Source organism: Acidocella sp. (assembly GCF_035535915.1).
GTDB lineage: Bacteria > Pseudomonadota > Alphaproteobacteria > Acetobacterales > Acetobacteraceae > Acidocella.
The window spans coordinates 1-55,601 of record NZ_DATLPB010000118.1 but is presented as its reverse complement, the minus strand read 5'-3'; the positions used below and the strand labels follow the sequence as shown (position 1 = coordinate 55,601).

Annotated in this window: 54 protein-coding genes, 1 tRNA gene and 2 pseudogenes (1 of these 57 running past the window's edge); 35 read left to right on the top strand and 22 right to left on the bottom strand. The window is 62.1% G+C overall.

Going from position 1 to position 55,601, the window contains the following annotated elements:
- From VNC39_RS15750 to VNC39_RS15740, 3 genes are all read right to left on the bottom strand, one after another.
- On the bottom strand, positions 1-277 hold the 5' portion of the coding sequence (locus VNC39_RS15750; RefSeq protein WP_325400602.1) for a MarR family transcriptional regulator. The gene continues 101 nt to the left of window position 1, outside the view; the window shows 277 of its 378 coding nt (coding positions 1-277); it begins with the start codon at positions 275-277; its stop codon lies beyond the left edge, outside the window.
- Positions 278-605: 328 nt separating this feature from the next.
- Positions 606-1,979 carry a leucyl aminopeptidase family protein gene (locus VNC39_RS15745; RefSeq protein ID WP_325400601.1) on the bottom strand — a complete coding sequence of 458 codons (1,374 nt, stop codon included), beginning with the start codon at positions 1,977-1,979 and terminating at the stop codon, positions 606-608.
- An 85-nt stretch (positions 1,980-2,064) separates the two neighbouring features.
- Positions 2,065-2,310 (bottom strand): cold-shock protein, encoded by a 246-nt coding sequence (locus tag VNC39_RS15740; protein ID WP_325400600.1) that lies wholly within the window; start codon positions 2,308-2,310, stop codon positions 2,065-2,067.
- On the opposite strand from VNC39_RS15740, the gene VNC39_RS15735 reads away from it, so the two are divergent.
- Positions 2,283-2,624 (top strand): hypothetical protein, encoded by a 342-nt coding sequence (locus tag VNC39_RS15735; RefSeq protein WP_325400671.1) that lies wholly within the window; start codon positions 2,283-2,285, stop codon positions 2,622-2,624. The two genes, VNC39_RS15740 and VNC39_RS15735, sit on opposite strands and share 28 nt — an antisense overlap.
- Here the strand turns inward: VNC39_RS15735 and VNC39_RS15730 are convergent.
- The 3 genes from VNC39_RS15730 to VNC39_RS15720 form a co-directional block, all read right to left on the bottom strand.
- Positions 2,621-3,067, bottom strand: coding sequence for a GcrA family cell cycle regulator (locus VNC39_RS15730; RefSeq protein WP_325400599.1), 447 nt, complete (start codon positions 3,065-3,067; stop codon positions 2,621-2,623). The two genes, VNC39_RS15735 and VNC39_RS15730, sit on opposite strands and share 4 nt — an antisense overlap.
- Positions 3,068-3,214: 147 nt before the next feature.
- Complete coding sequence (locus VNC39_RS15725) at positions 3,215-3,805, bottom strand: SH3 domain-containing protein (protein ID WP_325400598.1); 591 nt, start codon at positions 3,803-3,805, stop codon at positions 3,215-3,217.
- Positions 3,787-4,548 (bottom strand): HesA/MoeB/ThiF family protein, encoded by a 762-nt coding sequence (locus tag VNC39_RS15720; protein ID WP_325400597.1) that lies wholly within the window; start codon positions 4,546-4,548, stop codon positions 3,787-3,789. The genes VNC39_RS15725 and VNC39_RS15720 overlap by 19 nt, the downstream gene beginning before the upstream one ends.
- 210 nt (positions 4,549-4,758) lie before the next feature.
- Between VNC39_RS15720 and VNC39_RS15715 the strand changes: the two genes are divergently transcribed.
- From VNC39_RS15715 to VNC39_RS15670, 10 genes are all read left to right on the top strand, one after another.
- On the top strand, positions 4,759-6,174 hold the full coding sequence (locus VNC39_RS15715; RefSeq protein ID WP_325400596.1) for an NAD(P)H-dependent flavin oxidoreductase: 1,416 nt from the start codon (positions 4,759-4,761) through the stop codon (positions 6,172-6,174).
- Positions 6,175-6,332: 158 nt separating this feature from the next.
- A complete protein-coding gene (locus tag VNC39_RS15710; protein ID WP_325400595.1) occupies positions 6,333-7,172 on the top strand; it encodes a division plane positioning ATPase MipZ in 840 nt (279 codons plus the stop codon).
- Between the two features lie 584 nt (positions 7,173-7,756).
- Positions 7,757-8,902, top strand: a complete 1,146-nt coding sequence (locus tag VNC39_RS15705) for a glycosyltransferase family 4 protein (RefSeq protein ID WP_325400594.1) — start codon at positions 7,757-7,759, stop codon at positions 8,900-8,902.
- Positions 8,899-9,996: a GDP-mannose 4,6-dehydratase gene (gene gmd / locus VNC39_RS15700; RefSeq protein WP_325400593.1), complete on the top strand. Its 1,098-nt coding sequence runs from the start codon at positions 8,899-8,901 to the stop codon at positions 9,994-9,996. The genes VNC39_RS15705 and gmd overlap by 4 nt, the downstream gene beginning before the upstream one ends.
- 231 nt (positions 9,997-10,227) lie before the next feature.
- Complete coding sequence (cobA, locus tag VNC39_RS15695; protein WP_325400592.1) at positions 10,228-10,995, top strand: uroporphyrinogen-III C-methyltransferase; 768 nt, start codon at positions 10,228-10,230, stop codon at positions 10,993-10,995.
- Positions 10,996-11,165: 170 nt separating this feature from the next.
- Positions 11,166-11,549 (top strand): HAD family hydrolase, encoded by a 384-nt coding sequence (locus VNC39_RS15690; protein ID WP_325400591.1) that lies wholly within the window; start codon positions 11,166-11,168, stop codon positions 11,547-11,549.
- Between the two features lie 8 nt (positions 11,550-11,557).
- A complete protein-coding gene (locus VNC39_RS15685) occupies positions 11,558-11,863 on the top strand; it encodes a hypothetical protein (protein WP_325400590.1) in 306 nt (101 codons plus the stop codon).
- A 183-nt stretch (positions 11,864-12,046) separates the two neighbouring features.
- A complete protein-coding gene (locus tag VNC39_RS15680) occupies positions 12,047-13,603 on the top strand; it encodes an efflux transporter outer membrane subunit (RefSeq protein WP_325400589.1) in 1,557 nt (518 codons plus the stop codon).
- A gap of 495 nt (positions 13,604-14,098) precedes the next feature.
- Entirely contained in the window at positions 14,099-14,947 is an 849-nt protein-coding gene (locus VNC39_RS15675) for a class I SAM-dependent methyltransferase (RefSeq protein ID WP_325400588.1), read from the top strand.
- A gap of 113 nt (positions 14,948-15,060) precedes the next feature.
- Positions 15,061-16,002, top strand: coding sequence for a glycosyltransferase family 61 protein (locus tag VNC39_RS15670; protein ID WP_325400587.1), 942 nt, complete (start codon positions 15,061-15,063; stop codon positions 16,000-16,002).
- Here the strand turns inward: VNC39_RS15670 and VNC39_RS15665 are convergent, their stop codons facing one another.
- The 5 genes and pseudogenes from VNC39_RS15665 to VNC39_RS15645 form a co-directional block, all read right to left on the bottom strand.
- Positions 16,003-16,965, bottom strand: coding sequence for a hypothetical protein (locus VNC39_RS15665; protein ID WP_325400586.1), 963 nt, complete (start codon positions 16,963-16,965; stop codon positions 16,003-16,005).
- 29 nt (positions 16,966-16,994) lie between these two features.
- Entirely contained in the window at positions 16,995-17,801 is an 807-nt protein-coding gene (locus VNC39_RS15660) for a sulfotransferase family 2 domain-containing protein (RefSeq protein ID WP_325400585.1), read from the bottom strand.
- Between the two features lie 23 nt (positions 17,802-17,824).
- Positions 17,825-18,532 carry a CatB-related O-acetyltransferase gene (locus tag VNC39_RS15655; RefSeq protein WP_325400584.1) on the bottom strand — a complete coding sequence of 236 codons (708 nt, stop codon included), beginning with the start codon at positions 18,530-18,532 and terminating at the stop codon, positions 17,825-17,827.
- Between the two features lie 254 nt (positions 18,533-18,786).
- Positions 18,787-18,952, bottom strand: a pseudogene (locus tag VNC39_RS17490) (DapH/DapD/GlmU-related protein); the annotation flags it as partial.
- A gap of 788 nt (positions 18,953-19,740) precedes the next feature.
- A complete protein-coding gene (locus VNC39_RS15645; protein WP_325400582.1) occupies positions 19,741-20,955 on the bottom strand; it encodes an NADP-dependent isocitrate dehydrogenase in 1,215 nt (404 codons plus the stop codon).
- 135 nt (positions 20,956-21,090) lie between these two features.
- Here VNC39_RS15645 and VNC39_RS15640 point away from each other — a divergent pair, with 135 nt between their 5' ends.
- The 3 genes from VNC39_RS15640 (at position 21,091) to VNC39_RS15630 (ending at position 24,010) form a co-directional block, all read left to right on the top strand.
- Positions 21,091-21,840, top strand: coding sequence for an orotate phosphoribosyltransferase (locus VNC39_RS15640; RefSeq protein WP_325400581.1), 750 nt, complete (start codon positions 21,091-21,093; stop codon positions 21,838-21,840).
- Between the two features lie 182 nt (positions 21,841-22,022).
- Positions 22,023-23,423, top strand: a complete 1,401-nt coding sequence (locus VNC39_RS15635; RefSeq protein WP_325400580.1) for an FAD-binding oxidoreductase — start codon at positions 22,023-22,025, stop codon at positions 23,421-23,423.
- 158 nt (positions 23,424-23,581) lie between these two features.
- A complete protein-coding gene (locus VNC39_RS15630) occupies positions 23,582-24,010 on the top strand; it encodes an acyl-CoA thioesterase (protein WP_325400579.1) in 429 nt (142 codons plus the stop codon).
- A gap of 144 nt (positions 24,011-24,154) precedes the next feature.
- Here VNC39_RS15630 and VNC39_RS15625 read toward each other — a convergent pair whose 3' ends face one another.
- On the bottom strand, positions 24,155-25,753 hold the full coding sequence (locus tag VNC39_RS15625) for a PhoX family protein (protein ID WP_325400578.1): 1,599 nt from the start codon (positions 25,751-25,753) through the stop codon (positions 24,155-24,157).
- Entirely contained in the window at positions 25,740-26,321 is a 582-nt protein-coding gene (locus VNC39_RS15620) for an outer membrane protein assembly factor BamE (protein ID WP_325400577.1), read from the bottom strand. The genes VNC39_RS15625 and VNC39_RS15620 overlap by 14 nt, the downstream gene beginning before the upstream one ends.
- Positions 26,322-26,377: 56 nt before the next feature.
- On the opposite strand from VNC39_RS15620, the gene VNC39_RS15615 reads away from it, so the two are divergent.
- From VNC39_RS15615 to VNC39_RS17535, 6 genes and pseudogenes are all read left to right on the top strand, one after another.
- On the top strand, positions 26,378-26,899 hold the full coding sequence (locus VNC39_RS15615; protein WP_325400576.1) for a YceD family protein: 522 nt from the start codon (positions 26,378-26,380) through the stop codon (positions 26,897-26,899).
- Between the two features lie 163 nt (positions 26,900-27,062).
- Positions 27,063-27,266, top strand: a complete 204-nt coding sequence (gene rpmF / locus VNC39_RS15610) for a 50S ribosomal protein L32 (protein ID WP_325400575.1) — start codon at positions 27,063-27,065, stop codon at positions 27,264-27,266.
- Positions 27,267-27,317: 51 nt separating this feature from the next.
- A complete protein-coding gene (plsX, locus tag VNC39_RS15605; RefSeq protein ID WP_325400574.1) occupies positions 27,318-28,370 on the top strand; it encodes a phosphate acyltransferase PlsX in 1,053 nt (350 codons plus the stop codon).
- Entirely contained in the window at positions 28,363-29,337 is a 975-nt protein-coding gene (locus VNC39_RS15600; protein WP_325400573.1) for a beta-ketoacyl-ACP synthase III, read from the top strand. The genes plsX and VNC39_RS15600 overlap by 8 nt, the downstream gene beginning before the upstream one ends.
- A 51-nt stretch (positions 29,338-29,388) precedes the next feature.
- Positions 29,389-29,697, top strand: a complete 309-nt coding sequence (locus VNC39_RS15595) for an integration host factor subunit alpha (RefSeq protein WP_408840879.1) — start codon at positions 29,389-29,391, stop codon at positions 29,695-29,697.
- 9 nt (positions 29,698-29,706) lie between these two features.
- Positions 29,707-30,009: pseudogene (locus VNC39_RS17535) on the top strand (MerR family transcriptional regulator); the annotation flags it as partial.
- 323 nt (positions 30,010-30,332) lie between these two features.
- Here the strand turns inward: VNC39_RS17535 and VNC39_RS15585 are convergent.
- Positions 30,333-30,476 (bottom strand): hypothetical protein, encoded by a 144-nt coding sequence (locus VNC39_RS15585; RefSeq protein WP_325400570.1) that lies wholly within the window; start codon positions 30,474-30,476, stop codon positions 30,333-30,335.
- Positions 30,477-30,499: 23 nt separating this feature from the next.
- On the opposite strand from VNC39_RS15585, the gene VNC39_RS15580 reads away from it, so the two are divergent.
- From VNC39_RS15580 to VNC39_RS15535, 10 genes are all read left to right on the top strand, one after another.
- Positions 30,500-30,576: transfer RNA gene (locus tag VNC39_RS15580), tRNA-Pro, on the top strand.
- A gap of 112 nt (positions 30,577-30,688) precedes the next feature.
- Complete coding sequence (locus VNC39_RS15575) at positions 30,689-30,943, top strand: WGR domain-containing protein (RefSeq protein ID WP_325400569.1); 255 nt, start codon at positions 30,689-30,691, stop codon at positions 30,941-30,943.
- 670 nt (positions 30,944-31,613) lie between these two features.
- Positions 31,614-32,171: a spore coat protein U domain-containing protein gene (locus tag VNC39_RS15570; protein WP_325400568.1), complete on the top strand. Its 558-nt coding sequence runs from the start codon at positions 31,614-31,616 to the stop codon at positions 32,169-32,171.
- 206 nt (positions 32,172-32,377) lie between these two features.
- On the top strand, positions 32,378-33,403 hold the full coding sequence (locus tag VNC39_RS15565) for a fimbria/pilus periplasmic chaperone (RefSeq protein ID WP_325400567.1): 1,026 nt from the start codon (positions 32,378-32,380) through the stop codon (positions 33,401-33,403).
- 16 nt (positions 33,404-33,419) lie between these two features.
- Positions 33,420-35,573, top strand: a complete 2,154-nt coding sequence (locus VNC39_RS15560; protein ID WP_325400668.1) for a fimbria/pilus outer membrane usher protein — start codon at positions 33,420-33,422, stop codon at positions 35,571-35,573.
- On the top strand, positions 35,561-36,028 hold the full coding sequence (locus VNC39_RS15555) for a spore coat protein U domain-containing protein (protein WP_325400566.1): 468 nt from the start codon (positions 35,561-35,563) through the stop codon (positions 36,026-36,028). Before VNC39_RS15560 ends, VNC39_RS15555 begins: the two co-directional genes overlap by 13 nt.
- Positions 36,029-36,369: 341 nt before the next feature.
- Complete coding sequence (locus VNC39_RS15550; protein ID WP_325400565.1) at positions 36,370-37,746, top strand: Hint domain-containing protein; 1,377 nt, start codon at positions 36,370-36,372, stop codon at positions 37,744-37,746.
- Positions 37,747-37,911: 165 nt separating this feature from the next.
- On the top strand, positions 37,912-39,342 hold the full coding sequence (locus VNC39_RS15545; protein ID WP_325400564.1) for a hypothetical protein: 1,431 nt from the start codon (positions 37,912-37,914) through the stop codon (positions 39,340-39,342).
- A gap of 206 nt (positions 39,343-39,548) precedes the next feature.
- Positions 39,549-39,986, top strand: coding sequence for a hypothetical protein (locus VNC39_RS15540; protein WP_325400563.1), 438 nt, complete (start codon positions 39,549-39,551; stop codon positions 39,984-39,986).
- 262 nt (positions 39,987-40,248) lie between these two features.
- Positions 40,249-40,842 (top strand): hypothetical protein, encoded by a 594-nt coding sequence (locus VNC39_RS15535; RefSeq protein WP_325400562.1) that lies wholly within the window; start codon positions 40,249-40,251, stop codon positions 40,840-40,842.
- An 18-nt stretch (positions 40,843-40,860) separates the two neighbouring features.
- On the opposite strand, the gene VNC39_RS15530 is transcribed toward VNC39_RS15535, so the two are convergent.
- Positions 40,861-41,346, bottom strand: a complete 486-nt coding sequence (locus VNC39_RS15530; protein ID WP_325400561.1) for a phosphate-starvation-inducible PsiE family protein — start codon at positions 41,344-41,346, stop codon at positions 40,861-40,863.
- Positions 41,347-41,501: 155 nt separating this feature from the next.
- Between VNC39_RS15530 and VNC39_RS15525 the strand changes: the two genes are divergently transcribed.
- Positions 41,502-42,041, top strand: coding sequence for a YbhB/YbcL family Raf kinase inhibitor-like protein (locus VNC39_RS15525; protein WP_325400560.1), 540 nt, complete (start codon positions 41,502-41,504; stop codon positions 42,039-42,041).
- A gap of 163 nt (positions 42,042-42,204) precedes the next feature.
- Here the strand turns inward: VNC39_RS15525 and VNC39_RS15520 are convergent, their stop codons facing one another.
- The 3 genes from VNC39_RS15520 to panC all read right to left on the bottom strand — a co-directional run bounded on the left by VNC39_RS15520 (position 42,205) and on the right by panC (position 44,790).
- The gene (locus tag VNC39_RS15520) at positions 42,205-43,275 is read right to left on the bottom strand and encodes a threonine aldolase family protein (protein WP_325400559.1); all 1,071 of its coding nucleotides are present in this window, start codon (positions 43,273-43,275) and stop codon (positions 42,205-42,207) included.
- 46 nt (positions 43,276-43,321) lie between these two features.
- Positions 43,322-43,741: a TIGR01244 family sulfur transferase gene (locus VNC39_RS15515; RefSeq protein WP_325400558.1), complete on the bottom strand. Its 420-nt coding sequence runs from the start codon at positions 43,739-43,741 to the stop codon at positions 43,322-43,324.
- A gap of 224 nt (positions 43,742-43,965) precedes the next feature.
- Positions 43,966-44,790 (bottom strand): pantoate--beta-alanine ligase, encoded by an 825-nt coding sequence (gene panC / locus VNC39_RS15510; protein ID WP_325400557.1) that lies wholly within the window; start codon positions 44,788-44,790, stop codon positions 43,966-43,968.
- Positions 44,791-44,873: 83 nt separating this feature from the next.
- Between panC and cydD the strand changes: the two genes are divergently transcribed.
- From cydD to VNC39_RS15495, 3 genes are all read left to right on the top strand, one after another.
- Complete coding sequence (gene cydD / locus VNC39_RS15505; protein ID WP_325400556.1) at positions 44,874-46,562, top strand: thiol reductant ABC exporter subunit CydD; 1,689 nt, start codon at positions 44,874-44,876, stop codon at positions 46,560-46,562.
- Positions 46,559-48,187 (top strand): thiol reductant ABC exporter subunit CydC, encoded by a 1,629-nt coding sequence (gene cydC / locus VNC39_RS15500; protein ID WP_325400555.1) that lies wholly within the window; start codon positions 46,559-46,561, stop codon positions 48,185-48,187. Before cydD ends, cydC begins: the two co-directional genes overlap by 4 nt.
- A 277-nt stretch (positions 48,188-48,464) precedes the next feature.
- Entirely contained in the window at positions 48,465-48,932 is a 468-nt protein-coding gene (locus VNC39_RS15495; RefSeq protein ID WP_325400554.1) for an Hsp20 family protein, read from the top strand.
- 187 nt (positions 48,933-49,119) lie between these two features.
- Here VNC39_RS15495 and VNC39_RS15490 read toward each other — a convergent pair whose 3' ends face one another.
- From VNC39_RS15490 to VNC39_RS15475, 4 genes are all read right to left on the bottom strand, one after another.
- Entirely contained in the window at positions 49,120-50,583 is a 1,464-nt protein-coding gene (locus VNC39_RS15490) for a glycosyltransferase family 39 protein (RefSeq protein WP_325400553.1), read from the bottom strand.
- 133 nt (positions 50,584-50,716) lie between these two features.
- Positions 50,717-51,433: a molybdopterin-dependent oxidoreductase gene (locus tag VNC39_RS15485; RefSeq protein ID WP_325400552.1), complete on the bottom strand. Its 717-nt coding sequence runs from the start codon at positions 51,431-51,433 to the stop codon at positions 50,717-50,719.
- Positions 51,430-52,041: a cytochrome b/b6 domain-containing protein gene (locus tag VNC39_RS15480; protein WP_325400551.1), complete on the bottom strand. Its 612-nt coding sequence runs from the start codon at positions 52,039-52,041 to the stop codon at positions 51,430-51,432. Before VNC39_RS15480 ends, VNC39_RS15485 begins: the two co-directional genes overlap by 4 nt.
- 169 nt (positions 52,042-52,210) lie before the next feature.
- Positions 52,211-54,568 carry a transketolase gene (locus tag VNC39_RS15475; protein ID WP_325400550.1) on the bottom strand — a complete coding sequence of 786 codons (2,358 nt, stop codon included), beginning with the start codon at positions 54,566-54,568 and terminating at the stop codon, positions 52,211-52,213.
- Positions 54,569-54,834: 266 nt separating this feature from the next.
- Between VNC39_RS15475 and VNC39_RS15470 the strand changes: the two genes are divergently transcribed.
- Positions 54,835-55,601, top strand: a 767-nt coding sequence (locus tag VNC39_RS15470; RefSeq protein ID WP_325400549.1) for an alpha/beta fold hydrolase, incomplete at its 3' end; no start/stop codon positions are given.

The window sequence follows — 55,601 nt, the reverse complement described above, 5'->3', positions numbered from 1 at the left end:
TGCGCTGAACCAGCACGCTGCGGCGGTCCGCGGGGTCAACTTTGCGGCGCACGAAGTCCAGCTCCGTCAGGCGGTCCAGGGCGCGGGTAATGGCCGGCTTGGACACGTTCAAATCCTGCGCCAAGCCGCGCACCGTATGGCCGCCTTCGTTGAGGTAGCAGGTGAGGAACACACCGAGTTGTCGGGCGGAGAGATCAACGCCGTCGCGGCGCACGAGAGAGACGACCGTGTCGCGAAGAATGCCGACAAGCTGATCGGAAGAGAGCTGCGCTGCCATAGTCTTAAATCCTTCAGTCCTAGAAAACGACAATGCCGTTTTTTGCAAAGTCGCTCCGCTCTCGATATGGATAATATTCATATTGGATATGTATCCGGTTCGATCAGCCGGGCATCAAGGCGGCAAACAAATCCGAACATACGATCTGCTGGGGTAATGATGCGGGGTTGGTCCAGTCGCGAGGGGAGAAGCGCCTTTGCTTAAAAAACAACAAGGCCTTGGTAGTTATTCGCCCGTGCCATTGCGCACAAGCCGTTGAAAGATGAAAACATTGCAACTCATGGTAACATTACGGATGCAAACACTCCCGGACCTATATGCAGGGACCTCAGGCGCACCGATTTTCAATCGCCGCGAGGAGGGCCCGCAAGGCCTGCGCTTCCCCCCCCTCCGGTCGTCCGGGGCGGGTAGAATCGTTCCAGGCATAGACGTCCAGATGCGCCCAGGCGATGTTTTTGCCTACGAAACGTTTGAGAAATAAGGCGGCAACGATTGCGCCCGCCATCGGCTTGCTGGCCACGCTGTTGAGGTCGGCGACCGGGCTGTCGATCCAGTTCTCATATCCGTCGAACAAGGGCAGGCGCCAGAGCGGGTCGTGAACGGCCTGACCCGCGGCCAGAATCGTTGCGGATAATTCATCATTTGTACAGAAAATTGCCGGCAGATCCGGACCCAGCGCGACCCTTGCCGCGCCCGTTAAAGTGGCTGCGTCTATCAGCCAATCTGGATTGTCTATCGATGCCTCGGCGAGCAGGTCGCACAGCACCAGCCGTCCTTCCGCATCGGTGTTGCCGACTTCCACGGTCAGGCCGGTTTGGGTCGTCAACACGTCGGAGGGTCGCATGGCGCGGCCGGAGATGCTGTTCTCGACGCAGCCAAGGCGCAGTTTCAGCCGCACTGGGAGGTCGAGCGCCATCACCGCCTGGGCGAGGCCGAGCATGATGGCAGCACCGCCCATGTCTTTCTTCATGCGCAGCATTCCAGCACTCGGCTTGAGATCGTAGCCGCCAGTGTCGAAACACACGCCTTTGCCGCACAGTGAGATCAAAGGCGCGTCCGTGCCGGCATGCGAGCCTTGCCATTCGATCAGCACGGCTTCAGGCGGACGTTCCGAGCCGGCGCCGACCGCTGCCATGGCGGGGAAGCGTTTTTGCAGCGCTGCCCCGTTGATGCGCGAGGATGTGGCGGCGAACCGCGCCGCCACATCCATTGCCGCGTCGGCGAGGTCTTGCGGGCCGAGCAGATTGGCGGGGGTGTTGATGAGGTCGCGGGCCAGGCAGATCGCCTCGGCGACCGCCCGTACGCGCGGCGTGGCGGCGGCCGCCGCCAGCAAAGCGATGGGTTTTTTCTGGCTTTTGAGTTGGTCGAACCGGTAGGCCCCGAGCAGGAAGCCGAGTGCGGCGTCATCGGCGTGATAATCGCCCGGTTGCGGCATCCAGGCATAATCCGCCGGCAGGGAAGTGGCGGCGGCGCCGAACGCATGTACTGCCGGCCCGTCGCCGAGGCCGAACACCGCCCCGGCCGGAATCGCATCCGCGCCGGGCAACAACACCATTTGGCCAAGGGCGCCGGAAAAACCATGCAGCCGAATCTGCGCCGCATGCGCAGCGGGCAGGCAACTCAGTAACGCGTCCACGCCGCCAGGACGCACCGCATAGAGCGGCAGAGCGCCGGCGGTCGTGCCGTCATTCTGTGTTGCCAAACCTGTTAAATTCCGCGCCATGCTGACTGCCCCATGCCTGAGTCTTGAACTCAGGCGGATATATCAGATGGCGCGGCGGAAAAGTCTAATGCAGGCGTTCGATGCCGATCGCGGCGACGCGGCCTTCGCGTTGCTGCAGCGAAAAACGCACGCGCTCGCCTTCATTCAACTTGCGCAGACCAGCATGTTGGACGGCGCTGATATGCACGAAAATATCGTCACCGCCAGCGTCGGGCGCGATGAATCCATAACCCTTGCCGGGATTGAACCATTTGACGATGCCGGTATGCGGTTTCTCTTGCCTTGATTTATCGTCTTGAGTCGTTTCCATTCGACACCTCTCATGCCGGGTTGATCCCGGGTCGGGTCATTATTGATGCCGGCGCGTTCCGCCGACGGCGTGTAATTAAACGCAACGAGCGGAAACATCAATTGCAAACATGTGCTGCATTGCAGCGGCGTTTTGAATTCCGCGTTATCGGATGCGCGCCGCGGGCGATGTTCAGAAAACCAAAAAACCGCAATCGCACCGGAGGACGGCACGCAGCGGTTTTCTTTCTCGCGGGCATGATCGCTTTAAATCAATCATGCCATTGCCTTATGCCCGCACGGCGCTATCGCGCCTGTGCGGCGGCGGGAATTTAAGCGGCGTCTTCCCGGCGGTCACGCAGGCGCACATAGGCGATCGCCGCATGTTCTTCGCAATAAGGTTTGCCGGAAGCGGCCGCTGCATTGCAGAAATGAAAGCTGGGTTTGCCCGGCTCGCCGATCGGCCAGCAGCACGGGGTCGCGCGCGGGGTGGATTTCGGCGTCGGCATGATCGCCCGCAAGGCCGGCATGGGGCTGCCGATCGAGGCGGAAAGGGGCGGCAAGGTCGGACCCTGCGTGCGCTTGGGCGCGCTCGGCCGCGCCGCGCTCTGGCCTTCCGTGCGGCGGATCGGCGAGGGGCGCGGCGGCAGGCTCAGGCGATGCGCCTTGCCGACCACGGCGTTCTTGGAAATGTTCAGGCGGCGCCCGATTTCCGCCGTCGACAAGCCTTCGGCCCACAGCGTCCGTAATTTGGCAATCGCCTCTTCCGTCCACTCCATACCGCCGCCCTCCTTCATCCTGACTACTAGATAAAGTATAAGGAGGGCGAGTTGCTCGCAATATGTAGGGGCGAAGATCCGAGTCGTTTTCTGTGGAAAACTAATTAATTACTTAAGGTTGTAATGCCCCGGAAGCCTGAATGGCGGCTATTTGACCGACTCACCGGGAAAAGCGCCCCAAAAATCCGCGCGCGCCAGATAGCCGGTTTCGTGGGCGGCGGAAACCCGGCAGAAATCGCTGTCCGAGTCGCAGCTTAAAAGATCCCCGCTGACGCCCTGGTCGAGATACGCGACAATGCCCGAATCTTCATCGGGAGCCCGGCGCAAGCGCGCCTGGGGCGCGGTGACGATGAAGGTGCGGCGCGCTCGAATTGTTGCTTCATGTACCCAGCCGGTGCCGCCATCCGGCGCCAGCACCTGGCGCCACACGTCGAACTCGCCGATCACTTCCACCGGCAGGGCCGCGCGCTCATAGGTCCATGTGACCGGATATTGGAAACCGGGACCGGCGCGGAAATTCACCTGGTTGGAGCGCAGCGAGACGAAGCGCGGCACCGGCAGTTTCGTCGAGACGCCGATCGCCGGGCCCGGACCCGTGCCTTGTGGGGCGGCGGTCCAGCCGCAGAGCAGCAGCAGGCCGAGCGCGCCGCTCCTCAGGCCGTACCGCGCGGCGCGGTGTGCCGGGACCTTCCGTACGGCCGGCAGGTTGCTCTCTTGCTCTATCCGCAGACGGCGCATGACGGATCCTTTCTCAGGCGGATTTTGCGGAATTCCATGCGCAAGGCATCCCAGACCAGAAGCCAGCCGGACATCGACTGGCCGATGCCGCAAATCTCCTTCAGCACCTCGGTCGCTTGCAGCGTGCCCATCACGCCGGTCACGGAGCCGAGCACGCCGGCCTCCGAGCAGCTCGGCACCAGCCCTTCCGGCGGCGGTTCGGGGTAGAGACAGCGATAGCAAGGGCCCTCGGGGTCGGCATGCGGCTTGAAGGTGGCCAACTGCCCCTCGAAGCGCAGCACGGCGGCGCTGACCAGCGTGCGTTTCGCGGCCACGCACGCGTCGGCCACCAGAAAGCGCGTGGTGAAATTATCGGTCCCGTCGCAGACGATGTCATACGCCGCCACCAGGGCGGCGACATTGCCTTCATCGAGCCGCTGCGCATGCGTTTCGATCCTGACCAGCGGGTTGATGCGCGCCATCGCCTCCGCCATCGAGGCGACCTTGGGGTGGCCGACGCGCTCGGTGCTGTGGGCGATCTGCCGCTGCAGGTTGGACAGCTCGAGCGTGTCGTGGTCGACCAGGCCGATGGTGCCGACGCCGGCTGCCGCCAGGTACAGGCCCAGCGGCGAACCCAGCCCGCCGGCGCCGACGATCAGCACTTTCGCCGCGCGCAGCTTGGCCTGGCCGGTGCCGCCGACATCGGCGAGCAGGATATGGCGCGCGTAACGCTGGATTTCTTCTTCCGAAAAGTTCAGAGTCATTGTGCCCTTATAAGATGCGGCAAGCGCCGGGCCAATCGCCGGACGCGCGAGGGCCGGGGCCGCGCGGGGGCATGACGAGAGTTTCAGCCGCGTGGCGTTCTTTTGCGCCCAAGGCCACTTCACGCGCTGTGTCAATCTGGTAATAGAACGCCTTTAGAGGGCGCGCATCGTTTTCCGGGGGGAACCCGGTGGAATTAAGGTTTTCGTAAAATGAAGCTTATCAACGCCATCCGGATGGGCGGCACGGAAATTCTGCCGCTGATCGAAGGGGGCAAGGGCGTCGCGGTTTCCAACGGGGTCACCTGCGGCCATTGGGCCGCGTGCGGTGGAGCCGGCACGTTTTCCGCCGTGAATCCCGATAGCTATGACGCGCAAGGGCGGGTGATTCCGCAGGTCTATCAGGGCCGGACGCGCCGCGACCGCCATGAGGAGCTGATCGCCTATGCGATCGAGGGCGGCGTGGCCCAGGCCCAGCGCGCTTATGACATCTCCGGCGGCCGCGGCCGCATCCATACCAACATCCTCTGGGAGATGGGCGGAGCGGAGCGGGTGATCACCGGCATTCTCGAACGCACCAAGGGGCTGGTGAACGGCATCACCTGCGGCGCCGGCATGCCGTATCGGCTGGCGGAGATCGCCGCCAAGTTCAACGTGCATTATTACCCGATCGTCTCCTCCGGCCGCGCCTTCTCGGCGCTGTGGAAGCGCGCTTACTCCAAGGCGGCGCACCTGCTCGGCGGCGTGGTGTATGAGGACCCCTGGCTGGCCGGCGGACATAACGGCCTCTCCAACAGCGAAGACCCGACGAAGCCGGAAAATCCGTTCCCCCGCGTGCTGGCGCTGCGCAAGATCATGTGTGAGTTCGGCCTGGGCGATACGCCGATCATCATGGCCGGCGGCGTCTGGGCGCTGGAGGAGTGGGAGGACTGGATCGACAATCCGGATCTCGGCCCGGTCGCGTTCCAGTTCGGCACGCGCCCGCTGCTGACCAAGGAAAGCCCGATCCCGGCGAGCTGGAAGGAACGGCTGCGCACGCTGAAGCCGGGCGACGTGTTCCTCAACCGTTTCTCGCCGACGGGCTTCTATTCCTCGGCGGTGAACAACGATTTCATCCAGGAACTGCGCGCCCGCAATGAGCGCCAGGTGGCGTACACGCCGGAGCCGGTGGGCGAGCATCTGGTGGAATATGGCGTCGGCGCGCGCAAGCGCTCGGTGTATCTCACCGCGCCCGATTATGCCCGCGTGAAGGATTGGGAAGATGCCGGCTTCACCGAGGCGCTGCGCACGCCGGATTCCACGCTGATTTTCGTGGGGGCGGCCAAAGCCGAGGAAATCCACACGGACCAGGTGAACTGCATGGGCTGCCTCAGCCAATGCCGCTTCTCCAACTGGAGCCAGGAAGGCCCGGAGTACGATAACGGCAAGAAGGCCGATCCGCGCAGCTACTGCATCCAGAAGACGCTGCAGGACATCGCCCATGCCGCGCCCGACGATGAGGCCGCGCTCGACCATAATCTGATGTTCGCCGGCCATAATGCCTATCGCTTCGCCACGGACAATTTCTATTCCAACGGCTTCATTCCGACGGTGAAGGAGTTGTTCGAGCGGATTCTGACCGGCAAATAACGGGCCCGCCCGCAGGGCGGCCCCGGCGCACATTATGAAACTTGCCGGAAATCAACGGGTTTCCGGCATTTTTCATGGGCGGCGCGGTGGCGGTTTCTGGCACGACTCGGAACGGCCCGGCAGTGTGGGGCCGTTATCTATCCGCGTTGGAGCGCCGCATGGCCAGTGTCACCGCAGCACATCGCCCGCATGTCATCGTGCTCGGCAATGAGAAAGGCGGGTCGGGGAAATCCACGACCGCCATCCATATCGTCGTCGCCTTGTTGCGCGCCGGCTACCGCGTCGGCGCCATGGACCTCGATGCCAGGCAGGGCACGCTGGCCGGCACGCTGGCCGCCCGGCGCCAGTTCGTCGAGACCCGGCAGGTGAAGCTGCCTCTGCCGGAATTCCGCGCCGTGCATCGCTCCGGGCTGGATCACCGGCTGGAGGCCGAAGCCGAGGAGCGCGCGCGCTTTGACGCCGCTTTTGCCGAGCTGGCGGCGCTGGATGTGATCGTGATCGATTGCCCGGGCGCGGACAATTTCCTGTCGCGCTACGGCCATTCCCAGGCGGACACACTGATCACGCCGATTAATGACAGTTTCGTCGATTTCTCGATGCTGGCGAAGGTGGAGCCGGAGAAGCACGATATCGTCCATCCGAGCATCTATTCGGAAATGGTCTGGGAAGCCCGCAAGCAGCGTTTTTCCCGCGATCGCGGCCGCATCGACTGGATCGTCATGCGCAACCGCCTGGCCGCGTCCGAGGCGCGCAACAAGCGCGACGTGGGGGAGACGCTGGAAAGCCTGGCGAAGCGGATCGGCTTTCGCACCGTGAAAGGGTTCGGCGAGCGCGTGATTTTCCGCGAGCTTTATCTGCAGGGGCTGACCCTGATGGATGTGCGCGAGGCGAATGTGGGCATTGCCCTGGGGCTCTCGCATATCGCCGCGCGCAATGAAGTCCGGATGCTGGTCGGCGCCATCAATTTGCCGGCACCGCGCATGACGCTGGTGGCGTAACGCCAACCGGCTGTCCGGCCCGACCATTTACACGCAGCACGGGCAAGGCATCGTGGCGATGACACCGTTCGGCGCGCCCGATTTGGCGTACGACGCGGCATTTTCTGTAACGGCGCCGCAACCTTAACTTGAATTGTTCCGCATAAGTTTCGAATGTTTCTGTGTTTTTTTGAGATAAAATTTACAGCTTTTTAAGGCGCAATAAATAATTTTGAATTAGACTTGTTTCTTCTGCCTTGGTTTGGCATTCATGGTTTTTTTGAAATGCCAAGCGCTTGTGGCTGCGTCAGATTTTAATGTTTGCAGTACCTAAAAAAAATTGAATATTTGCGGTGCGCACAGAAGCGTCCCTGGTTTTGGGTTTTTGTTTGGTCAAGGCGGAACCGCCATGCGGGAAATGTTCCCGTTATGGTGGTGTGGCCGGCGCGGGAAGGTTGCGTTGACATTGCGAAATCGAATTTAACGTTGTGAAAACAAATTTCTGAAAAATTCTAGGACGCGTGCCGCGTGACGACGGCTTAAGAACGATAAAACGAGCGAGTTTCATGGGGGCATGCCCGCCGACGAAAGAAAATGGGGGTTCTATGAGGGTCGCATTTGTCCATGAATGGCTCGTGACTTACGCGGGGTCGGAGAAAGTTCTTTCGGAAATGCTGAAGGAGTTTCCCGAAGCGGATCTTTTTTGCCTGGTCGATTTCACCAAGGGCCGGTACCGTGACAAGTTCATGGGCAAGGCGTTCCGGACCAGTTTCCTGCAAAAATTCATACTTATCCCGAGCATCTACCGGTATTTTTTTCCGTTGATGCAGATCGCGGTCGAGCAATTCGATTTGTCCGGATATGATCTGGTCATTTCCAACAGCCACGCGGTCGCGAAAGGCGTGATCACCGGGCCGGACCAGTTGCATGTCAGCTATTGCTATACGCCGATGCGCTATGCCTGGGATTTGCAGCACCAATATCTGCGGCACCAGAAGCTGGACAAAAACCTCCGCGGCTTGTTCGCCCGTTATTTTCTCCACCTGGCGCGGATCTGGGATACCAGGACGGCGAACGGCGTTGATCATTTCATCGCCTGTTCGAAATATATCGGCCGGCGGATGTGGAAGGCCTATCGCCGGAATTCCGATGTCATCTATCCCGGCGTGGATACGGATTATTTCCAGATCGGCGGCGAGAAGGAGGATTATTACTTCACCTCGTCGCGCCTGGTTCCGTATAAGCGCGTGACATTGATCGTCGAAGCCTTCGCGCAGATGCCGGACAAGCGCCTGGTCGTGATCGGCGACGGGCCGCAATTCCAGGAAGTCAAGCGCACGGCGGGGCCGAATGTCACCGTGCTGGGCTTTCAGGCGGATGACGTTCTGCTGCACCACATGCAACAGGCCAAAGCCTTCATTTTCGCCGCCGAGGAGGATTTCGGCATCACGCCGCTGGAGGCGCAGGCTTGCGGCACGCCGGTGCTCGCCTACGGCCGCGGCGGCGCCTCCGAGACGGTGATTGACGGCGTGACGGGAATCCATTTCTGGACCCAGAGCGTCGAGGCGATCTGCCATGCCGTGAACCGTTTTGAAAAATCCGGCGTCGTGTTCGATCCGAAGACGATCCGCAAGCATGCCGAACGATTCTCCATTGCGCGGTTCCGCACCGAGTTCCGCGACAAGATTGATGAGCTTTGGACCGAACATGCTAAATCCAAAGAAAACATGGAAGAAATGGTGGAGTCATGAAAAAGGCGTTTGTCACCGGCGTTTCCGGACAGGATGGCGCTTATCTCACCGCGCTGTTACTGCAAAAAGGCTATCGCGTGTTTGGTGGCCATCGCCGCTCCAGCGTGCAGAATTTCTGGCGCCTGGCTGAGTTGGATGTTCTGGACCATGAGAATTTTTCTCTGGTCGAGCATGACCTCACCGATTTCGGTTCGAATCTCCGCGCCATCACCGAAATAGAACCCGATGAGATCTATAACCTCGGCGCGCAGAGTTTTGTCGGCGTGTCGTTCAAGGAACCAAGCGCGACGGCGCAGATCTCCGGCCTCGGGCCGCTGCATTTGCTGGAAGCGGTGCGCACGGTGAACCGGAACATCAAAATCTACCAGGCATCGTCGGCGGAAATGTTCGGCAAGGTGCAGGCGGTGCCGCAATGCGAGACCACGCCCTTTTATCCGCGCAGCCCCTATGCGACGGCGAAATTGTTCGGGCACTGGTCGGCGGTGAATTACCGCGAGGCTTACGGCATGTTCGTGTGCTGCGGCATTCTGTTCAATCATGAATCGCCGTTGCGCGGCACGGAATTCGTGACCCGCAAGATTTCCAGGGCAGCGGCGCGGATCAGCCTGGGGCGGGACAGCGAGTTGCGGCTCGGGAATCTCGATGCCACGCGCGACTGGGGATTCGCCGGCGAGTTCGTGGAGGGCATGTGGCGGATGCTGCAGGCCGAGAAGCCCGACACCTATGTGCTCGCCACCGGCAAGACTTCGAAGGTGCGGGAGTTCGCCGTGCAATCCTTCGCCACGGCCGGCATCGATATTGAGTGGGAAGGGCAGGGTGATGCCGAGATCGGCCGCTGCGCCGCCAGCGGGCGGGCGATCATTCGCATCGATCCGCAATTCTATCGCCCGACCGAGGTGGATTCGCTGATTGGCGATGCCGGAAAAGCAGAGCGCGTGCTCGGTTGGAAACCGGCAATGAGCGTCTCGGAATTGGCGCGCATCATGGTCGCGGCAGATCTGGCGCGGGAGCATGGCGGGCATGCGACTTTACCTGTGCAAGCCTCTGAAATGGCACAAAGCGGCGTGATCAATGGCGCGATGGCGCTGCGCTGAACCATGGCTGTAAGCATGATTGATCTAAAATCGTCATGCTTTAGAGAAGGCTTCTTTTTGTGAACAAAAAGAAGCAAAAAAATTTGTTTAATTTGGGCCCGTGCCGTTTCAACGCCTCAGGCCCAAAGTAACAAAAGTTTTTGCGCCGCTTTTTTCAAAAAGCGGCCGCTTACTTAAACCAATCCAACTTGACCCTTGCCAAGCCGAAAAAAACTCATTTTACAGGCCCCCATGCCTCGGAATGAGATCACACGCGTATTTCTGATCGGTGCGGGCCCGGGCGATCCGGAACTGTTGACGCTGAAAGCGGCGCGCCTGCTGGAGGCGGCCGACGTGGTGCTGCATGACAGTCTGGTCGATCCGCGGATTTTGGCCGCGGCGCCCCAGGCAAGGCTGATTGATGTCGGCAAGCGCTGCGGCCGCCACGCGGCGCCGCAGCAGGAAATTTGCCGCCTGCTGGTGGAAGAGGCGCTGGCCGGGCATGTGGTGGTGCGGTTGAAAGGCGGCGACCCGATGGTGTTCGGCCGCGCCACGGAAGAGATGGACGCGCTGCGGGCGCAAGGCATCAAGTTCGACGTGGTTCCGGGCGTCACGGCGGCCACGGCCGCCGCCGCCTCGCTGTGCCTGTCGCTGACCCGCCGGGGCATCTCTCGCTCCCTGCATTTCCTGGCGGGGCATGGCGCCGAGGACGGGCTGCCGGCGCATGACTGGGTGGCGCTGACGCGCGCAGGCGGCACGCTGGTCGTGTATATGGGCGGCAAAACCCTGGCCGGCCTCGCTGCGCATTTCATCGAAGCGGGCATGCCGGCGAATATGCCGGCCGTTGCGGTCGAGGATGCCACCCTGGAGAGCCAAAAGCTCATGCGCGGCACCATCGCCAGCCTGCCGACCCAAGTGGCCGCCGCCGCGCCGCGCGGGCCGGTGCTGGTGCTGATCGGCCCGGCCATGCAGGATGAGGAAGATGTGCGCGCTTGCGTGGTGACGGCAGCCGGGATGTAAAAAGCAAGGAAGGGAAGGCTACTTTTTGTGAACAAAAAGTAGCAAAAAAACTTTATTTACGCTGGGCCATGGGCTGTGTCGGCGACAAAGCCTCAGGCCCAGCATAAACAAAAGTTTTTGCGCCGCTTTTGTCAAAAAGCGGCTACTTTCTTCTCCAGGGAGGCGACCGGATGGAAAATATTCAGGCGCTGGTCTTCGATGTTTTCGGCACGGTCGTTGACTGGCGCACCGGCATCGCCCGAGAGGCCGCGGCATTTTTGGCCCGCCATGCGCCGGCGGCCGATCCCCACGCGTTCGCCGATGCGTGGCGGCAACGTTATTCTCCTTCGATGGAGGAAATCCGGTCGGGGCGGCGTCCCTTCACGCGGTTGGATGTTCTGCACCGGGAAAATCTTGAATCTATCCTTCCGTTGTTTGGCATGACGGCGGCATCCGTGCCGGCGGCGGAATTGGACGCGCTCAATCTGGCATGGCACCGGCTCGACCCCTGGCCGGATGTCGTTCCCGGTCTTGAGCGCCTCAAACAGCGTTGTCTAACGGTAACATTCGCCTGATGATCGACATGGCAAAACGGGCCGGGCTGCCCTGGGACGCGATCCTCGGCGCCGAAGTGGCGCAGGCTTATAAGCCAACCCCCGAAGCCTACCTGCGCACGGCCGACGTGCTGATGCTCAAGCCTGAGCAGATTTGCCTGGTCGCGGCGCATAATGGCGATCTCGCGGCCACGCGGCGATGCGGATTCGGGACCGCTTTCATCGCCCGTCCCACCGAACACGGCCCGGCACAGACCACGGACCTGACGCCGACGGAGAGCTGGGACGTGGTGGCGACGAACATGGAGGATCTTGCCGGTCGGCTTGGCGTCTGACTGTGCAGGGCAGCCACGCCCGTATGGCAGCCTCCCGGCCGGCGCCGTAGGCAAGCCCGTGACGGGCGTGTAACACCAGTGACATTTCCGTCAGTCGTATTGACGCATCTCGACGAGATGCTTGTCGAGCGGCTGATTGTGCTGTTTGTCCTGACTAACGCCCGATATCTCGCAGGAGTCTGCATGTCTTCAGCCGCTGGGTTCCGTCCGCAACTGCTCGCAAGCGCTGCCCTGATCCTCGGGATGGGCGGGCTTTCCGGCTGCATGGTGGGGCCGAATTTCGTGCCGCCCCGGCCGGCCGAGCCGAGCCATTACCTGTCCGATGCCCCGGCTACCCACGGCGCGCCCTATGTCTCCGGCGGGGCGGTCGACCCGGAATGGTGGAACAGTTTCCAGGATCCGGAGCTGACCGCGCTGGAGCGCCAGGCGGTGGCGCAGAATCTCGATTTGCAAATCGCCACGCAGCGGCTGCTGGAGGCTGAGGCGCAGGCGCAGATCGAGGGCGCGGTGCTTTACCCGAACCTCTCCGGCGGCGCTTCCTATACACGCGAAGGGCCGAGCAAGGTGGGCGTTTTTGCCGCTTTCGGAACCGCCGCAGGCACCAACACCGCCGCGGCCGGCGTCGCCAACGGCACGTCCACGGCGCCCGGCGGCGGTGGGCTCTCCGCCGCCACCATCGCGCCGCTGGACCTTTATCAATACGGGCTGCAATCGACCTACGATCTCGATCTCTGGGGCAAGAACCGCCGCGCGGTCGAGGCCGCGGTGGCCGCCGCCGCAGCGTCGGAACAGGCGCGCCGGGCCTCGCTGCTGAATGTCGAGGCGCAGGTGGCCAATTATTATCTGCAACTGCGCGGGACCCAACGGGTGCTGGATATCACCCGGCACAATCTGGCGTTTGCCGACCAGCTGGTCTCGCTCACGCTGGAGCGCCAGGAAGCCGGCCTGACCACCGCGCTCGACGTCGCCAATGCCCGCGCGACCCAGGCGCAGATCCAGTCGCAAATCCCCGGGCTGATCGCGCAGCGTGACGCGATCATCGACCAGATCGGCCTGCTGCTGGGCGAGACGCCGGACGATCTGCCGCCCGCCTTGGTCACCGCCGCCCCCATCCCGGCGACGCCGCCGGTGGTGCCGGTGGGCCTGCCTTCATCGCTGCTGCTGCGCCGGCCGGACGTGCGCGAGGCGGTGGATAATCTGCACGAGATGACGGCCGAAGTGGGGGTCGCCGAGGCGTCGTTCTTCCCGGACATCTCGCTCTCCGGCTCGGTCTCGTTCCAGGCGCTGCAGTTCAAGAATTTGAACCAGTTTCGGGCCATCACCTACGCGGTGGGCCCGAACGTGACGATCCCGCTGTTCGAGGGCGGCCAGCTGCGCGGACAATTGAAACTGCGCAAGGCGCAGCAGACGGAGGCGGCGGTGGGCTACGCCAAAACCGTGCTGACCGCCTTCTACCAGGTGAACACGGCGCTGGTGGCGTATACGCAGGACCACGCGACGGTGCAGTCACTGAAGACCTATGTGCAGCAGAGCCAGATCGCGGTGACATTGGCCGAGGAGCAATACCGCCAGGGCCTGGTCGACTATCTGACCGTGCTGAACGCGCAGCAAACCCTGCTGTCGTCGGAACAGCAGGAGGCGCAGGCCGAGCAGCGGCTCGGGACCGACTTGGTCACGCTGTATCAGGCGCTCGGCGGGGGCTGGGAAGGGCAGTATCCGGTGACGAAGGAAGGCGCTTAGCGCGATATCGCGCCGGCCAACAAAGAGGAAGGCTAAAAAACTTTACTAATGTAGGGCCATGGGCGTTGTCGCCGTCACAGCCCATGGCCCAGCATAATAAAAGTTTTTGCGCCGCTTTTTTCAAAAAGCGGCCACTTTCTTCTGTTTAAAATTCCTGGTCTTGAGTCATCATCGGCCCGGGTGGGGCTGGGATGCGAGAACGATCTGGCGTCGCATAGCGGTGTGGAAAACAAGCTGTCAGGGGCAAGCCTCCCAGCCTGACATGTCATTCCCCCTAGCGCGGGCAATACGTTTCGGTTATAAAACGAATGTTTTGTCTGAGAAAGTGTGCCTTTAGTTGTTTTGACGCCCTCTATTCACATGAGATTATGGTGGTCGGCATTGGTCAGGACGTGTCCGAGGTCGAGACTACACCATTCAGGCTTTTGTGATGAAATCTGATGATTTCAGGAGGTAATAGGAAGGAAATATCCCTTAATGTGAGGAGTGTTGGTGGTGAATATTTTTCGCGACAGCAATCAAAAAAAAGCCGGTGTGGATACGTCTTCTTCGGGCGCAATGACCACCGTGTCGGCGGCGGCCACCGTGCCCACGGCAACCGCAGAGATCAACACGGCCATGATGCCAGATCTTCCGGGGGAGAGTTATATCCGGGTATTGGGGCGTCTCCATAAAGAACTATTGCCAAAAACATATTTGGAGATCGGGACAAATTCAGGCTCAAGCCTGGCGTTAGCGACCTGCGCATCCATTTCGGTCGATCCGAAATTTTCTCTTACCAGCGCGGCCTCTATTGTAAATAAGCCATTGTGCGCGCTTTACCAGCAGACAAGTGACGAGTTTTTCGCCAGCGTCGACCCGACAAATATTTTCGGCGAACCGATCGATTTTGCCTTTCTGGACGGACTGCACCGCTGTGAGTTTTTGCTTCGAGATTTTATGAATACCGAGAAATTCTGTAAGCGAAACTCCATCATCGCGCTTCATGATTGCATCCCCGTCGAAAGCTCAATTACATCAAGGTCTCCTCTTGGTAAGGCTCAGGCAGAGCATCGGAACCATTGGTGGACCGGAGACGTATGGCGTACCGTTTGGGCCTTAAAGCGGTATCGCCCGGACCTGGGGATCTTGGCGTTAGATGCACAGCCGACTGGTCTCGTTCTTGTGTCTGGCCTTGATCCCACTTCGACCATTCTAAGCGATAAATACAGGTCGATCGTTCAAGAAATGATGGAAGAAGATCTTGATAAGATCGGCATTGATAATTGGCATAAGCAAATTGGTCTTACGTCAACGCACGCCATCACCACTTCTGAGCAGATCACCGCTCGATTTTGGCTTTGATTGGAGCGGTGCACGGTCCGAAAGCGGCCGCATTGGAATGCGGCCGCCCGAGATTCCTGGGAACCTGATCGTGGCGCCAAATGAACGAGGACGCAGAATAGGATATAAAAAGATTGGTTCAGTTCATAACAATATTGGAGCCTGGGTATATTCGCGGGCAACCGCTCGCAGCGAAAGGTCGCTCAGGAGGGGTTTTTTTTAACAACAAACTTCTGGAAATCCCTTTGGGCGCCAGAGAGGTGGAGGAGAATCCCCCTCCTGCCTCTCCGAACATGGAACGTTTGGAGGACGGTGTTTATTGCGGCTATTTTGTGCCGCTGTTCGGGCATTTTATTGCGGAGTTTCTACCGCGTTACGAGCAGGTCAGGATGGAGGGAGGGGCCACACAACCGATTTTGGTTCATCCCGCACCGTACCTTGTTGATCCTAAAAAGCAACTCTCAAATTCAAATTTGATAATGCAGTTTCTTAATGAATTGGAGTTGCCATTTGGCCAATTGCATTTTTGCGCGAGTGATATTTATGTTGAGAAACTATATTATACGACAAATGTCATTCATCTCTTTGAATCCGTAGACAAAAAAATAATTGAAATTTCGAAAAGTTTGAATGGCCGTTATCCTGTGGCATCACGAGATAGAAAGATTTTTTTTAGCCGGTCTCGATTAAAAGAAGAGGCGCGAAAATCAATCAACGCAGAGGAAGTTGACGCATTTTTCTTTGCTCAAGGGTTTGAGGTTTTGCATCCGCAGGAGATGCCCGTAAGAGATCAGATACTCTCCGTCTGCTCTGCAAAATGCTTGGCAGGCGAAGAAGGATCGGCGCTTCACCTCTCGATTTTTAACCCCTATCTTGAAACATGCATAATACTGGACAGCGGAAGATTTACGAGGGCCGGTGCGGTACCAGATACGCAAAAGCTTCTGAATGACAAATTAAATTGTAAAACGGTTTATTGCCTGCCCTCCTGGAGCTCGGGAGGAGCCATGCAGGTCGGAGGGCGGTTTGTGGTCGACATTCCAGCGCTTGAAGAAATTTTGGCGACGGCACAATAATCAGTCGGCTCTCAGGGATAGCTCGCTCCACGCGGAGCCGAACTCGATATGGCCAAAGGCTGATTGGCCATAATATAGGCCGGTGACGGCCCAATGCGCTAAATTCTGGTCCATTCCATATTTGGCGCCTCGCGAAATCAGTTGCTTGAGTCTTGGCAGAACATCCAGTTTAAAGGAGGTCGTTTTATTTTCTGGCGCCGGACTGACTCCGTAAGAAGCCCAGACGCGATCGCCATAACCGAATTCCTTTGGGGCCCCGTTCTGGCCGTTGGTTCCGGTAAAAAACCAGGCCGGATGTAAGAGTGTAAGCCTCAATTTTTTTTGATCAGCCTGATATATCGAAAAGCTTATCTGATAGAAAAAAGTCTGGCTCGTTACTATGTCCGTTACGACAATTCCTGTGCCGATCACTGCTCGCGTCACCGGGCAAGTTGCATCAGAAACGTGGATTGAAGTCGGCTGTACGGTCGCAGTTTCATATAGATGTGACACGCGAGACAGCGGATCTCTTTCTATTAATGTTTTTGGATAATTCTTATAATGAAGAGGTATCGACCCGACGAATAGATCAAATTCGTCAACCAGTTCTTTACCGCTGGGATAAATTTTATTGCACGGTAAAGTGGCGGCGTTCTGGTACAATGAGAATCCACCCGCCGGGTTGTAGAGAACCGATGCGTAATCGTTTTCAGAAAGATTGTTAGAAAAGGGCGGGAGGTCTTTCGGGATATCCCACTGGCCAATTGTCCAGTTCGCGTGTAGCGATGTTGCCCCGTATAGTTTGCTCTTTTTGTTTTTGCCGTTCGGTTCGCTCGGGAAAATCCAGATCCCGGAAAGTGGCGCGAATATTTCGTGGTTAGATGAGGAAGTTGGCTGAGAGTTTGCCTTCCTGGGAATCAGAGTATAGCATAATAAACTCGACAGAAAGACGATGCGATAATATTGGTTAAGGTTAAACACCATCTAATATCATCCTAGGCGAGTTGAATCCTTCAAGATTCTGATTGATCGCCGAATTTTTCCCAGATTTGTTGGTCGAGTATAGTCATTTCTTTGAGTTTGTTGAACGTAACCTGTGTGGCACCCAATCTGGCGAGTTCCGCCATCCTTCCCTCGATGTTGTTTGAATCGCCTGTGTTGATTTTAAGTTTATCAAAAGTTGGAGCAGGGGAGTTAATTCCGGTTAAGGTTCTAATGTCGCTCTCCAAATGATGTAGTTCACTCACGGAATAGATGGCGTCCAGAACGCGGATGTTTTCGCAGGCCATATCGACGATTTTTTCGTCTGTTAAATCCTTGTTGAATTTTTGATTCAGTGTGAGTTTTTGGCGTCCATCAAATCGACGTCCGGCAAAATAATAAGCATAGAAGTTATTGTAATGATTATCCAAAAAAATACGCATGTCCGGCGGTCCGGCAGAAAAATATTGATCGCAACTTAGTTCGAGGATTGCGCGTGGCCCGGCATTTTGCGGAAGACGCAACTGATCGGACGAGAGCCCCTTAGCCTCCCGAAGCAAATATAGATAGAAAGAGACGATGCGAGACACCGGTTCTCTCAGAACGCTGAACGTAAATTTGGGGCCATCTAAGCAATCTAAAAGTGACCAATCCAAATGGCCGGAGAATAGCTGATACTGACGCATCTCACTGATTGACATCGTGACGAGCTGCGAGTTGACGCGGGCAGGAGAGACTTTCTCCGGAGGAACAAAGAACTCCAGGAAATGATGAACAGATTGCCCGGCGGTCTTTGGTATATGCAGGAATATGATGCGGGGGTAAGAATGATCGGACATGGGACGTTGAGTGCCTCCAGCATTCAAGTCAGCGTGGATAGGGTAATTGCCGCCGGCTCATGGGGCGCAATGCCGGCGTCAGCTGCGCGGTGTACAAAATCCAGAAACGCTTCCGGTTCGGTCACGGGGGCCCCTGATAAATCCCAGAACGCATAGCGCCACCAGGCCAGCGCCTGCATCCGTGCGGCGATGATGGGTGGGAAGCGCATGCCCGTGATAACCCCGGGGTTTCCCGCGACAATGGCGTAGGGTGGCACGTCCTTGGTCACGACGGCGCAGGGCTGGATGATGGCGCCATCGCCAATCGTTACGCCCTGGGCGACCAGCGCTCCATAGCCGATCCTGACGTCATTGCCGATGACCGTGACCTTGGCTTTTTGCGGCGGGGCGTTCGTTCGAAAGGTCTCGGCTGCTTCCACGGGCTGGTTAAATACATGACGATGGCCCTGGTAGAATAACGGTGAGGTCGTGCTCCAAGAGACGGGATGTGACCCACGGCCGCTCTGCACGTCATCATCAATGGAGGTGTAGCGGCCGATTTTGACGCCAAAATAATAGCCGCTCCGGGCGAAGGAGAAGGCGCCCATTTCCAGGGAAAACACCGCCTGCATGCGTTTGAGGCTGCAGGGGGGCTCGAAGCTGGATTGGTCCGGGAGATGAAAATCGTGGCCAAACTCGGTGGCGACGCCATGCTCCTGTAATTTGTCGCGCAGGGCGGCGGTGATCAGCATTGGCGAGCGTGCCGCCGTAAAGCCGCGCGCGTTTTTTCATGCCGCTGTGCCGCCTGCGCCCTGGCGGCCATGTCACAGCTCTCGCAACATGTTGAGATGCAGCGGTTCGGGGGCATAGGGCGTGACGCCGCGCGCCATAGCGGCCTCGACATGGTCGAGAAACGCTTCAGGGTCAGCGACCGGGGCACCCGGGAGATCCCAGAATGCATAGCGCCACCAGGCGATGGTCTGCATACGCGCGATGGTTTTCGCCGGAAACCGCAATTTGACGATGGTGGCCGGGTTGCCGACGACGACGGCATAAGGCGGGACATCCTTCGTGACGACCGCATAGGCGCCGACCACGGCCCCGTCACCGATGGTCACCCCCTGCGCGATGAAGGCGCCATGCCCGATATAGACATCATGCCCGATGATTGTCGTCTCGACCTTGTGGTCCGGCGGGTTGAAGACGAAGGAGGTGGCCTCAGGCCGGGTCTGGTCGAGCACCAGACGGTGCGGCTGATAAAAGAGCGGCGAGGTGCTGCCCCAGTTCACCGGGTGAGAACCGCGGCCGATCTGCACGGCCTCGCCGATCGAGGTATAGCGGCCGATTTTGACGGCGAAATAATAGCCGCTGACCGCGTAAGAGAAGGCGCCGAGTTCCAGTGAATGCTCGGCCTTCATCCATTTCAGGCTGCACGGGGATTCGAAAATGGTCCTGTCAGGCAAATCGAACGGTCCGTCGTGCAGCGTTGTCACGCCCCATTTCGCCAAAGTTATCTTAAGGTCGCTCGAGATCCGCATGAATGACAAGCCTTAGCTCGCTGGTGGTATAATATAACCGTTATGAACATCGTTGCAGTATAATAATGATATCTTCGTGGAGGCCTCTCGCAGCGGCGCAGCGGAGGCTGGGATTCGGCCAAGATCGACGGTATTTCCCTGTCCCTTGTCGATGATTTGTACGGGCATTTTGTATCTCCCGGCGCGGGAAGGCGGGCTTATCTGGTCGTAAGACAAGAGTGTGAGCGGCGTATCGCGCAGAGATCCGCACGTTTCGTTAGCTTGGAATCCTCTGGGCTGAATATGGATGCTATTTTGTTCGTTGTATAGTCGTAATGGCAGTTTTCCGCTGCGTCGCCGGACCAAGCCAAAAAAATGGCCGCCTTTTTTCAAAAGCGGCCATTTCCCTCTCATGTTCCCCAGCCGCCGGCCAGGGCTCGAAATTACTTCATCGCGGCCTGCAGATTGGCGTCGAGCTTGTCCAGGAAGTCCTGGGTGTTCAGCCAGGGCGCGTCCTTGGAGATCAGCACCGCCAAATCCTTGGTCATGAAGCCGGCTTCCACCGTCTCCACGCACACCCGCTCCAGGGTCTCGGCGAAGGCCGTCACGTCCGGCGTGCCGTCAAAGCGGCCGCGATAGATCAGGCCGCGGGTCCAGGCGAAGATCGAGGCGATCGGGTTGGTCGAGGTCTGGCGGCCCTTCTGGTGCTCGCGGTAATGGCGGGTCACCGTGCCATGGGCGGCCTCGCTTTCCACCGTATGGCCATCGGGGCTCAGCAGCACCGAGGTCATCAGGCCGAGGCTGCCGAAGCCCTGGGCCACGATGTCGCTTTCCACGTCGCCGTCATAGTTCTTGCAGGCCCAGACATAGCCGCCGGTCCATTTCAGCGCGCTCGCCACCATGTCGTCGATCAGGCGGTGCTCGTAGGTCAGGCCCGCCGCTTCGAACTGGGTCTTGAACTCGGCATCGTAGATCTCCTGGAACACGTCCTTGAACATGCCGTCATAGGCCTTCAGGATGGTGTTCTTGGTGGAGAGATAGACCGGGAATTTGCGGGCCAGGCCGTAATTGAAGCTGGCGCGGGCAAAGCCCTCGATCGAGGCCTTGGTGTTGTGCATGCCCATCGCCACACCCGGGCCTTTGAAATCATGCACGTCCAGCACCATCGGCGCGCTGCCGTCGGCGGGGTGATAGGTCAGCTGCACCTTGCCCGGGCCGGGGATCTTGGTCTCGGTGGCGCGGTAGATATCGCCATAAGCATGGCGGCCAATGACGATCGGCTCGGACCAGTGCGGCACCAGGCGCGGCACGTTGCGGCAGATGATCGGCTCGCGGAAGATCGTGCCGTCCAGCACGTTGCGGATCGTGCCGTTCGGGCTGCGCCACATTTTCTTGAGCTTGAATTCCTCAACCCGCGCCTCGTCCGGGGTGATGGTCGCGCATTTCACGCCAACGCCGTACTGCTTGGTGGCGTGGGCGGCGTCCAGGGTCACCTGGTCGTCGGTCTGATCGCGGTACTCGATGCCCAGATCGTAGTATTTGAGGTCGATGTCGAGATACGGCAGGATGAGCTTCTGTTTGATGAACCCCCAGATGATCCGGGTCATCTCATCGCCGTCCATCTCCACGACCGGCGTTTTTACTTTGATCTTGGCCATTTAGCGCTCCTGATTGAGATAGGGACCTCTGTATCATCCTCGCCCGGGGAGACAATACTAAGCGCGCGTCCCAAGCGCATGGACGGGTTGCGCGCGCCGGGATAGGAAGCTTCGGGAATCAGAGGAGTTGGAATGATGAGTGGTCGGAAAGCGGCGCGGATCGATTGGGCAAGCGACTGGGACAGGGATGCCGCGCTGACCACTGCGAAATTGCTGCTGGAAATCAAGGCGGTGAATTTCCGCCCCGAAGAGCCCTACACGCTGACCTCGGGCTGGAAATCCCCGGTCTATATCGACTGCCGCAAGATCATCTTCTTCCCCCGCGCCCGCGCGAAAATCTGCGACCTCGCGGTGGAGAAGATCAGCCGCTATGTCGGCTATGAGGCCATCCAGGCGGTGGCCGGCGGTGAGACGGCGGGGATTCCCTTTGCCGCGTGGATCGCCGAGCGCATGGGCGCGCCGATGGCCTATATCCGCAAGCAACCCAAGGGCTTCGGCCGCAACGCGCTGATCGAAGGCGACGTGCCGGAGAACATGAACACGCTGCTGGTGGAAGACCTCACCACCGATGGCGGGAGCAAGATCCAGTTCGCCAAGGCGCTGCGCGAGGCCGGGGCGATCTGCAACCACACTTTTGTGGTGTTTTATTACGGCGTGTTCCCCGGCAGTTTCGAGACGCTGGCCAGCATGGACATCGCCCTGCATCACCTCTGCACTTGGTGGGACGTGCTGGAAGCCGCGAAAGACCAGCCTTATTTCTCCGACTCGGCCCTGGCCGGGGTGCGCAAATTCCTCGAGAACCCGATGGCCTGGTCGGCCGCGCATGGCGGCGTGGGCACCGCGGAAGAGGCGCTGGCGCATAAGATGAGCAAGCTGAAAAAGTAAGAAAGACCTACTTTTTGTGAACAAAAAGTAGCAAAAAACTTTGTTATGCTGGGCCATGGGCGTTGGCGCCGACACAGGCTCCGGCCCAGCGTAAATAAAAGTTTTTGCGGCGCTTTTTTCAAAAAGCGCCTGCTTCCTTTCTTAGTCTTGATCCTCGCCGCCCCAGGGCGCACGCATAGCGCATGGAACTTCTCTCCGCCTTGCGGGCCGCCCTCGGGGACAAGGCCGTTCTCACGGAAGCCGCCGACCGTGCCGGATTCGAGACCGACTGGCGGCGGCTTTTTTCTAACCCGGCGCTGTGCGTGCTGCTCCCGGAAAGCACCGAGCAGGTGGCGGCTTCGGTCAGGCTGTGTGCTGCGGCGGGCGTGGGCATCGTCCCGCAGGGCGGCAATACCGGGCTGGTGGCCGGGGCCGTGCCGGTGGCCGGGGAAAAACGCCAGGTGGTGCTAAGCCTGCGGCGCATGCGGCAGGTTTTGCAGCTCGACCCGGTCAGCGACACCATCCTTGTGCAGGCCGGGGCCACGTTGCAGGAGGTGCAGGAAGCGGCGATCGCCGCCGGGCGGCTGTTTCCCGTCAGTCTCGCCGCCGAGGGCACGGCGCAGATCGGCGGGGCGATTTCCACCAATGCCGGCGGCTTGCAGGTGCTCAGCTACGGCTCCATGCGCGCCCAGGTGCTGGGGCTGGAAGTGGTGCTGCCGGACGGGCGCATCTGGGACGGGCTGCGCGCGCTGCGCAAGGACAATACCGGCTTCGACCTGAAGCAGCTTTTCATCGGCGCGGAGGGGATGCTGGGCATCGTCACTTCCGCCTGCCTGAAACTGGCGCCCGCGGTGACCGACCATGCCACCGCGCTGGTCGGGCTGGCATCGCCGGGCGCGGCGATGGCGCTGTTCCAGGCGCTCCGGGCGCAGAGCGGCGCGGCCCTCACTTTGTGCGAATTCCTCGCCCGTCCGGCCATGGAACTCGGCGCCGCACACGCCCAAGGCGGCCGGCTGCCCTTCCAGGCCGAGGCCTATATGCTGGTCGAGCTCTCCGCCCACACGGCTTCGGAAAATAATCTGGCGCGGCTGGAGGAGGTGCTGGCCGCGGCGCTGGAAGCGGGCATCGCGCAGGAGGCGGTGATCGCCCAGTCGGAACGCGAGCGCGCCGATCTGCGCGCGCTGCGCGAGGCCGTCTCGGACGGTGAATTGGCCGAAGGCGGCGCGGTGAAGCACGACATCGCTGTGCCCCTGGCGCTGATCCCCGAGACCGTGGCCGCCATCGAGGCGCTGGTGGGCACAAAATACCCGGACTGCCGGCTGAACATCTTCGGCCATATCGGCGACGGCAATCTGCACGTGAATGTACGCCCGCCGGCGGGGCGGACCCTGGCCGACCTCTCCGACCGCAAAGCCGCGATCACGGCCGATATCGAAGGGCTGGCGGTGGCCAAAGGCGGCAGCTTCAGCGCCGAGCACGGCATCGGCCAGATGCGCATCGCCGGCATGCACGCGCATAAAGCCGCCATCGAGCTGGAGCTGATGCGCCGGCTCAAGGAGGCGTTTGACCCGCAGGGCGTTCTGAACCCCGGGAAGATGTTTTAAGTAAGCAGGCGCTTTTTGAAAAAAGCGCCGCAAGAACTTTTTTTATGCTGGGCCATGGGCGTTGTCGGCGACAACGCCCATGGCCCAGAGTCATAAAGTTTTTTTGCTACTTTTTGTTCACAAAAAGTAGTTTCTTCCTTTGCTTTCCTGGAGGCCCCATGACCGACACGCCCCGTATCAGTGACTTTCCGTTCCGTAGCCATGACAAACTGCGCTACGGCGACACTGACCGGCAAGGGCACGTGAATAACGCCGTGTTCACGACGATGTATGAGACCGGGCGCGTCGAATTGCTGCAGCTCGGCCAGAGCGAGGGGTTGGACCTGGGGGATGTCAGCTTCGTTATCGCGCGGCTCAGCCTCGATTATCACGGCGAAATTCTCTGGCCGGGCACGGTGGAAATCGGCACGGCGGTGAAAGCTTTGGGTAACAGCTCGATCACTTTCACCCAGGCTTTGTTCCAGAACGGCAAATGCGTTTCCACGGCTGAAAGCGTGGTGGTGCAGGTGGATAACCGCACCCGTCGGTCGACGCCGCTCAGCACCGCTGTGCGTGAAAAACTTCAGCCGTTCATGCTGACCAGATAGAAAGAAAACAGCCGCTTTTTGAAAAAAGCGGCGCAAAAACTTTTGTTATGCTGGGCCATGGGCGCTGTCGCCGACGCAGCCCATGGCCCGGCATTAAAAAGTTTTTTGCTTCTTTTTTTCAAAAAAGAAGCGCTTCCTTCCTTGTTACTGCTGCACCAGCCCGATCACCGTGGTCTGCGGCGGCATGCTGGGCTGCAGGGTCGGCCAGCGTGTGGCCGGGTGGTCGAAGCTTGCCTGCGGCGTGGCGCCGGGGTGCCGCGCCACGCTGAAGATCGTTCTGGTGTTGGTGTCGAACGCCGCGCCGCCGATCGCGGCGCCGATCGGCGCCAGATAGGCCGCGCTGAGCAGGAACCGGCTCGGCCCGTTGGTTTGCAGGGTGAACAGCCCGTCAGCGGTGTCGGAGACATGGCCCCGCTGGTCGGTGCCGATCCAGAGCTGGCCGTAAGGGTCGAGATTGAGCGTGCGCGGGTTCTTCAGCCACGCGGTGGAACCGGCGGAGTATTGCGCGAGCGGCGCGGTCGCCGGGTTGCCCGCGACCAGCGCCAGCCGGCCCGCGAAGCGTCGCGCCGTCATATCGCCATGGGGCGGGGCGAGCAGCACGATATGGCCGTTATCGTCGCCGGTGCGGGGGTTGAGCGCGTCGGCCGTCGTGCGGGCGGGGTTGCCACGGCAGGCGAGATAGAGCCCGCCATTGCCGGGCACGATGGCGATGCCGCCGGGCGCGTCGAACGGCGAGCCGCCGGCACTGGCGGCGGCGCTGACCGTGGCCGCCAGGGTGGGAATGTCGGTGCCGAGATCCACCCAATCGATGCCGCCGCCGTTGATCTGCGCCACCGACAGCGTGCCCGCCTCGAACGCGGACCCGTCGGTGGCGGGGGCGGCGGAGATGAAGCGGAACAGGAAGCCGGCCGGTTCGTCCTGGCTCATGAACAGCACCGCGCGGCCGTCCGGCGTTGTGGTCACGGCGATTCCTGCCCGCGCGAAGCGGCCGAGCCCGGTATGCTTCGTCGGGAATGAACCGGGGTCGAGCGGGTCGAATTCCGTGACCCAGCCGAAGCGCGCCCCGTCCGCCGGATCGGCATAGCCGTCATCGGTCGATGCCAGCCTGGTGAGCCAGGGCGTGACATTGCCTTCCGCCAGCAACGCCGTGCCCCAGGGCGTGGCGCAGCCGGCCTGCGGCGCGAGCACGCCCTGCACCGTGCTGCCGATGGCGGCGGCGACCGGGCCGGTGATCTGGCAGAGCGTGCCGTCGGTGATGCGCCGCGCCTGGTAGCCGCCATCCACCGTCATCCACCGGCCGGCGAGATATTGCAGGTTCAGCACCGTGGCGCCCTGCAACTGCCCGGCGACGGCAGGCTCGTCGGCCCCGCCCGGAAAAACCATGCGCGCCGGCGCGTCAGGATTGGCCAGAACCATCACCAGGCGCGGAATGCCATCCTGCGCCGGAGGCGGATTGACCAAAGCGGTGATCACCGCGTCATAGGGAAACTGCGTGCCCGCCTGAAGCGCCGTGAGCTGGTCGGGGGCGAAGGGCGGCGCATTCGGCAGCACCCCATCGCCCCAACGGGCAACCACCAGGCGCTGGAAATCTCCCGCCACGGTGTCGTCGCGTTTCGGCGCCTGGGGCGACGGCGCAGGATTTGTGGCCAGAACCGATTGGGCCCGCGCCGTGCTCGCAAGCGCGAGCGCCGATAAGCCGCCGAGCAGGGTGCGGCGGCTTATCGCGCCGTTAGAGGCCGCCATCGCTGTTGACGCCGCCGATATTGTTCGCGCCGCCTTCGCCGCCCAGTCCACCGGCGCCGCCCAGCCCACCGGCCCCGCCGCCATAGCCGCCGGCCCCGATGCCCGGGTTGTAGCTGCCCACGCCGCCGATCAACTGCTGCAGGAAGCCGGCATGGCCGCCCGGTACCGGCGTCTGTGCGCTGTCCATGGTGACCTTCACCCCGCTCTTGAGGTCGCGCTGTTCAACGGATTTCAGCACGCCGTTATTGCCGAAAGCCAGCACCACGACATGCTGGCGCTGCACGCCCGGCGTGTTGGCGATGCGCATTTTCGTCACCTGGCTCACATATACCCAATTATTCGGCGAGAATTGTTCCTGGAAGGTCGGCGGTCCCAGCAGCGCCTGGGCGTCAGCCTGCGACGACACGCCCGGGATGAGCTGCGTGAGCTGGTTCTGCGAGATAGCGATGCCGCGATATTGCGGTTGGTCGGTGAACAATGCGCAGCCCGGAAGGGCGAGCAGAGCGCAGAACAGACCGAGCATGGGCAGGGCAGGGCGCACGGAAATTCCTTCGAGACGGTAATCCAAGGTTGGGTCTCACGGCTGGGGCTTACGTGTCAATGCGGGTTCTCTATATGAGGAGCATGGAGCAGGTTTTCAGCCGGACGATCAGGGCCGGGCATATAAAAGAGACGCCACAGGAGCATGTGGTGGTGGCCGACGAAACCGCCCGCGCGGCGTTGGCGGCGTTGTACGGGCTGGGGGGAATCGCGAAGCTGCGCGGCGTCTTCGTGCTGCGGCATGAGCGGGGCGGGGTGATTGCCGCCACGCTGGACATGCAGGCGGCGGTCACGCAGACCTGCGTGGTCACGCTGGAGCCGTTCGAGGTGCGGATCGACGAGCGCAGCATGCTCCGATTCGTGCCGGCGCGCAGTCTGCCGGAAGGCGAGGCGGAGGAGCTGGATCCGGAAAGCCTCGAAGGGCCGGACGATATTCCTTATTCAAATGACGCGATCGATCTCGGTGCGGCTTTGGCCGAGCAATTGGCCCTGGCGCTCGACCCGTATCCGCGCAAGCCCGGCGCCGAATTGCCGGAGGAATACCGGGGCGAGCCGGAGGCCCCGTTTGCGGCCCTGGCGGCCAAGTTCGGCAAGAAGCCGCGCTGAGAGAAATGCGCGCGTTTGTCTCGTTTGGGCGCGCCGCGACGGCGCAAAAGCGTGGTGGCAGCTTTCCCAAATTCGTCGGTTTTATGACTTGCGGCCCGGCGATGGCTCTGCTACGCCGCGCCACTGTATCGTTTTCTATGTCCTTTTAAGGTGTCTCGCAGTCATGGCCGTTCCTAAACGTAAAACTTCTCCGTCGCGCCGCGGTATGCGCCGCGCCCACGAGGCGCTGCGCGCCGAAGCGCATGCGGAATGCGCCAACTGCGGCGAACTGAAGCGCCCGCACCATGTGTGCAGCCATTGCGGCCACTACGATAATCGCGAAGTCGTCGCCTCTGGCAAGTCCGCCAAGGGTGTTGTTCGCGTCTAAAGGCTGAATGTTGACGACGCCGGCGGTGGGAGCCGTCCTCAAGGGTATGCAATGAGCCGGAACCAGATACTGGCCGTGGATGCCATGGGTGGGGACCACGCGCCGGCGGCCATCATCGCCGGGCTGGAACTGGCCGCTGAGCGGCACCCGCAGGCGAGCTTTCTGCTGTTTGGCGATGAAACGGTGCTGCGGCCGCTGGTGGATAAGACCAAGCGGCTGCGGGATCGCGCGACCTTGCGCCAGGCCGCGGAAATCGTGAGCGGCGACATGAAGCCCACCGTGGCGTTGCGCCTGCGCGATTCCTCGATGCGCCGGGCCATCGATGCGGTGCTGGAGGGCGAGGCCGCCGGCGTGATCTCGGCCGGAAATACCGGCGCGCTGCTCGCCCTTTCGAAAATTGTCCTGAAAACCCTGAAAGGCATCGACCGTCCGGCGATGGCGGCGATCGCCCCTTCGTCCAAGGGCGATGTCGTCATGCTCGATCTCGGGCTCAACGTGGTTTGCGACGCCCGCAACCTCGTCGAATTCGCCCTGATGGGGCAGATGTTCGCGCGCATTGTGCTGGGTTTGCCGATGCCGAGCTTCGGCCTGCTGAATATCGGCTCCGAAGAAGGCAAGGGGCATGAGACGTTGAACATTGCCGCAGCCACGTTGCGCGAGAGCCCGATCGGCAAACAGTTTTACGGTTTCGTCGAAGGCCATGACATCGCGGCCGGTACCGTGGATGTGGTGGTGACCGACGGTTTTACCGGCAATGTGGCGCTGAAGACCGGCGAGGGCGCGCTGAAGCTGGTCGGCGAGCTGCTGAAACGCGTTTTCACGGCCGGTCCTTTTGCCCGCGCCGGCTATATTCTTGCCCGCGGTGGCCTCAACCGGTTGCGCGAATGGCTGGACCCGCGCCGCTATAACGGCGCGGTGCTGCTCGGCCTCAACGGCGTGGTGGTGAAATCCCACGGCGGCACCGATGCGATGGGGTTCGCCCATGCCGTGGATGTGGCGCTCGACATGATCAGCAACGATTTCAATCGCCGTATTGCGGAAGGATTGACCGCCATGGATAGCGCTTTGCTTTCCGCCGCGCCGGAGGTCAGCAGCCATGATTGAGCCGCCGCGCCGCGCCGTTCTGGCCGGGACCGGGTCTTATCTGCCGGAGCAGATCGTGACCAACGCGCAGATGGCCGAGCGGATCGACACGTCCGATGAATGGATCGTCGAGCGCACCGGCATCCGCCAGCGGCATTTTTCGGCGCCCCATGAGACGGCTTCTTACATGGGGGCGGCGGCCGCGCGCCGCGCCGTGGAACAGGCCGGCATGGCGCCTGAGGACATCGACGCCATCATCGTCGCGACCTCCACCCCCGACCAGGCCTTTCCGGCCACCGCCGTGCATATTCAGGCGGCGCTCGGCGCCAAGCGCGCCTTCGGCTTCGATCTCGCTGCCGCCTGTTCGGGATTCATTTACGGGCTTTCGGTGGCCGATGCGATGATCCGCGCCGGCCAGGTGAACAATGTCCTGGTGATCGGCGCGGAAGTCTATTCGCGCATCATGGATTTCAGCGATCGCACCACCTGCGTGCTGTTCGGCGACGGCGCGGGCGCGGTTCTGCTGCGCGCTGATGCAAGCGGCGGAGCTGCCGGGCTGCTGTCCACCCATCTGCATGCCGACGGCTCGCTTGCGGATATTCTTTATGTCGACGGCGCCACCGGCCAGCGCGACAAATCCGCTTATCTGGTGATGAATGGCCGCGAGGTTTTCCGCCATGCCGTGACGCTGCTGGCTTCGGCCGTCACGGAAGCGTTGACGAAGAACAGCCTGACGGCAAGCGATATTGATTGGCTGGTGCCGCATCAGGCGAACCGCCGGATCATTGACGGCGTCGGCCGTAAGCTGGGGCTGCCGGCGGAGCGCGTGGTGGTCACGGTGGACCAGCACGCCAACACCTCGGCCGCCAGCATTCCCCTGGCGCTGGACCTGGCGCGGCGCGACGGGCGCATCCGCCCCGGCCAGCTGGTGCTGCTCGAGGCGCTGGGCGGCGGTCTCACCTGGGGTTCCGCGCTGTTGCGTTTATGACCAAAACGTAAATCGGGTTGACCCCCGATAAGCGCGTGCTAATCTTTGAAAATGAACACTTTGACGCGCGCGCAGCTCACTGAGGCGATCTACGCTACCGTTGGTTTGTCACGCAACGAATCCGCCGATCTTCTGGAGTTGATGCTGACCCGCATCTCCGACGCGCTGACGGTTGGTAAATCAGTTAAAATCAGCGGGTTCGGGACTTTTTCTGTAAGGCAGAAGGGGCGGCGCATCGGCCGTAATCCGAAGACGGGCGTGGAAGTGCCGATTTTGCCGCGCCGGGTGCTGGTGTTCCGTCCCAGCCAGATGCTGCGCGAGGCGGTGAACGCCGCGCCGGCCTCTGCCAATCAGGATTGACCTTATTTTATGGTAGATGACGATTTTCCGGGCGATGACGATGACACCGCCCATCCGGAAGCGCCGCGCGGCAAGCTGCGCAAGACGGCTGACGCGTTTCGCACCATCAGCGAGGTGGCCGACGAACTGCATGTGCCGCAGCATGTGCTGCGCTTCTGGGAGACCAAGTTCCCCCAGGTGCGGCCGCTGAAGCGCGGCGGCGGCCGGCGTTATTACCGGCCCGAGGACGTGCTGCTGCTGCGCCGTGTCGCGGATCTGCTCTACACCCAGGGCTACACGATCAAGGGCGTCCAGCGGCTGCTGCGCGAAGGCGGCGGCGCCTTGCACGAGCATATTCCGCCCGCCTCCGACGAGGAGCGCCTGGCTGCCGCAGTGGAGCGCCATAGCGGCGGCGCCGAAGCCGCGCCAAAGAAATCGTTTATGTTGCCGCAGCCCGCCATGCCGGGGCTGCTGCCGGAGCCGGAGCCCGAAGGCGTGCCGGACATGCTGGAGCCTCGCCCGCCGAGCCGGGCCCCGAGCCGGCAGAAAATCGACCAGGAAAACGAGCGGCTTCGCACCTTGCTCACCGAAACGCTGCACGCTCTGGAAGAGCTGCGCCGGATGATCGGGTAAGCAAAGGCAAGCGAAAGAAAGCGCTACTTTTTGTGAACAAAAAGTAGCAAAAAAACTTTATTTTGCTGGGCCTTGGGCATTGGCGCTGATACAGCCTCAGGCCCAGCGTAAACAAAAGTTTTTGCGCCGCTTTTTTCAAAAAGCGGCCTCTTGGCCTGCAGCGACATAGTTGCTACAGGCTCCACACGATCGGAGCGTAGCGCAGCCTGGTAGCGCATCAGTCTGGGGGACTGGGGGTCGTGGGTTCGAATCCCGCCGCTCCGACCAATTTTTCGGACAATTCAATCGCGCGCGTGGCTCCTGAACGGGGCGCCCCTTGGCCGGCGCGTGGCGACGATGCTAGTTCTGTCGGGAGATCACGCTCTAGCCTTGGATGTCCATGTCGGATCAGCTTGCGCTTTTTCCTGAAACAGTGGCCCTCACGCGGGTTCGCCCGGAGCGGGACGAAAGCCGCTTCTACCGGCTGGAAATCTGGCCCGATCTGTTCGGCCGCACCATGCTGGTCCAGCGCTGGGGACGCATCGGCACGGTCGGGCGGCAGCGCCTCGATCCGCATCCCGATGCCGGCTCGGCACTCAATGCCCTGGCGGAACTCGCCCGCGCCAAGCGACGGCGCGGCTATTGCGATGCCTAGACCCCAAGCTCCCTCCCGGCCATGACGCGGGAACCGGCCGGCGGCGCGAACCGAGACAAGCCAAGGTAAATGGCCGTCCGCGCGACGAAATACACGAATGATCCACAAGCTTATCCAGAACTCTGTGGATGGTTGGAAAACGTAACGAACGCCGCTTGCGATCGCGTGGATGCCGATGCCAGCCTAGGGAGTGTCGGGCTCGCCATTTTTTATCGGAATAGGAATGATTTTCTACCTTAGGTTTTGTGCGCCCGGCAGATGGGCGTGCAAATATTTTTTTGCTGAGGGAAGCATCAGCCAACACTGAGTTTTTAACGATCAAATAACTAAGTTGTTATTTTGTATCGAAATCCATGACGACGAAGTTAAAGTGTTTTCCTAAAGTTGTGTTAGATTTTCGTTGCAAAATGCGCTGTAAATATTGCATATAAGGCGCCGTGGTCATTTATTTGTGATAAGCCGCGCAAAAACAAAAACAGGCCATGGTGTAAGCGGTCTGGGACTCGAGTGAAGTAGGCGTCGTGTGGCGTCGCTCCCGCGCAGGTGCGGCGCGCGATTAAAACGAACAACATGTTTGATGATGAAGGGGAGCGCCGGACGGCGTTTCCCCAGCAGGGACGTTTGTCGAAGGAGACTATAACGCGTCATTTTTCAACATTATGAGGTCATTATGAAATGTAAAATGGTGAATCTCGCCGCGTCCTGCGGCGCGGGTGCGATCCTTCTCGGCCTGCTCGCCGCCGGGCCGGCTCATGCCGGCACGAGCACGGGCAGCATGCAGGTCTCCGCCAATGTGGCCGGCGCCTGCACGATCTCGGCCTCTCCCATGTCCTTCGGGGTGCTGTCCTTGAGCGGCGGAAATACCACGCAGCAGGACACGAGCACGACGGTGTCGTATAGCTGCAACATCACGCCGACGGCGTTCACCGTGGGAACCGGCCTCAATGATGCCAGCGCCACCGGCTCCGGCTACAATTACGCGATGGCCAACGGCACCAACTATATTTCCTACGGGTTGGACGTGTACGACAACAGCGCGACATTCACGCTGGCCAACGCCGCGGTGCCGGGAACTCCGGGCTCGCAGTACAATGTCGTCGATGGCGCCAACAGCCCGACCCTGGGAATGACAGGCGGTCCCTACACCCTCTCGGCGCGAATTCCCGCCTCCCAGACCACGATCGCGGGGACTTACGACGACACCGTGACCTTCACGATGGCGTTCTGAATCGAGGGGCAGTGCGACACGGAGTTTGGGGTGGCGGGGCGTGGTCCCGCCACCCCAAATACTTTTTGTTAACCGCGTGACTGCATACTGGCCGTAAATCATGAGGCCCCGGCGTCAGGTCGTCGCTTCATGGTTCATGCGGGCAGGGCGAACATCGCCATGCCGTGAACTGCGTGGTGGGTTTTCCTTTCCCCGGGAGGCTGGTCGTGACATCGTCCTTGAAAACCATCCTGGCGCTCGCTTGGGCCTTGCTGTTCGCGGCCAAAAGCGCCGCATGGGCCGCAGGGGTGTCTGTGATGCCGCTGCCCATGAGGCTGTCGCCCAACCAGCCCTCCGAACTCCTCCGCGTCACCAACGATGGTGACAGCGAGAACAGTTTTCAGATCCGGACATTCGTCTGGACGCAGCTGCCCGATGGTACGATCGATCTTCATCCCAGCCTGTCGATCGTCGCCTTTCCTGAAGTTTTCACCATCGGCCCGAACGAGACGCGCAATATTCGCGTCGGTGTGTTGCAGCCCTCGGGGGCGGCGGAGGCGACGTACCGGCTCGTCGTTCAGCAGCTGCCGCCGCCGCCTCTGCCCGGCAAGGTGATTCAGATCCTGCCGGGGATCGACCTGCCGGTCTTCATTGCGCGCGACGACGTCGCAGGCAAGCCGGAGATTGCCGGCGCCGCGGTCGCGCAGGGCGCGCTTTCCTTCGCCCTTGCCGACGCCGGCACCGCTCATATCCTGTTGCAAAGACTCATCGTCACGGGGCGCGACGAAGCGGGCAGGCGCGTGTTCGCAGCCGCCGCCGCGCCGTCTTACGTGCTGGCAGGCGGACACCGGGATTATGCGGTGCAGATCGGCGCGGGCGACTGTACCCGGATCCGGGCCATCGCCATCACGGCGCATTTTGCCGACCAGATCCCGCCTGTGACGCAGGAGGTGATCGTTCCGCCGGATGCGTGTTGGGCGCCCAGCCGGGGCTCACCGGCTTTGCCAATGATACCAGGCAGCACGTCAAAATTTTGGCCGACAGCGCCAGCCAGTGACAAAACGCGGCGCCGGACGCTGAGGCGTTCAGGTTTGCCGTTCCGCGTTTGGGGAGGGGCAGGTGCAGATATGCCGTACGGCACTCGCCGCCAGCGCGTGGTTCCTGGCACTGGGACTTGCTGTCCCGGGCCATGCCGGTGCCGAAACCCGGGGCCAGCGTGCGGCGCTCGAGCTCGTGCTCGACCAGGTGGATAAGGGGCCGATCCTCGTGATGATCCGCGGCAAAGACATACTCGCCTCCGTCCCGGCGCTGGAACAGGCCGGGATCAAGCTTCCACCCGGCCCGCGCGCGACGATCGACGGCACGATTTTTGTGCCGCTTTCCAGCCTCGCGCCCTCCATCGCCTACCGGTTCGATGACCGGAATCTCGTGCTGTATCTCACGGTGAAGCCGCGCGCGCTCGCCACCAACAGCGTCGATCTTTCCACCACTTCGCGCCCGTCTGATTTCGTCTATCGCCAGGCTCCCAGCCTCTTCGTCAATTATGCCTTCAGTGAAGCAGGGCCCAATTCCGTCACCGGCTTTACGGAGCAGGGGCTGAGCATTGATGGTGCGTTGCTCGACAATCAATTGTCCTATGCGGCGAATGTCCTGACCCGCACAAGCACGTCGCTGATCTTTGATGACCGCGACACATTGACCCGCCTGACCTTAGGCGATGCCATCGCATCCGACGGGCTTCTCGCCGGCGTCGCCAATGTGCTCGGCGTCAATTACACCAAGAATTTCACGATCAATCCCTATTTCATCACCTACCCACTGCAAACTCTCGCGGGCATGGCCAGTGTGCCGTCCACGGCCTATGTGTATGTGAACGGCCAGCTCGTGCGCACCATCCCGCTCCAGCCAGGGCCGTTCAATCTGCAGAATATTCCGGTCTCTTCCGGCAGTAGCAACACCCAGGTGGTGGTCCGCAATGCGTTCGGTCAGAGCCAGACGCTGCAGTCACCTTTTTACTTCGGCAGCAACCAGTTGAAGCAGGGGCTGTCGCAATATGCGTTCGATTTCGGCGTGGCGCGCGCGCAGGATTTTGTCGGCATGGGCGATTATCAGAATCTCGCCGGCCTCGCCTTTTACCGTTACGGCTTTACCGACTGGCTGACCGCCGGCGGATTTGCCACCCTGGAGGGGCCGGCGGCGACGGGTGGCGCCGAGCTCTCTTTGAGCGTGCCTTATATCGGCCAGATCGGGCTGACCGGAGCGCTCAGCCGCAGCGGCGGCACGCATGGCTGGGCCCTCGGCGCGCAATATTCCTATCAGACGGCAAAATTCTCTTTCGGGGGCGACTATCTGCGCGAGAGCGACCAGTATGTCGCCCTGGGCCTGACGCCGGCTGATGACCGCACCTCAGACCGTTACGACCTCTTTGCCGGCACCAGGCTGTTCGGCATCGACATGTCGGTGAATTACACGCATCTCAATGATCGCGATCTCGGTCCGGAGGATCAGGCGAATCTGCAATTCTCCCACACGGTCGGGCGCTGCTGTCTCCTGGTGCTATCATTGGGCCAGTCGCGCGTGCCGGACACGCCGGTGGACGATACGGTCCTGCTCAGCCTGACGATCCCGTTCGGGGGGCAAAGCACCGCCACCTTGTCCGCCGGGCGCTCGCAGAACGATTGGACCGAAACGGCGCAACTGCAGCGTTCGCTGCCGACCGACGAAGGGTTCGGGTACGCGCTGCAATTGCAGCACGATACCAACACGCTTCAGGCCGGTCAGCTCGCTTATCAGGCGCCGTTCGGCCTCTATCAAATCAATGCCGAGCGCGCCGGCAGCCAGACGACGCAATCGGCCAGTCTCAGCGGCGGGCTCGTGTATATCGATGGCGAGCTTTTCCCGACCCGCGCTTTGGACCAATCCTATCTCCTCGCCGAGGTTCCGGGTGTCGCCGGGGCAACGGTCGATCTCTACAACAACCCGGTCGGCAAGACCGATGCGCGGGGACAGATGCTCGTGCCGAACCTGCTCCCTTACTACGGCAATCAGGTCAGCATCGAGCCCAACACGATCCCCATCAATTACGACATCGGGTCGACCAGGTTCGACGTGGCGCCGCCCTATCGGGGAGGCGCCATCGTCACGTTCCCCATCGAACGGATTCAGGCGGTGGAAGGGCGGGTGCGGGTGATGGCGGCCGGCCGGGCCGTCGCCTTGGCCGGGGACCTGCTCACGATCACGGCGGATGGAAGGGATTACACCTCGCCACTGGGATCCGACGGCGGCTTCTATTTTGAAAACCTGCCGGCGGGCCGGCACAAGGCGCATATCCTCTATGCCGGCGGCACCTGCGATTTCGCCGTGACGGTGCCGAAGAGCAGCAACACAGTCATTCAGATCGGGAGGCTCACATGCAATTCATAAGGCAGGCACGGAAATTCGGCGCCGTGATCGCGATGGCGGCGTGCCTCGTCCCCATCGCGTGTTTTGGCCAGGCCTGTACGGTGAACGGCGTGGTGATGAATTTCGGCACCTACAATCCCCGGCTTTTGACGCCGACGCTGACCACCGGAACGGTTACGTTCCGTTGCACGGCAAGCGTTCCGGTAACGATCAAATTTTACGGGGCCGGCGGGGGGCGGGACGGGGCTTATCTGACGTCCCGGAACCGCCAGCTGAATTTCAGGTTGTTTCTCGATCCGGCACGCACGGAGCCGCTGGGGGATGGCCTGGACGGCACCCAGGATTACACCAACCCGGCGCCGCCGGCGAACACGCCGGTGACGGTGCCGATTTTCGGGGAGATCCCGCCCGGGCAGAACGGTGCGCTGGCCGGCGCCTATGCCGACACGCTGACGCTCGAGATCGATTATGAATAAGATTTTCGTATCGTGACGCTCGCCCGTGCGTTTGCCGAAGGCCGCGGCCCGGTTGGGGCACGAGAAGGGCGCGTGACGGAACGGTCCGGATCAGGCCGGGTCATGCGCGATGGAAAAAGGGCATAAAGCCATGTATTTGTGGTTGCAAAAAAATCTTGTATCGATATAGGAACGAATAAGCGGCGGTTAAGAATCGTGCAGAAAGATGTCTACCTGACGTAACACGCTTGCCTCAAGGCCGGATCGGCGTTGCCTGGCAGAGGGGAGCGGTGCGCTATCGCACGGTTGCGTCGGTAAGTTTGGCGTTTGTGTCCGCAACCTGGATCGGCAAGGAGCCGGAGATGGCAACGACGATATATGAAAACTCTACGACGAGCCCGTCCTATTCTTTAACGGAGACGACCAGTTTTTTCGGGCTGGGAAAGTCGACCTACAAGCTGGTGATCACCTATCCGGTCGGATATGGCACGGATATAACGGTTTCGTCGATACCCAGCGACAATGTCCTGACCAAGAGCGGTGGCACGCTGTCAACGTCGGGAAGCGCTGTGACCGGCGGCCAGGCCTATGTGATTCCTCCCACTATTTCGGGAACCATCGACATCACGAACCCGCTGATCAGTGGAACGGATACGTTCTATGTCGGCGGCAAGGCAACGCTTAGTTCCTTCGTCGGAAAACTCACCGGCTATGTCGCGCAAGTCGATGGCGGCAGCCTGACGGTCGCCAATTTCGGGTTTGGCACGTTCGAGGGGCTCACCGTGTCCCTGGACAATGGCGGAACATTGTCCACCGGCCGGACGCCGCTCAGCGCCCTGAAGGGAATGACCGTCGATTTCGGCGCCAACGGGGGCACGTTCGTGGTCGATTCCAGCAGCGGTTCGGCTGACTTGTCCGGCATCACGATCAATGGCTTCGTGTCCGGAAACGACAAGATAGAGTTCACGAACCTCGCGGGTGTGTTCAGGAGTTTTTCGATTTCCGATGTGGGATCATCGGAACAGCTTGTCACGCTTTTCGGCGCCAACGACAAGGTGCTCGGCCGTTTCGTCGTCGTCGGTACGTCGCTGTCCGATGCTACGCTCAAGGCGACGGTGAACGGCGATACGGTCACATTTTCCGACCCGCCCGCGGCCCCTTGTTTTCTTTCCGGCACGCGCATCCGCACGCCGGAGGGGGAGGTAAGTGTCGAAAACATCAAAGCAGGCGACCTCATCCTCACCGGCGATGGCCGCATTGTGCCGGTGCGCTGGGTCGGCGCCAAAAAATTGTCATGCAGCGTCGCCCAGGCGGCGCAGCTCATGCCCATCTGCATCCAGGCCGGCGCCCTGGCCGATAACGTGCCGTCGCGCGATCTCTACGTGTCGCCGGACCACGCAATGTATCTCGATGGCATGTTGGTGCCGGCGCAATATCTTCTCAATGGTGTCAGCATCACGCAAAGCGAGCAGACCGGGACGATCACGTATCATCATGTGGAAACTGACCCGCATGAGATCATCGTCGCGGAAAATGCTGAAACCGAATCTTATCTCGACATCGGCAACCGTGCCAGCTTCACGAACGCGGCGATCGTTCCCCTGTTTCCGACGGAAGAGCCGAAAACCTGGGAGGATGCCTGCGCACCGCTGCTGTTGAGCGGCCCGGAACTCGCCGTGCTCCAGGCGCGGCTCGCGGCGCGCGCAGTGCAGCGGCCGATGTTGGGGCAGGTGGCTTAAAAGGAAGGAAGTGAGCGCTACTTTTTGTGAACAAAAAGTAGCAAAAAACTTTGTTTACTTTGGGCCGTGCTGGTTTCGCCGCCACCGGCCCAGCGTAACCAAAAGTTTTTTGCGCCGCTTTTTTTCAAAAAAGCGGCTGCTTCCTTATCTCAAGGGCCGTTCGCCATGACCGACCAAAATCCGCACCAAATCGCCGCCGCGATCGTCAAGCTCGCCGATTCAGGTCTTTTCGACCGGGCCTGGTACGAGGCGCAGTATGGCGATCTCCTGGCGGCGGACAGCGCGGCGCTGGTGCAGTTTTGCGATGTCGGCTGGCGCCGTGGGTTGCGACCCAATCTGTGTTTCGACCCGGCGCATTATCTGGCGGTCAATGCGGATGTGCGCGAAGCGGGGCTCAACCCGCTGCTGCATTACCTGGAATATGGCGAGGCGGAGACACGCTGGCCCGGCCCGCATTTCGATCCTGAATGGTATCGCGCCACGCAAGGGTTGGCGGCCGATCAGAACGGCCTCGCGGATTATCTGCGGCGGCAGCGCGACGCGTCGGTGAACCCGAATGGCGGGTTCGATTCCCTCTGGTATCAGGAGGAATACGGCCACGAGATCCCGCCAGGGCTTTCTCCTTTCGAGGATTATCTTCGGCATGGCGCCGCGCAAGGGCGCGACGTGTCGGCGGCGGCGCGATTCATCCGGCTTTCCGGCGCGTTCGACCCGGATTTTTACCGCAGGCATCACAATCCGGGCACGCTCGACCCGGTTTATCATTTCTGCGCCTTCGGATGGCGGCGCGGCTACAATCCGGGCCCGGGATTTGCGACCAGATGGTATTTGGAACACAACCAGGATGTGGCCGAAAGCGGCGTCAATCCGTTTTACCAATATCTCAAATGCGGCATCGCCCAAGGCCGGCACCCCACGCCGGAAAGGCCCGCGCCGGACGATGCCGCGCATGACGAAGCGCAGCTCGCCGCATCAGGCTTATTCGATGTCAACTACTATCTGGCCATGTACCCAGATGTGCGCCAAAGCGGTGTGAGCGCCATTCGCCATTTTTCCGCGTTCGGCTGGCGCGAGGGGCGCCGGCCGAACCCATATTTCGACACGTCATGGTATGCGCTGACTTACCTGCCATCGCCGTCTGCCGCGATGAACCCGGTGCTGCATTACATCGCCGTCGGGGAGCGGAATAATTGCAAGCCGAGCGTCTATTTCGACCCGGCCTGGTACCGGATGGAATACCGGGTGCCGGCGGATGAGCTGGCGTTGCGGCATTTTCTCGAGCACCGCCGCGCGCAGAGTTTCAGCCCGCTGCCCTGGTTTGATGTGGCGCGCTACATGCGGGCGCATGGCGCGGAGGTTGGGGGCAATCGCGACCCGTTCGCGCATTATCTGCGCGTCGGAATCACACGGGATATCGATCCCGGTCCGGATTTCAATGCCGCCCTTTATCGCGCGGCGCATATGGAGGAAGTGCCCCCCAGGGGCCGGCCGGGTTCGGGCGAGGAGGTTCACGAAAAGTTCCGGCGTGAGCGTCACAATCCTTTGGTCCATTTTTTGCTACGCGGGCACAAAGTGGGGGCCGGCGAGGTTATGTAACCGGCGCTGCCTGCCGGATTGCCGGCACGGCCAAGCGGGCATAACGTGAAATTCATGATTGCCGGGGCGGAATTTAATATCGGCGGAGAACCGTCCGGCGCAACATGCCCCATGCCAAGCGAGGCGGCGCGCCCGTGCCGGCCGGGGGCCGGCGGACAAAGCGCCCAATCCGCGATGAGCGAAAGCGTCATCATGGGGTCGTGATCATGAGAGCCCGCAAATATCTCGTCCTCGGCATTCTGGGCATGGCCGTTGCCGCCGCGCCTGCCGCGGCGCATGGCGGTTGGGGCGGCGGTGGCTGGCATGGCGGCGGCTGGGGCGGCGGCTGGCATGGTGGCTGGCATGGTGGGTGGGGCGGCGGTTGGGGCGTTGGCATCGGCATCGCGCCGTTTTACGCGGCGCCGTATTATCCCCCTTACTATCCACCGCCGGCCTATTATGCGCCCCCCGCTTATTACCCGCCGCCGGCCGGCTATTATTCGCCTTATCCCGGCTATATCGCCCGGGACCCATCAGCCGGCACAAATGCGCAGTCCTGCAATGCCGGCTCGTATGTCTGCCCGATGGAAGTGCCCGTGCCGGCCGGCGCACGGTGCTATTGCCGGGGCAATAACGGTCAACGTGTCTACGGTTCGGCCCAATAGCGGGCCGACCAAGACAGGGTTAGCATTTCCTGCTAGTCTGAACCCGACGGGCACGATGCGATGAGGGTTATGTTTCACGGCGCTGTGGGGAATCGGTTACCGTTCCGCATGCAGGTTGATCGCCGAACGCCGTGCTCGGCCAGTTTTTCCGACGAGGGATCCCATGAAACGGTTTTTAGGCGCTGCCTGTATCCTTACCTCTTTGATCGCTTTCAGTCAGCCAAGTTGGGCGGACCCGGCGCCATCGCAGATTCAGGCGGAAATGAACGCAGGGCAGTGGCAACAGGCGCATGACGACCTGCTGACGGTGCTGCGCGACCATCCCGACAGCCACAAGGCGGCGAGCATGCTGGCCACGGTCGATACCCATCTGGGCCGGCAACAGAATGGCATCGTGCCGCTCAACACCGCGCCGTCGCAGGGCCACCATGGCGCGCTGCTGCCGATCGTGCTGCTGGTGGTCGGCGTCTGGCTGCTGTTCCGCTTCATGCGGGCCCGGCAGCAACGCGCCATGGGCGGCATGTATGGTCCGGGCGGGCAGGGGTTCGGTCGTGGCCCGGCGCCGTTCAACCCGAATATGGGCCCGCCGCCGGGCTATAATAATCCGAACATGTACCCGCAGCCGCCGGCCGCCGGAGGCGGCCTGATGGGCGGCATCGCCGGTGGGCTGCTCGGCGGCGCGATCGCCGAGGAATTGCTCGGCAATCGCGACCGGCCGGTGAACGAGACCATCATCAACGAGAACGGCAACAATACCGGCAATTCCGGCAATGATAGCTGGGACAATAACGCCAATGATTCGTCGCAACAGGCGGATAACTGGAACGACGACAACAACAGCGACGGCTGGGGCTGAGCCGTTCCGGGCACCGCGTCAGCTTAAACGGTCGTCCTCATAGGGCGGCCGTTGGCGCCCGAAGCGCGCGGCGATGCTCCGGGCGATGACCAGCACGATCACCAGCACACACAAGGTGAGGATGTCGACCGCGGAAATCACCTGGGCGTAGAGCTGGATCAACAATTCGCGCAAGGCGAACACGATCGTCACGTCGAGCAGGTTCGCCAGGCGGATATGCCGCGTCCGGGCGTATTCCATGAAGGTGTTGAACAGTTCGATGAGAATGACGACTTCCAGCACCTGCTCGACGAGCCCGCGCAGCATGGCCTCGTCGGCGTTCCGGCCTGCGAACGGGATCATTTCCCACGTGGCGACCACGGCCTGCAGGAAGGCAAAGCCAAGCGCGACCAGCATCAGCGGTATCACACCGAGAATGATCAGCTCGATCGCCCGGTCATAAAGCCGGAATATCAAGCGCCGCAGACCGCCATCATGGCGCGTCTCGTTTTTCAACTCAGTCAAGCCGTTATGTCTCCTTCGTCCAGCTCTCACCAAAAAATTAGAGCATGATGTTTCGCCATCATGCTCTAACTGTTTGACACGGTCACATATTTTGCCGGTGCTGGACAGGGGACGGAAATCCCGTTTCCGTGAGTCAAAAATCACGGAGGTGATCGATGCGCCAAGTTTTGTCCGCTCTTTGCCTGATCGCATGGCTGCCCATCTCGGCGGGCGCCGCAACCCTGCCGGAAATTCACGTCAGCAGCGCCAGCTTTGCCAATGGCACGGCGCAGCCGCGCAGCGTCGCCTTCGCCGCGTGCGGGGGTGGTGATATCTCGCCGCAACTGAGCTGGCGCGGCGCGCCGGCGGGCACGAAAAGCTTCGCCCTCACCGAGTTCGATACCGACGCGCGGGGCGGCGCCGGTTTCTGGCACTGGCTGGTGGTCAACATTCCGCCCTCCGTCACCAGCCTGAACGCGGGCGCCGCCCTCCCGGCCGGCGCCGTCGCCGGCCTGACCGACCACGGCCTGCCCGGCTATCAGGGGCCATGCCCACCAGTGGGCGACCCGCCGCACCATTATATTTTCACGATCAGCGCCCTGAATGTCGCCAGCCTGCCATCCATTACCCAGGACTCCACCGGCGCCGAAGTGCAAATGGCCCTGCGCGGCCATGTCATCGCGCAGGGAACCTATACGGGGACGTATGTGCGGTAGGGGAAAAGGAAGGGAGTAAGCAAGCGCTACTTTTTGTGAACAAAAAGTAGCAAAAAACTTTGTTATGCTGGGCTATGGGCGTTGTCAGCGACATAGCCACCGGCCCAGCGTAACCAAAAGTTTTTGCGCCGCTTTTTTCAAAAAGCGGCTGCTTTCTTCTTCCTTAAGCCACTTCAGCCAGAACATGCCGCTTGGCGGCGGCGAGCAACCCGTCGACATCGGTTTCGCGCGTGCTCCAGGCTGTGACCAGGCGGATGATTCGCGTCTCCATGCCCGGCTGCGCGGGCCAGCGGTAGAAACCATAACCATCCTGCAGCAGCGCCTCGACCACCGCTTCCGGCATGCTGACGAAGAGTTCGTTGGCCTGCACCTCATGGATCAGCCGCATGCCGGGCAGTTCATGCAGCCCGCGCGCCAGGCGGCTTGCCATGTCATTGGCGTGGCGTCCATGCCGCAGCCACAGACCGTCCTGCAACGAGGCCAGAAGCTGCGCGCTGATGAAGCGCATTTTCGAGAGAAGTTGCGCGCCGCGCTTGCGCCGATATTCGAACGCGCCGGCCTGTTCGCGATTGAAAAAGATCACGGCCTCGGCGCCCATCGCGCCGTTTTTGGTGGCGCCGAAGGAGAGCACGTCCACGCCCGCCTTCCAGCTCGCCTCGGCTGGCGTGCACCCGAGATGCGCCACCGCATTGGCAAAGCGCGCCCCGTCCATGTGCAGGCGCAGATCATGCGCGCGGCCGAATGCGGCCAGCGCGCTGATCTGGTCCGGCGTATAGACGGTGCCCCACTCGGTAGCCTGAGACACGCTGATGGCAGACGGTTTCACGCAATGCACGCCGCGCACCGAGGCGGCCTCTTGGATCGCCCTCAGATTCTGCGGCGCGAGGCGCCCATCCGCGGTCGGTACGGCCAGCAGTTTTGCGCCGCCGGTGAAAAGTTCCGGCGCGCCGCATTCATCCCGCTGGATATGCGCGCTCTCATGGCAATAGATGCCGCCATGCGGCGGCACCAGTTCGGCCAGTGCCAGCGCGTTCGCCGCGGTTCCGGTGGCGACCGGGTAGATCGCCAGGTCGCATTCGAACATTTCGCGCGCGCACGCGGTGAGCTTCTCGGTCCACGGGTCGTTGCCATAGCCGTGTGCCGTGCCGTGATTGGCTTCGACGATCGCGGCCATGATCTCAGGCGCGACTTGCGTGACGTTATCGCTGGAGAAGTCGAGGCATGGTTCGGTCATCCGGGGCTCCTTCAATCCGCCGCAAATGGTCGCCGGTCTGTGGTGCTCAGATCTTGGCGTGAAGGTGCGGTTCCAGCCCGCTGAGATCATAGCCGGCCTGCGTGGCGTGGCGTAGAATCTCGGCGGCCGGCATCTGGCCAGCCTGGGCCAGCGCCCACATCGATGTCGAGCGCATGCCGCTGCGGCAATAAGCCAGGACCGGGCCGGGGGCGCTCTGCAACGCCGCCGCCATGCGCTGCACGGAATCAACGGTCATGTTCGCGGCGGTCACGGGGATGTCGACGAAATTCAGCCCGTGCTGCTTCGCCAGGGCCTCGATCTCCGCCGCGTGCGGCTGACCGGGCGCTTCGCCGTCCGGCCGGTTATTGATGATGGTCGTAAACCCGGCCTGCGCCGCGGCGGTAACTTCAGCGGCGCCGATCTGCGGAGAGACGGCAAAATTTTCGGTGACGAGCTTGAACGGCATCAGCAATTCTCCGGACTTGCGGGCCGGAAATGGCGGCCCTTTCGATGCACCCTTCGGCCAAGGGCAAAGCGAGGTCAAGAAAGCAGCCGCTTTTTAAAAAAAGCGGCGCAAAAATTTTTATTGTGCTGTGGCGGTGAAACCAGCACGGCCCAAAGTTAGCAAAGTTTTTTTGCTACTTTTTGTTCACAAAAAGTAGCCTTCCTTTCTCCCTTTTTTGCTGTCCTCTAATCGACCGGCACGTTGTCGAGCAGCCGCACACTGCCGAGCCGCGCGGCGGCGATCAGGCGCGCCGGGCGGGTGAGGCGCTCCAGCGGCTCCAGTGTCTCGGCGCCAACCAGCGCCAGATAGTCCGGTGCCATCCCGGCGGCGATCAATTCCTGTTTCGCCACGTCAAGTGATGTGGCCACGGCGTCGCCGCTGCCGATGGCGGACGCGGCGCGGGTCAGCGCCGCATGGAGCGCCGGCGCCGTCTGGCGTTCGGCTGGCGTGAGAAAGCGATTACGGGAGGAGAGCGCCAGCCCGTCCGTCTCGCGTACGGTCGGCACCGGCACGATCTCCACCGGAAGCAGGAAATCGGTGGTGAAGCGGCGGATCACCTGCACCTGCTGCCAGTCTTTTTCGCCGAAATAGGCGGCACGCGGCCGGACCTGGCCAAACAATTTGGCCACCACCGTGGCCACGCCGGAGAAATGGCCGGGCCGCATCATGCCTTCCCAAAGCGTGGCCGGGCCGCCCACGGTGATCGTGCTGGCCGCCTCCGGCGGGTACATGGTGGCGACATCGGGCAGCCAGACCAGATCGCAGCCGGCTTGCTCCAACTGTGCCAGATCGCCCGCCTCGTCGCGCGGGTAACGGGCCAGATCCTCGCTCGGGCCGAATTGCAGCGGATTGACGAAAATGCTCGCCGCCACCGGTTGCCCGGCCTGTCGCGCCGCCGCCACCAGGGAAAGATGCCCGCGATGCAGCGCCCCCATGGTCGGCACCAGGCCGACGGGGCCCAGTTCATCGAGAGCGGCGTGGAGATCGGGTAAATTACGGGCGATTTTCATGGCCGTCCTGTTGACGATTTTCGGACGTTCGTCCAGTCAGCCGGAGGCTGGGCAGGGCGGGTCGCAAGCGGTATGAAAAACTCATGAGTTTCAGAACCAAGGCCTGGGTGAAGGCCGAGATACAACTCGGCCGGCGGGCTGCGACGCTGCCGATTTTGTTCGGTGCGGTGCAAACTATTTTCGGGATCGGCCAGGCCGCCTGTGCGGCGCGGCTCCTGGCCGCCGTGCTGCATCTGGCGGCACGGGATCTGGGTCTCCTTTGGGCCGCCATGGGGTTTATCCTGTTCGCGATCTTGCGCGCCGGCGCGCAGATGCAGGCTGAGCGGCTCGGGTTTGAAGCCAGCGCCGCGGCGCGCCGCCGGCTGCGCAATGGCGTGCTGTCCACGCTGCTGGCGCTGGGGCCGGGCGGGCTGCGTGGCCGGCATTCGGCCGAGCTGGCCGCCACTGCCATCGACCGCGTCGAGGCGATGGACGGGCTGCACGCCCGCTGGATCGCCGCCACCACCCTGGCCGTCATCGCCCCGGCGCTGGTCGGGCTGGCGGCTTTATGGGTGGACTGGCCAAGCGGCCTCGTGCTGCTCCTTGCCGGGCTTTTCACGCCGTTCGCCATGGCGGTGGCGGGCATCGGCGCGGGCGTCGCCGCCAAGCGGCAATTCCTCGCCATGACAAGGTTGCAGGTGCGCTTTCTTGACCGCATCCGCGGCATTTCCACCATCGTGCTGGCCGGCCGCGCGGCCGACGAGGCGCGCGCTTTGGCCGCCGCCGCGGAGGAATTGCGCCATCGCACCATGCGCGTGCTGCGCGTCGCGTTCCTCTCTTCCACGGGGCTCGATCTTGCCGCCGCCGCCGCCCTCATCATCATCGTGCTGCGCTTCGCCGCGATTTTGCATGGTTCGCTGGCCCTGGCTCCTACGGCGTTGTTCGTGCTGCTGCTGGTGCCGGAATTTTTCGCGCCGCTGCGCAGCTTCGCCGCCGTTTATGCCGACCGCATGAGCGCCGAAGCGGTGGCCGAAGAATTCTGCGCCTTGCCGCTGCCGCCGGAAACCGTGCCGGCCGCGGAAATTCGCACCGTCGCCGCGCAGGGCCTGACCCTGGCCTTCGAGCACCTGTCCTTCACCTGGGATGAGGCGCGCGGCAAGGTGCTGGACGATCTGTCCTTCCGTGTCGGTGCCGGGGAAATCCTGCTCCTCACCGGGGCCTCCGGTTCCGGTAAATCCACCATCATCGACCTGATCCTCGGCTTCATCGAACCGCAAGCGGGCCAGGTGACGATCAACGGCGCGGAGCTCGCCACGCTGGTTCCGGCGGCGCGCACCCGCATGCTCGGCTGGATCGGCCAGAAGCCGGTGATTTTCGCCGGCAGCATCGCCGAGAATATCCGTTTCGCCCGGCCCGAGGCCGGCGATGGCGAGGTTGCCGAGGCGATCCGCCTGGCGCGGCTGACCGACGTGATCGCTTCCCTTCCGCAGGGCGCGGAAACGCGGATCGGCGAGGGCGGGTTCGGGCTTTCCGGTGGTCAGGTGCAGCGCATCGCCATCGCCCGCGCCTTCCTCAAGGACGCGCCGCTGCTGCTGCTGGATGAGCCGACGGCGCATCTCGACCCCGCCGTGGAGCGCGACGTGCTGGACAGCATCAAACGCCTGGCCGTCGGGCGCACGGTGATCCTCGCCACCCATTCCGCGGTGGCGATGGATTTCGCCCGCAATTCAGGCGCCCGCCGGCTCGATCTCGACGCGTTGCGCTACGTCAAGCTGCGGGGGGTGGTGGTATGAACCCGGTCGTTCGCATTCTTGTGCTGTGGCGGGCCCAGGCGGCGTGGCTGGTCCTGGGGGCGCTGCTTTTCCTCGGTGCGCTGGCTGCCGGCGCGGCGCTGATGGGCGCCTCCGGCCGTTTGATCGCGCTGGTCATTTCCGGCGGCGTGGCTCTGACGCCGCTGCTGCTGCAGTTCACCGGCACCGCCCGCGTGGTGCTGCGCTATCTGGAGCGCGTCGTCACCCACGAAGCGATGTTCCGCGCCCTCGCGTCGCTGCGCATCTGGCTGTTCATGGGCCTGACCCGCAGTGCCGCCGGCGGGCTCGGCCTGCGCCGCTCCGGCGACGTGCTGGCGCGCCTGGTCAACGACGTGGACGCTTTGGACGGGCTGTATCTGCGGATTCTGGTGCCGCTGCTCGGCGCCGTGCTGCTCCTGCCGATCCTCGCCGTGCTGCTGTGGCACGAGCTGGCCACCGCGCTCCTGGTCCTTATCCCGTTTGGCTATGTCGCCTTTTTCCTGCCGCTGCGCGCGGCGCGCCTGGCGCGGGCCAACAGCGCACGCGCCGGGCTGGCGATGTCCGGCCTGCGCAGCATTGTTCTCGACGCGCTCACCGGCCTGCGCGAGGTGAAGATTTTCGCGGCGGAGGGGCGCATGCTGGCCGCCGTGCAGTCGCGCGAAGCCGCCTACCTGGCGGCGCAGCGCGACCTCGTGTTCCGCAGCAGCGCCCTGAACGGCCGCGCCTATATCGCCGCCCAGTTCGGTATTTTGCTCGCGCTGCTCGTCGGCCTGGCGGGCGCGCCGGTTGCCGCGTTCATTGCCGTGTTCGTGCTGATCCTGGCCTTCGAGACGGTGCTCGGCCTGCCGCGCGCCGGGTTGCTCTATGGCCGCGCCGCCGCCGCCGCGGTGCGCGTGGTCTCCGCCGCCGAAGCGCCGGCGCCGGTCGTGGACCCGCCGCACCCGGCCGCCATGCCGGACGGCAATGCCATCGCCTTCGAGCATGTGAGCTTCCGCTACGCGCCGGACCTGCCTTACGTGTTCGAGAATCTCTCATTGCAATTGCCGCGTGGCTCGCGCACGGCGATTCTCGGCCCCTCGGGCGCCGGCAAATCCACCATCGCCGCTTTGTTGCTGAAACTCGTCGCGCCCGAGGCCGGGCAGATCCGCCTCGGCGGCGCCGATCTCGCCGCCTTGCCGTCCGAGGCGGTGCGCCAGCGCATCGCCTATCTCAGCCAGACCACGCATCTGTTCGCCGACACCATCCGCCATAATCTGCGCCTGGGCGACCCCACCGCCGACGATGCGCGGCTCTGGGCAGCGCTCGAGATGGCGCAGGTGGCCGAGGCCGTGCGCGCTCTGCCCGAAGGGTTGGACACGTGGCTGGGTGAGGGCGGGCAGACGCTCTCCGGCGGGCAGGGGCGACGGCTCGCCCTGGCGCGCACGCTGCTCTCCGACGCGCCGATCCTGGTGCTGGACGAACCCTGCGCCGGCCTGGACGTGGCGACCGAGATGGAATTCATGCGCACGCTCAACGCCGCCGTCACCGGCCGCACCGTGCTGCTGATCCTGCACCGCCTGACCGGGGCGGAACAATTGGACCGCATCTGGCGCTTGACCGCCGGTACGCTGGTTGCGGCCGCGGGCTGAGCAGGACTACTTTTTGTGAACAAAAAGTAGCAAAAAAACTTTGTTAACTTTGGGCCCGTGCCGTTTCCACGCCTCGGACCCAGCATAACAAAAGTTTTGCGCCGCTTTTGATCGAAAAAGCGGCTGCTTTCTTCTGCCCCTTGAATCGGGGCGCGAAAATTCCATAATTTCCAGTGGTCCAAAGCGCCTCGCAAAGGGTTTTGGGCGACTTGCCTGCCGGTCCGCCTGATGGGGACCGGACAATGAAAACGACCTTGCTAAATTCAGGAGGTTTATCATGACGTATGACTTTGCGCCGTTGTTCCGTACCGCAATCGGCTTCGACCGCCTTGCCCGTCTGGTGGATACGCTGCCGCAGGATGCGACGACCTACCCGCCCTACAATATTGAAAAAACCGGCGAGGAATCCTATCGCCTCACGCTCGCGGTCGCGGGCTTCTCCGCTGACGATATTGAGCTGACGGTGAAGGACAATGCCTTGGTGGTGGCCGGGCGCGTCGCCGAGGAACCCAGCAAAAATGAGTTCCTGCATCGCGGCATCGCTTCGCGCGCTTTCACCCGCCGTTTCGTGCTGGCCGACCATATGGTGGTCGAGGGCGCGGATATCGCCAACGGCCTGCTCCACGTCTCGATCAAACGTGTGCTGCCGGAAGCGGCGAAACCCCGCCGGATCACCATCGCCAACGCGAACGCCGGGACGGCGCCGAAGACGATCGACGGGCCGGACGTGCCGCAAGCGGCCTGACGCGGCGCGATCTCAGGGCTGGAGCACGGTGAACCGTGCTCCAGCTTTTTCGTATTTCGCAAAGGCAAAAAGAAAGCAGCCGCTTTTTAAAAAAAGCGGCGCAAAAATTTTTGTTATGTTGGGGCATGGGCGTTGTCGCTGACACAGCCCATGGCCCAGAGTAAACAAAGTTTTTTTGCTACCTTCCTTACGTCCCCGGCACGTGGCGCAGATCGGTGCCGAGCAATGTCGGGATCACCAGCAGCACGTCATGGCCGTGCATCACTGTCAGTGCCGGGCCCGGCCGCAGCAGCATGAAGTCAGGGGCATATTGATCGGCGATCTGCGAAACATTTCCCGGCATGGCCAGGATGAGAATGTTCTTGTGCAGCAGTGAGGAAGTTGGCGTGGTGATGCCGAATTCATGCGTGTCCGCTCCGAACACCGTGACCGGGAGCCGGTCGCGCAGGGCGTAGCTGATCTTGCCGGCATCGTACCAGCGCAAGGCGGCCACAGCCTGCACGTCGCGCGGCATGCGGATATTGGTCGTGTTCCAATCGACGATCTGCAGCAGCGGCGATTTGCCGGGCGGGAAGAAATGATTGAGGCCGGGGATGAAGTTCAGCGTTGCTTCGGCGGCGATGAACAAGGCGGCGAAGGCGAGCAAAGCCCCTGAGAGCGCCGCCACGATGTTGCGCAAACGCGGCCGGAAGTTTTCCGCCCAGTTTCCCAGCAGCGGCAGCAGCATCAGATAGCCCGGCGTCGCCCAGTGATAGAGGATTTTCGTTGCCGACCAGATGCCGACGACGGAGAACAGCACCACCGGCAGCAGGCCGAGCAGACTGAGCAGCCAGCCCCGCCGCTCCGCCGGGCCGCGCCGCAACGCGCCGATCTGCAGGCAGACCATCGGCAGCCATAGCCAGGGGAGCAGAAACAAGGCTTCGCCGCCCCAGATGGTCAGCGGCGCCAAAGGATGCAGGCGCACCCCCGTTGCGCGGCCGCCCTGGTAATCGAAAGACTGCCAGCCATGACTTGCGTTCCACCAGATCACCGGCAGGAACATCGCCACGGCCAGCACGGCCGCGCCCCAGGGTGCGAAGCGCCGCAGCTCCCGCCGTGAGACAGGGTCGCTCAGCATGGCGAGCGCCGCGCCGGCCAGCACCAGAGCCGCGTTGTATTTGCTCAGCATGGCGAGCCCGGCGAAGAACCCTGCGGCGAGCCACAAGCGCGGCTGCGGCGGCGTCGGCGTGGCGGCAATGCCGAGCGCCCGGAGCATGGCGTAGAGTGCGGCCAGCAGCGCCGCGTCCAGCGGCCCGTCCGGCAGCACCCAGCTGCCGAAGGCGAGCGAGAAGACCGGGGAGATATTATAGGCCACCACCGCCCAGAACGCCGCGCTTTGTGTGTAGAGACGCGCCGTGATGCGGTAGAGCAGCCAGGAAGACACCGCCGACAGCAGAATGAAAGGCAGGCGCACGACGATCGGCGCCATGCTGTGAAACAGCGCCCGGCTGCCCAGTTCCAGCCACCAGGAGGCGAGCGGATGGTCGAAATAGGAAAGCGCGAAATGGTCCGACGCGGCGACCATGTAGCTCTCATCGATGCCGAGACCGGTGAAATTCGCGAAAACCAGCCGCAGCACCGTGGCCAGCAGCACAACCCAGACTGCATTCATGCCTGCTGCATGGCGTGGCATCGAAATTTACGCAAGGGCGCCATAGGCTGTGTCATCGACCAAGCCCATGGCCCAGCATAAAAGAAGTTTTTGCGCCGCTTTTTTCCAAAAAGCGGCTGCTTTCTTCCCTTCTCTAGCTACCGCTGAACCAGTTATATCCCTGGTTTTCCCAATAGCCGCCGGGATAGGCATTGGTCACCGCCAGGCTCACCAGCGATTTCGGGTTTTTGAAGCCGAGCTTGGTGGGAATGCGCAGCCGCAGGGGGGCGCCGAACGGCGGGGTGAGCGGAGCGCCCAGGAAGCTGGTGGCGAGGATCGTCTGCGGGTGCAGCGCGCTCGCCATGTCGATGCTGGAAAAATACTGGTCCGCGCACTGGAACGAGACATAACGGCAATTCAGGTCCGCGCCCACGTGCCGCAGGAACGCGCCGAGCGGCACGCCGCCCCATTGGCCGATCACACGCCAGCCTTCGACGCATACGAGGCGGGTGATCTGCTGTGTCTGCGGCAGGCTGTTCAGCGCCGCCAGGGTCCAGGGCGCCTTGTCCTGTATCTGTCCGCCCAACTCCAGCCGCCAGGTCGCGGGGTCGACCACCACCACCTGGTCGATGCCGTAATAAGCGTTGAAGCGCGGCGGGTGCGTGATCTGGTCCGGGCGGAAGGTGGGCGCCAACCTATGCGGGTTGAACAACGCCTCTTGCACGCGGTCGTTCCAGGCGGACATCATGCGCAGGAACCGGTCCGCGAGGTCGGGATGGGCCGGGTCCTCGTAATTGCAGCCGGCCAATGGCGTCACCGCCCCCAGCGCCAGCGCACGCATCAGCAGAGCGCGACGGTCGATCGGTGTCATGATTCCTGGCGCCCTCCGGTGATCATCGGCGGCAGCACCTTCGGCACCAGAGCGACCAGGGACAGATGAATCGCAAAGAAGGCGACAATTGCGGCCATCGCGAAAAAATGCACGTAGCGCGAGGTGACAAAGCCGCCGAACAGGTCGCTGAGGAACCAGAGCTGTACCGGCTTCCAGATCGCCAGCCCCGACAATACCGCCACCAGCCCGGCGAACAACACGCCGAGATAAAGCAGCTTTTGCACCGCGTTATACACGCCCGGTTCGTGTTTCAATTGAAACATCAGCGCCGCACGCAGATCGCGCAGCACGCTTGCTGGGCTGAGTGGCAGGAATTTCCGGTAATGTCCGCTGGCCAGTTTCCAGATGACATAGACCAGCCCGTTGATCCCGAGCAGCCACATGAAGGCCAGATGCCAGGCGATGGCCGCGCCCAGCCACCCGCCGATGGTAATGACACGCGGGAAGGTGACGCTGAACAAAGGCGAGGCGTTATAGATCTGCCAGCCGGAGCCGATCATGACCACGATGGCAATCGCATTCAGCCAATGCACGACCCGTAGCGGCCAGGGATGGATCACACGGCGTTTCGGAGTTGGATTTTGCATGGGCGCAATCCCTCGAAAGCGAAGGAAGAAAGTAGCCGCTTTTTGAAAAAAGCGGCGCAAAAACTTTTGTTTATGCTGGGCCCGCGGCGGTGAAACCAGCACGGCCCAAAGTAATAAAGTTTTTTTGCTACTTTTTGTTCACAAAAAGTAGCGCTTCCTTTTTTCTAGCCTAGAGCAGCCCCTCCGCGCAGGCGTCGAGGATTGCCGATGCGTCGATCTCGTAGTGCGCATAGAGGTCCGGAATATCACCGGACTGGCCGAATTTGTCGGGGCCGAGCGCCATCACCCGCTGCCCGCGCACCCCGCCCAGCCAGGCATGGGCCGCCGGGTGGCCGTCCAGCACGCTCACCAGGGCGGCGTCGCGGGCCAGCGGCGCCAGCAGGCGCTCGATATGCGCATGGGCGGCGATGCCCTGGCGGCGCTGGCGCTGCGCCGCGCGCCAGCCGGCATAGAGCCGGTTCGGGCTGGTCACGGCGAGCAGGCCGGCCTCGGGCACATCCTCGCGCAGGAGCGCAAAGGCCTTTTCCGCCTCGCCGGCCACGGCGCCTTGGTAGGCGATGGCGATTTTGCTCCCCTCCGCGGGGGGCACGACCCAATGCGCGCCGGCGATCACATCGCCTTCGTTCAGCGTGCGTTCGGGCTGGAGCAGCATGGAGGTCGAGAGTCGCAGCCACACGGCGCTCCCCGCGGGATCCTGCATGTGCGCGAAGGCGTGGCGGAGCAGAATGGCCAGTTCGTCGCAATAGGCCGGCTCGAAGGCGGCCAGCCGGTCCTGCACGATGCCGAGCAGCGGCGTGTTGGTCGCTTGGTGCTGCCCGCCTTCGGGCGCCAGGGAAATGCCGGAGGGGGTAGAGACCAGCAAAAAGCGCGCATCCTGATAGCAGGCGTAAAACAGCGCATCATGCCCGCGATTGACGAACGGATCATAGACCGTGCCGATCGGCAAAATCCGCGCCCCGGTGAGATCGTGGCTCAGCCCGGCGGCGCCGAGGAGCAGAAACAGATTCTGCTCGGCGATGCCGAGCTCGATATGCTGCCCTTCGGGGGTGCTGCCCCAATGCTGGGCGCTGGCGAGCTTGCCGTCGCGGAACACGTCTTCGCGGCTGTGCCGGTCGAACACGCCCCGCCGGTTGATCCAGGGGCCGAGATTGGTGGAGACCGCGACGTCCGGGCTAGTGGTGAGGATATGCCGGGACAGTTCCGCGCTCTCCCCCTGGGCGCGGCCGATCTCCGACAAAATCTCGCCGAACCCGGCCTGGGTGCTCATCCGCCTTCCGGTGATTTTCGGTTGCGGCAGGCGGGCGGGCAGGGCGATGGGGTCGGCGTGCAGCCGGCGGCCATGGTTGGTGAGCGGCGCCGCGTAAGGCACGCTGTGGATGAAACGTTCGACTTCCTGCGGGTCGGCCAGGCCCTCGAACCGGTCCCATTCATGGCCGGCGCGGATGTTCAGGCGCTGCTGAAACGCCTGCATCTGCTCGACCGTCATCATGCCGGCATGGTTGTCCTTGTGTCCGGCGAAGGGCAGGCCCCTTCCTTTGATGGTATAGGCGAGGAACACGGTCGGCTGGTCGTGATGCGCCGCGGCGCGGAAGGTTTCGGTAAGGGTGGCGAGGTCGTGCCCGGCGAGGTTGGTCATCAGCGCCGCCAGCGCGTCATCGCCCAACGGATCGATGATGGCCCGCACGTTGCGCGATTTGCCCATATCGGCGAGCAGCGCCTGCCGCCAGGCCGCCCCGCCCTGGAAGGTCAGCGCGGAATAGATCGAGTTCGGGCATTCATCCACCCAACCGCGCAGCGAGGCGCCGCCGGGCCGGGCGAAGGCCGCCTCCAGCCGCTTGCCGTATTTCAACGACACGACCTTCCAGCCCATGTCGCGGAACAGCCCCTCGAACCGGCCGAACAGCCGGTCGGGAATCACCGAATCCAGGCTCTGGCGGTTATAATCCACCACCCACCAGACATCGCGCACATCGTGCTTCCAGCCTTCGAGCAGCGCTTCGTAGATATTGCCCTCATCGAGCTCGGCATCGCCGGCGATGGCGATATGGCGCGGCCGTGGCGCGGCGGGGTCGACCAGCCTGTGTGCCCGCAAATAATCCTGCATCAGCGCGGCAAAGCTGGTGAAGGCGACGCCGAGCCCGACCGAGCCGGTGGAAATGTCGATCTCCGGCCCGTCCTTCACGCGGGACGGATAGGCCTGGGCGCCGCCGAACTGCCGCAGCCCGGCCATTTGTGCCACGTTCTGCCGGCCGAACAGATAATTCACCGCATGCAGCACCGGCCCGGCATGCGGCTTCACCGCCACGCGGTCGAACGGGCGCAGGCTGTCGAAATACAAGGCGGCCATGATGCTGGTGACCGAGGCGCAGGAGGCCTGGTGGCCGCCGACCTTCAAGCCGTCGCGGTTGGGGCGGAGATGATTGGCGTTGTGGATCATCCAGGCGGACAGCCAGAGCAGTTTCTGCTCCACCGTCGCCAACATTTCCAGTTTCCCCAATTCCGAGCCAAGCGGCCGAATTTCGTTCATGCCGCGAGATTAGTGCATTCCGCCGGCCGGGGGAACGAGAAAGAGCCCGGCCGGCCCGTTCGGGATATCGATGATTGATTTTGGAATCGTTCCCGATTCCCGCTAAACCGAAGCTGCGGCGTGTTGGGGATGCATCTCTAAAATTGCCGCCTACGACATCCCACAAAATCCGCTCGGCCGTTTCGCCTCGACGTGGCCGGTTCGTACGTCGGCAGCGGTTCGAACGGCTCTGGCTCGTCGCGTCACCTTAGCAAAGGATCAAGGACATGAGCACGGTCACGACCAAGGACGGCGTGGAGATTTTCTATAAGGATTGGGGGCAGGGGCAGCCGATCGTTTTCCACCATGGCTGGCCGCTGAGCTCGGACGACTGGGATACGCAGATGCTGTTCTTCGTCCAGCAGGGTTATCGGGTGGTCGGGATCGACCGCCGTGGCCATGGGCGCTCAAGCCAGGTTTCCGAGGGGCATGACATGGATCATTACGCGGCCGACGCGGCCGCGGTCGTCGAGCATCTGGATCTTCATAACACCATCCATATCGGCCATTCCACCGGCGGCGGCGAAGCGACCCGCTATGTCGCGCGCCACGGCAAGGGCCGGGTCGCGAAGCTGGTGCTGGTGGCGGCGGTGCCGCCGATCATGATCAAATCGCCCAACAATCCGGGTGGCCTGCCGATCGAGGTGTTCGACGGCTTCCGCAAAAGCCTGGCCGCCAACCGCGCGCAATTTTACCGGGAGGTCGCGTCCAAGCCCTTCTACGGGTTCAACCGCGCCAGCAACCCGCCGCTCGATGGCGTCATCGACAATTGGTGGCGTCAGGGCATGATGGGCAGCGCCAAGGCCCATTATGAGGGCATCAAGGCATTCTCCGAAACCGACCTCACCGACGATTTGAAGAGCATCGACGTGCCGACCCTGTGCATACAAGGCGACGACGATCAGATCGTGCCGTATAAGGGCGCTTCGGAACTGCAGGTCAAGCTGCTCAGGAACGCCACCATGAAGCTTTATCCCGGTTTCCCGCACGGCAT

What these genes read in the sequence shown, in the direction of transcription:
- cobA (WP_325400592.1), top strand. Translation starts at nt 10,228, where the DNA reads ATGCCTCGGAATGAGATCACACGCGTATTTCTGATCGGTGCGGGCCCG.
- VNC39_RS15560 (WP_325400668.1), top strand. Translation starts at nt 33,420, where the DNA reads ATGATCCGCGGCAAAGACATACTCGCCTCCGTCCCGGCGCTGGAACAG.
- VNC39_RS15570 (WP_325400568.1), top strand. Translation starts at nt 31,614, where the DNA reads ATGAAATGTAAAATGGTGAATCTCGCCGCGTCCTGCGGCGCGGGTGCG.
- cydC (WP_325400555.1), top strand. Translation starts at nt 46,559, where the DNA reads ATGAACCCGGTCGTTCGCATTCTTGTGCTGTGGCGGGCCCAGGCGGCG.
- VNC39_RS15600 (WP_325400573.1), top strand. Translation starts at nt 28,363, where the DNA reads ATGATTGAGCCGCCGCGCCGCGCCGTTCTGGCCGGGACCGGGTCTTAT.
- VNC39_RS15640 (WP_325400581.1), top strand. Translation starts at nt 21,091, where the DNA reads ATGAGTGGTCGGAAAGCGGCGCGGATCGATTGGGCAAGCGACTGGGAC.
- VNC39_RS15665 (WP_325400586.1), bottom strand. Translation starts at nt 16,965, where the DNA reads ATGGTGTTTAACCTTAACCAATATTATCGCATCGTCTTTCTGTCGAGT.
- VNC39_RS15595 (WP_408840879.1), top strand. Translation starts at nt 29,389, where the DNA reads ATGAACACTTTGACGCGCGCGCAGCTCACTGAGGCGATCTACGCTACC.
- VNC39_RS15655 (WP_325400584.1), bottom strand. Translation starts at nt 18,532, where the DNA reads ATGCTGATCACCGCCGCCCTGCGCGACAAATTACAGGAGCATGGCGTC.
- VNC39_RS15685 (WP_325400590.1), top strand. Translation starts at nt 11,558, where the DNA reads ATGGCAAAACGGGCCGGGCTGCCCTGGGACGCGATCCTCGGCGCCGAA.
- VNC39_RS15575 (WP_325400569.1), top strand. Translation starts at nt 30,689, where the DNA reads ATGTCGGATCAGCTTGCGCTTTTTCCTGAAACAGTGGCCCTCACGCGG.
- VNC39_RS15630 (WP_325400579.1), top strand. Translation starts at nt 23,582, where the DNA reads ATGACCGACACGCCCCGTATCAGTGACTTTCCGTTCCGTAGCCATGAC.
- VNC39_RS15635 (WP_325400580.1), top strand. Translation starts at nt 22,023, where the DNA reads ATGGAACTTCTCTCCGCCTTGCGGGCCGCCCTCGGGGACAAGGCCGTT.
- VNC39_RS15680 (WP_325400589.1), top strand. Translation starts at nt 12,047, where the DNA reads ATGTCTTCAGCCGCTGGGTTCCGTCCGCAACTGCTCGCAAGCGCTGCC.
- VNC39_RS15715 (WP_325400596.1), top strand. Translation starts at nt 4,759, where the DNA reads ATGAAGCTTATCAACGCCATCCGGATGGGCGGCACGGAAATTCTGCCG.
- VNC39_RS15705 (WP_325400594.1), top strand. Translation starts at nt 7,757, where the DNA reads ATGAGGGTCGCATTTGTCCATGAATGGCTCGTGACTTACGCGGGGTCG.
- VNC39_RS15535 (WP_325400562.1), top strand. Translation starts at nt 40,249, where the DNA reads ATGAACGCAGGGCAGTGGCAACAGGCGCATGACGACCTGCTGACGGTG.
- VNC39_RS15480 (WP_325400551.1), bottom strand. Translation starts at nt 52,041, where the DNA reads ATGCAAAATCCAACTCCGAAACGCCGTGTGATCCATCCCTGGCCGCTA.
- VNC39_RS15540 (WP_325400563.1), top strand. Translation starts at nt 39,549, where the DNA reads ATGAGAGCCCGCAAATATCTCGTCCTCGGCATTCTGGGCATGGCCGTT.
- gmd (WP_325400593.1), top strand. Translation starts at nt 8,899, where the DNA reads ATGAAAAAGGCGTTTGTCACCGGCGTTTCCGGACAGGATGGCGCTTAT.
- VNC39_RS15585 (WP_325400570.1), bottom strand. Translation starts at nt 30,476, where the DNA reads ATGTCGCTGCAGGCCAAGAGGCCGCTTTTTGAAAAAAGCGGCGCAAAA.
- VNC39_RS15740 (WP_325400600.1), bottom strand. Translation starts at nt 2,310, where the DNA reads ATGGAAACGACTCAAGACGATAAATCAAGGCAAGAGAAACCGCATACC.
- VNC39_RS15555 (WP_325400566.1), top strand. Translation starts at nt 35,561, where the DNA reads ATGCAATTCATAAGGCAGGCACGGAAATTCGGCGCCGTGATCGCGATG.
- VNC39_RS15625 (WP_325400578.1), bottom strand. Translation starts at nt 25,753, where the DNA reads ATGGCGGCCTCTAACGGCGCGATAAGCCGCCGCACCCTGCTCGGCGGC.
- rpmF (WP_325400575.1), top strand. Translation starts at nt 27,063, where the DNA reads ATGGCCGTTCCTAAACGTAAAACTTCTCCGTCGCGCCGCGGTATGCGC.
- cydD (WP_325400556.1), top strand. Translation starts at nt 44,874, where the DNA reads ATGAGTTTCAGAACCAAGGCCTGGGTGAAGGCCGAGATACAACTCGGC.
- VNC39_RS15490 (WP_325400553.1), bottom strand. Translation starts at nt 50,583, where the DNA reads ATGAATGCAGTCTGGGTTGTGCTGCTGGCCACGGTGCTGCGGCTGGTT.
- VNC39_RS15515 (WP_325400558.1), bottom strand. Translation starts at nt 43,741, where the DNA reads ATGCCGTTCAAGCTCGTCACCGAAAATTTTGCCGTCTCTCCGCAGATC.
- VNC39_RS15660 (WP_325400585.1), bottom strand. Translation starts at nt 17,801, where the DNA reads ATGTCCGATCATTCTTACCCCCGCATCATATTCCTGCATATACCAAAG.
- VNC39_RS15550 (WP_325400565.1), top strand. Translation starts at nt 36,370, where the DNA reads ATGGCAACGACGATATATGAAAACTCTACGACGAGCCCGTCCTATTCT.
- VNC39_RS15475 (WP_325400550.1), bottom strand. Translation starts at nt 54,568, where the DNA reads ATGAACGAAATTCGGCCGCTTGGCTCGGAATTGGGGAAACTGGAAATG.
- VNC39_RS15545 (WP_325400564.1), top strand. Translation starts at nt 37,912, where the DNA reads ATGACCGACCAAAATCCGCACCAAATCGCCGCCGCGATCGTCAAGCTC.
- VNC39_RS15710 (WP_325400595.1), top strand. Translation starts at nt 6,333, where the DNA reads ATGGCCAGTGTCACCGCAGCACATCGCCCGCATGTCATCGTGCTCGGC.
- panC (WP_325400557.1), bottom strand. Translation starts at nt 44,790, where the DNA reads ATGAAAATCGCCCGTAATTTACCCGATCTCCACGCCGCTCTCGATGAA.
- VNC39_RS15615 (WP_325400576.1), top strand. Translation starts at nt 26,378, where the DNA reads ATGGAGCAGGTTTTCAGCCGGACGATCAGGGCCGGGCATATAAAAGAG.
- VNC39_RS15690 (WP_325400591.1), top strand. Translation starts at nt 11,166, where the DNA reads ATGGAAAATATTCAGGCGCTGGTCTTCGATGTTTTCGGCACGGTCGTT.
- VNC39_RS15495 (WP_325400554.1), top strand. Translation starts at nt 48,465, where the DNA reads ATGACGTATGACTTTGCGCCGTTGTTCCGTACCGCAATCGGCTTCGAC.
- VNC39_RS15730 (WP_325400599.1), bottom strand. Translation starts at nt 3,067, where the DNA reads ATGGAGTGGACGGAAGAGGCGATTGCCAAATTACGGACGCTGTGGGCC.
- VNC39_RS15520 (WP_325400559.1), bottom strand. Translation starts at nt 43,275, where the DNA reads ATGACCGAACCATGCCTCGACTTCTCCAGCGATAACGTCACGCAAGTC.
- plsX (WP_325400574.1), top strand. Translation starts at nt 27,318, where the DNA reads ATGAGCCGGAACCAGATACTGGCCGTGGATGCCATGGGTGGGGACCAC.
- VNC39_RS15725 (WP_325400598.1), bottom strand. Translation starts at nt 3,805, where the DNA reads ATGCGCCGTCTGCGGATAGAGCAAGAGAGCAACCTGCCGGCCGTACGG.
- VNC39_RS15720 (WP_325400597.1), bottom strand. Translation starts at nt 4,548, where the DNA reads ATGACTCTGAACTTTTCGGAAGAAGAAATCCAGCGTTACGCGCGCCAT.
- VNC39_RS15645 (WP_325400582.1), bottom strand. Translation starts at nt 20,955, where the DNA reads ATGGCCAAGATCAAAGTAAAAACGCCGGTCGTGGAGATGGACGGCGAT.
- VNC39_RS15485 (WP_325400552.1), bottom strand. Translation starts at nt 51,433, where the DNA reads ATGACACCGATCGACCGTCGCGCTCTGCTGATGCGTGCGCTGGCGCTG.
- VNC39_RS15525 (WP_325400560.1), top strand. Translation starts at nt 41,502, where the DNA reads ATGCGCCAAGTTTTGTCCGCTCTTTGCCTGATCGCATGGCTGCCCATC.